At 50.5% G+C, this 56182-nt stretch carries 58 protein-coding genes and 1 tRNA gene (2 of these 59 only partly in view); 31 read left to right on the forward strand and 28 right to left on the reverse strand.

All coding sequences use genetic code 11. From position 1 onward, the window contains the following. The 3 genes from cobT to BLS62_RS20390 all read right to left on the reverse strand — a co-directional run. A protein-coding gene (cobT, locus tag BLS62_RS20380; RefSeq protein WP_093184910.1) for a cobaltochelatase subunit CobT crosses the window boundary here: on the reverse strand, nucleotides 1-1425 show its 5' portion. It extends 459 nt beyond the left edge of the window; only the first 1425 of its 1884 coding nucleotides appear in the window; the start codon lies at nucleotides 1423-1425; its stop codon lies off the left edge, out of view. Nucleotides 1426-1436: 11 nt separating this feature from the next. After that, nucleotides 1437-2423: a cobaltochelatase subunit CobS gene (gene cobS, locus BLS62_RS20385; protein ID WP_093184914.1), complete on the reverse strand. Its 987-nt coding sequence runs from the start codon at nucleotides 2421-2423 to the stop codon at nucleotides 1437-1439. A gap of 87 nt (nucleotides 2424-2510) precedes the next feature. After that, nucleotides 2511-3131, reverse strand: a complete 621-nt coding sequence (locus tag BLS62_RS20390; RefSeq protein WP_093184918.1) for a J domain-containing protein — start codon at nucleotides 3129-3131, stop codon at nucleotides 2511-2513. Between the two features lie 150 nt (nucleotides 3132-3281). On the opposite strand from BLS62_RS20390, the gene BLS62_RS20395 reads away from it, so the two are divergent. Further along, on the forward strand, nucleotides 3282-3524 hold the full coding sequence (locus BLS62_RS20395; protein WP_348271871.1) for a BolA family protein: 243 nt from the start codon (nucleotides 3282-3284) through the stop codon (nucleotides 3522-3524). A 149-nt stretch (nucleotides 3525-3673) separates the two neighbouring features. On the opposite strand, the gene BLS62_RS20400 is transcribed toward BLS62_RS20395, so the two are convergent. Genes BLS62_RS20400 through BLS62_RS20410 form a run of 3 tightly spaced genes read right to left on the reverse strand, consistent with a single transcriptional unit; the run spans nucleotide 3674 to nucleotide 6713 of the window. Further along, nucleotides 3674-4972 (reverse strand): HlyC/CorC family transporter, encoded by a 1299-nt coding sequence (locus BLS62_RS20400; RefSeq protein ID WP_093184927.1) that lies wholly within the window; start codon nucleotides 4970-4972, stop codon nucleotides 3674-3676. Continuing rightward, a complete protein-coding gene (aroB, locus tag BLS62_RS20405; protein ID WP_093184931.1) occupies nucleotides 4969-6093 on the reverse strand; it encodes a 3-dehydroquinate synthase in 1125 nt (374 codons plus the stop codon). Before aroB ends, BLS62_RS20400 begins: the two co-directional genes overlap by 4 nt. Beyond that, nucleotides 6090-6713, reverse strand: a complete 624-nt coding sequence (locus BLS62_RS20410) for a shikimate kinase (protein ID WP_244283603.1) — start codon at nucleotides 6711-6713, stop codon at nucleotides 6090-6092. Before BLS62_RS20410 ends, aroB begins: the two co-directional genes overlap by 4 nt. 369 nt (nucleotides 6714-7082) lie before the next feature. On the opposite strand from BLS62_RS20410, the gene BLS62_RS20415 reads away from it, so the two are divergent. Then, nucleotides 7083-8006, forward strand: a complete 924-nt coding sequence (locus BLS62_RS20415; protein ID WP_093184940.1) for a site-specific tyrosine recombinase XerD — start codon at nucleotides 7083-7085, stop codon at nucleotides 8004-8006. A 71-nt stretch (nucleotides 8007-8077) separates the two neighbouring features. On the opposite strand, the gene BLS62_RS20420 is transcribed toward BLS62_RS20415, so the two are convergent. Next, a tRNA-Leu gene (locus BLS62_RS20420) sits at nucleotides 8078-8163 on the reverse strand. A 262-nt stretch (nucleotides 8164-8425) separates the two neighbouring features. Here BLS62_RS20420 and BLS62_RS20425 point away from each other — a divergent pair. Beyond that, the gene (locus BLS62_RS20425) at nucleotides 8426-9004 is read left to right on the forward strand and encodes a YqaA family protein (RefSeq protein ID WP_093184945.1); all 579 of its coding nucleotides are present in this window, start codon (nucleotides 8426-8428) and stop codon (nucleotides 9002-9004) included. A 116-nt stretch (nucleotides 9005-9120) separates the two neighbouring features. Next, nucleotides 9121-9648, forward strand: coding sequence for a disulfide bond formation protein B (locus BLS62_RS20430; protein WP_093184957.1), 528 nt, complete (start codon nucleotides 9121-9123; stop codon nucleotides 9646-9648). A 107-nt stretch (nucleotides 9649-9755) separates the two neighbouring features. Here BLS62_RS20430 and ppa read toward each other — a convergent pair whose 3' ends face one another. Beyond that, nucleotides 9756-10292, reverse strand: a complete 537-nt coding sequence (ppa, locus tag BLS62_RS20435; protein WP_093184963.1) for an inorganic diphosphatase — start codon at nucleotides 10290-10292, stop codon at nucleotides 9756-9758. A 139-nt stretch (nucleotides 10293-10431) separates the two neighbouring features. Between ppa and BLS62_RS20440 the strand changes: the two genes are divergently transcribed. The 3 genes from BLS62_RS20440 (at nucleotide 10432) to BLS62_RS20445 (ending at nucleotide 11901) form a co-directional block, all read left to right on the forward strand. Further along, a complete protein-coding gene (locus BLS62_RS20440) occupies nucleotides 10432-11025 on the forward strand; it encodes a hypothetical protein (RefSeq protein ID WP_208990990.1) in 594 nt (197 codons plus the stop codon). A 307-nt stretch (nucleotides 11026-11332) separates the two neighbouring features. Beyond that, nucleotides 11333-11476, forward strand: a complete 144-nt coding sequence (locus tag BLS62_RS31090) for a hypothetical protein (RefSeq protein WP_159436557.1) — start codon at nucleotides 11333-11335, stop codon at nucleotides 11474-11476. A 20-nt stretch (nucleotides 11477-11496) separates the two neighbouring features. Further along, nucleotides 11497-11901, forward strand: a complete 405-nt coding sequence (locus BLS62_RS20445; protein ID WP_208990991.1) for a DUF2794 domain-containing protein — start codon at nucleotides 11497-11499, stop codon at nucleotides 11899-11901. Between the two features lie 27 nt (nucleotides 11902-11928). Here the strand turns inward: BLS62_RS20445 and BLS62_RS20450 are convergent, their stop codons facing one another. Together BLS62_RS20450 and BLS62_RS20455 are read right to left on the reverse strand one after the other, a co-directional pair. Next, nucleotides 11929-12792: a CPBP family intramembrane glutamic endopeptidase gene (locus BLS62_RS20450; RefSeq protein ID WP_208990992.1), complete on the reverse strand. Its 864-nt coding sequence runs from the start codon at nucleotides 12790-12792 to the stop codon at nucleotides 11929-11931. Between the two features lie 286 nt (nucleotides 12793-13078). Then, nucleotides 13079-13993: a permease gene (locus BLS62_RS20455; RefSeq protein ID WP_093184970.1), complete on the reverse strand. Its 915-nt coding sequence runs from the start codon at nucleotides 13991-13993 to the stop codon at nucleotides 13079-13081. A 109-nt stretch (nucleotides 13994-14102) separates the two neighbouring features. Here BLS62_RS20455 and BLS62_RS20460 point away from each other — a divergent pair, with 109 nt between their 5' ends. The 4 genes from BLS62_RS20460 (at nucleotide 14103) to BLS62_RS20475 (ending at nucleotide 16896) form a co-directional block, all read left to right on the forward strand. After that, complete coding sequence (locus tag BLS62_RS20460; RefSeq protein ID WP_093184974.1) at nucleotides 14103-14402, forward strand: ArsR/SmtB family transcription factor; 300 nt, start codon at nucleotides 14103-14105, stop codon at nucleotides 14400-14402. 213 nt (nucleotides 14403-14615) lie between these two features. Then, the gene (locus BLS62_RS20465) at nucleotides 14616-15110 is read left to right on the forward strand and encodes a GAF domain-containing protein (RefSeq protein WP_208990993.1); all 495 of its coding nucleotides are present in this window, start codon (nucleotides 14616-14618) and stop codon (nucleotides 15108-15110) included. 191 nt (nucleotides 15111-15301) lie between these two features. After that, nucleotides 15302-15667, forward strand: a complete 366-nt coding sequence (locus tag BLS62_RS20470; RefSeq protein WP_093184980.1) for a hypothetical protein — start codon at nucleotides 15302-15304, stop codon at nucleotides 15665-15667. Beyond that, nucleotides 15664-16896, forward strand: a complete 1233-nt coding sequence (locus BLS62_RS20475) for an HlyD family secretion protein (protein WP_093184985.1) — start codon at nucleotides 15664-15666, stop codon at nucleotides 16894-16896. Before BLS62_RS20470 ends, BLS62_RS20475 begins: the two co-directional genes overlap by 4 nt. A gap of 15 nt (nucleotides 16897-16911) precedes the next feature. Here BLS62_RS20475 and BLS62_RS20480 read toward each other — a convergent pair whose 3' ends face one another. The 5 genes from BLS62_RS20480 to BLS62_RS20500 form a co-directional block, all read right to left on the reverse strand. Further along, nucleotides 16912-17343 (reverse strand): hypothetical protein, encoded by a 432-nt coding sequence (locus BLS62_RS20480; protein WP_093184988.1) that lies wholly within the window; start codon nucleotides 17341-17343, stop codon nucleotides 16912-16914. After that, the gene (locus BLS62_RS20485; RefSeq protein WP_208990994.1) at nucleotides 17333-17860 is read right to left on the reverse strand and encodes a Panacea domain-containing protein; all 528 of its coding nucleotides are present in this window, start codon (nucleotides 17858-17860) and stop codon (nucleotides 17333-17335) included. The genes BLS62_RS20480 and BLS62_RS20485 overlap by 11 nt, the downstream gene beginning before the upstream one ends. A 351-nt stretch (nucleotides 17861-18211) precedes the next feature. After that, entirely contained in the window at nucleotides 18212-18997 is a 786-nt protein-coding gene (locus tag BLS62_RS20490; RefSeq protein WP_093184992.1) for a Bax inhibitor-1/YccA family protein, read from the reverse strand. Between the two features lie 337 nt (nucleotides 18998-19334). Next, on the reverse strand, nucleotides 19335-21908 hold the full coding sequence (locus tag BLS62_RS20495) for an ABC transporter permease (protein ID WP_093184997.1): 2574 nt from the start codon (nucleotides 21906-21908) through the stop codon (nucleotides 19335-19337). Then, the gene (locus BLS62_RS20500) at nucleotides 21905-22612 is read right to left on the reverse strand and encodes an ABC transporter ATP-binding protein (RefSeq protein ID WP_093185001.1); all 708 of its coding nucleotides are present in this window, start codon (nucleotides 22610-22612) and stop codon (nucleotides 21905-21907) included. The genes BLS62_RS20495 and BLS62_RS20500 overlap by 4 nt, the downstream gene beginning before the upstream one ends. A gap of 302 nt (nucleotides 22613-22914) precedes the next feature. Here BLS62_RS20500 and BLS62_RS20505 point away from each other — a divergent pair, with 302 nt between their 5' ends. The 3 genes from BLS62_RS20505 to thpR all read left to right on the forward strand — a co-directional run bounded on the left by BLS62_RS20505 (nucleotide 22915) and on the right by thpR (nucleotide 25517). Further along, on the forward strand, nucleotides 22915-23535 hold the full coding sequence (locus BLS62_RS20505) for an arylesterase (protein ID WP_244283656.1): 621 nt from the start codon (nucleotides 22915-22917) through the stop codon (nucleotides 23533-23535). Nucleotides 23536-23715: 180 nt separating this feature from the next. Continuing rightward, nucleotides 23716-24768, forward strand: a complete 1053-nt coding sequence (locus BLS62_RS20510; protein ID WP_093189316.1) for an aldo/keto reductase — start codon at nucleotides 23716-23718, stop codon at nucleotides 24766-24768. A 191-nt stretch (nucleotides 24769-24959) separates the two neighbouring features. Continuing rightward, nucleotides 24960-25517, forward strand: coding sequence for an RNA 2',3'-cyclic phosphodiesterase (thpR, locus tag BLS62_RS20515; RefSeq protein WP_093185008.1), 558 nt, complete (start codon nucleotides 24960-24962; stop codon nucleotides 25515-25517). A gap of 109 nt (nucleotides 25518-25626) precedes the next feature. Here thpR and BLS62_RS20520 read toward each other — a convergent pair whose 3' ends face one another. After that, nucleotides 25627-26097: a hypothetical protein gene (locus tag BLS62_RS20520; RefSeq protein ID WP_159436558.1), complete on the reverse strand. Its 471-nt coding sequence runs from the start codon at nucleotides 26095-26097 to the stop codon at nucleotides 25627-25629. Between the two features lie 324 nt (nucleotides 26098-26421). On the opposite strand from BLS62_RS20520, the gene BLS62_RS20525 reads away from it, so the two are divergent. Next, entirely contained in the window at nucleotides 26422-26718 is a 297-nt protein-coding gene (locus BLS62_RS20525) for a DnaJ family domain-containing protein (protein WP_093185018.1), read from the forward strand. A gap of 36 nt (nucleotides 26719-26754) precedes the next feature. On the opposite strand, the gene BLS62_RS20530 is transcribed toward BLS62_RS20525, so the two are convergent. Beyond that, the gene (locus BLS62_RS20530; RefSeq protein ID WP_244283657.1) at nucleotides 26755-28380 is read right to left on the reverse strand and encodes an acyl-CoA dehydrogenase family protein; all 1626 of its coding nucleotides are present in this window, start codon (nucleotides 28378-28380) and stop codon (nucleotides 26755-26757) included. A 222-nt stretch (nucleotides 28381-28602) separates the two neighbouring features. On the opposite strand from BLS62_RS20530, the gene BLS62_RS20535 reads away from it, so the two are divergent. Then, complete coding sequence (locus BLS62_RS20535) at nucleotides 28603-29484, forward strand: YihY/virulence factor BrkB family protein (protein WP_093185029.1); 882 nt, start codon at nucleotides 28603-28605, stop codon at nucleotides 29482-29484. Nucleotides 29485-29490: 6 nt separating this feature from the next. On the opposite strand, the gene BLS62_RS20540 is transcribed toward BLS62_RS20535, so the two are convergent. Then, entirely contained in the window at nucleotides 29491-30363 is an 873-nt protein-coding gene (locus BLS62_RS20540; protein WP_208990995.1) for a DMT family transporter, read from the reverse strand. Nucleotides 30364-30527: 164 nt separating this feature from the next. Here BLS62_RS20540 and BLS62_RS32275 point away from each other — a divergent pair, with 164 nt between their 5' ends. Beyond that, nucleotides 30528-32558 (forward strand): methyl-accepting chemotaxis protein, encoded by a 2031-nt coding sequence (locus tag BLS62_RS32275; protein ID WP_093185032.1) that lies wholly within the window; start codon nucleotides 30528-30530, stop codon nucleotides 32556-32558. 154 nt (nucleotides 32559-32712) lie between these two features. Further along, the gene (locus BLS62_RS20550; protein ID WP_093185035.1) at nucleotides 32713-33912 is read left to right on the forward strand and encodes an NAD(P)/FAD-dependent oxidoreductase; all 1200 of its coding nucleotides are present in this window, start codon (nucleotides 32713-32715) and stop codon (nucleotides 33910-33912) included. Nucleotides 33913-33974: 62 nt separating this feature from the next. Here the strand turns inward: BLS62_RS20550 and BLS62_RS20555 are convergent, their stop codons facing one another. Further along, complete coding sequence (locus BLS62_RS20555; protein WP_093185039.1) at nucleotides 33975-34757, reverse strand: alpha/beta fold hydrolase; 783 nt, start codon at nucleotides 34755-34757, stop codon at nucleotides 33975-33977. Nucleotides 34758-35096: 339 nt separating this feature from the next. Here BLS62_RS20555 and BLS62_RS20560 point away from each other — a divergent pair, with 339 nt between their 5' ends. Next, nucleotides 35097-35708: a L,D-transpeptidase gene (locus BLS62_RS20560; protein ID WP_093185044.1), complete on the forward strand. Its 612-nt coding sequence runs from the start codon at nucleotides 35097-35099 to the stop codon at nucleotides 35706-35708. A 92-nt stretch (nucleotides 35709-35800) separates the two neighbouring features. Here BLS62_RS20560 and BLS62_RS20565 read toward each other — a convergent pair whose 3' ends face one another. From BLS62_RS20565 to secA, 5 genes are all read right to left on the reverse strand, one after another. Continuing rightward, nucleotides 35801-36484 carry an SH3 domain-containing protein gene (locus BLS62_RS20565; protein WP_093185049.1) on the reverse strand — a complete coding sequence of 228 codons (684 nt, stop codon included), beginning with the start codon at nucleotides 36482-36484 and terminating at the stop codon, nucleotides 35801-35803. Between the two features lie 188 nt (nucleotides 36485-36672). Next, complete coding sequence (locus tag BLS62_RS20570; RefSeq protein ID WP_093185054.1) at nucleotides 36673-37278, reverse strand: GyrI-like domain-containing protein; 606 nt, start codon at nucleotides 37276-37278, stop codon at nucleotides 36673-36675. Between the two features lie 10 nt (nucleotides 37279-37288). Beyond that, nucleotides 37289-37831 (reverse strand): PadR family transcriptional regulator, encoded by a 543-nt coding sequence (locus tag BLS62_RS20575; RefSeq protein ID WP_093185058.1) that lies wholly within the window; start codon nucleotides 37829-37831, stop codon nucleotides 37289-37291. A gap of 78 nt (nucleotides 37832-37909) precedes the next feature. Further along, nucleotides 37910-38677, reverse strand: coding sequence for a class I SAM-dependent methyltransferase (locus tag BLS62_RS20580; protein WP_208990996.1), 768 nt, complete (start codon nucleotides 38675-38677; stop codon nucleotides 37910-37912). Nucleotides 38678-38846: 169 nt separating this feature from the next. Then, nucleotides 38847-41639: a preprotein translocase subunit SecA gene (gene secA / locus BLS62_RS20585; RefSeq protein ID WP_093185064.1), complete on the reverse strand. Its 2793-nt coding sequence runs from the start codon at nucleotides 41637-41639 to the stop codon at nucleotides 38847-38849. 266 nt (nucleotides 41640-41905) lie between these two features. On the opposite strand from secA, the gene BLS62_RS20590 reads away from it, so the two are divergent. From BLS62_RS20590 to BLS62_RS20610, 5 genes are all read left to right on the forward strand, one after another. Next, on the forward strand, nucleotides 41906-42775 hold the full coding sequence (locus tag BLS62_RS20590; RefSeq protein WP_093185069.1) for a peptidylprolyl isomerase: 870 nt from the start codon (nucleotides 41906-41908) through the stop codon (nucleotides 42773-42775). Nucleotides 42776-42895: 120 nt separating this feature from the next. Beyond that, the gene (gene argJ / locus BLS62_RS20595) at nucleotides 42896-44128 is read left to right on the forward strand and encodes a bifunctional glutamate N-acetyltransferase/amino-acid acetyltransferase ArgJ (protein WP_093185074.1); all 1233 of its coding nucleotides are present in this window, start codon (nucleotides 42896-42898) and stop codon (nucleotides 44126-44128) included. Further along, entirely contained in the window at nucleotides 44109-44930 is an 822-nt protein-coding gene (locus BLS62_RS20600; RefSeq protein WP_093185079.1) for a GNAT family N-acetyltransferase, read from the forward strand. Before argJ ends, BLS62_RS20600 begins: the two co-directional genes overlap by 20 nt. A gap of 84 nt (nucleotides 44931-45014) precedes the next feature. After that, on the forward strand, nucleotides 45015-45419 hold the full coding sequence (gene mutT, locus BLS62_RS20605) for an 8-oxo-dGTP diphosphatase MutT (protein WP_093185084.1): 405 nt from the start codon (nucleotides 45015-45017) through the stop codon (nucleotides 45417-45419). 29 nt (nucleotides 45420-45448) lie between these two features. Then, nucleotides 45449-45664 (forward strand): Flp family type IVb pilin, encoded by a 216-nt coding sequence (locus tag BLS62_RS20610; protein ID WP_093185089.1) that lies wholly within the window; start codon nucleotides 45449-45451, stop codon nucleotides 45662-45664. On the opposite strand, the gene BLS62_RS20615 is transcribed toward BLS62_RS20610, so the two are convergent. Beyond that, complete coding sequence (locus tag BLS62_RS20615) at nucleotides 45665-46549, reverse strand: methyltransferase domain-containing protein (RefSeq protein WP_093185094.1); 885 nt, start codon at nucleotides 46547-46549, stop codon at nucleotides 45665-45667. A gap of 128 nt (nucleotides 46550-46677) precedes the next feature. On the opposite strand from BLS62_RS20615, the gene BLS62_RS20620 reads away from it, so the two are divergent. The 4 genes from BLS62_RS20620 (at nucleotide 46678) to BLS62_RS20635 (ending at nucleotide 49416) form a co-directional block, all read left to right on the forward strand. Then, nucleotides 46678-47535: a ComF family protein gene (locus BLS62_RS20620; RefSeq protein WP_093185099.1), complete on the forward strand. Its 858-nt coding sequence runs from the start codon at nucleotides 46678-46680 to the stop codon at nucleotides 47533-47535. A 148-nt stretch (nucleotides 47536-47683) separates the two neighbouring features. Next, nucleotides 47684-47947 carry a glutaredoxin 3 gene (gene grxC / locus BLS62_RS20625; RefSeq protein ID WP_093189320.1) on the forward strand — a complete coding sequence of 88 codons (264 nt, stop codon included), beginning with the start codon at nucleotides 47684-47686 and terminating at the stop codon, nucleotides 47945-47947. Nucleotides 47948-47995: 48 nt separating this feature from the next. Then, nucleotides 47996-48850: a carbon-nitrogen hydrolase family protein gene (locus BLS62_RS20630; protein ID WP_093185105.1), complete on the forward strand. Its 855-nt coding sequence runs from the start codon at nucleotides 47996-47998 to the stop codon at nucleotides 48848-48850. Further along, nucleotides 48847-49416 (forward strand): DUF1178 family protein, encoded by a 570-nt coding sequence (locus tag BLS62_RS20635; protein ID WP_093185109.1) that lies wholly within the window; start codon nucleotides 48847-48849, stop codon nucleotides 49414-49416. The genes BLS62_RS20630 and BLS62_RS20635 overlap by 4 nt, the downstream gene beginning before the upstream one ends. A gap of 75 nt (nucleotides 49417-49491) precedes the next feature. Here BLS62_RS20635 and BLS62_RS20640 read toward each other — a convergent pair whose 3' ends face one another. From BLS62_RS20640 to ubiG, 3 genes are all read right to left on the reverse strand, one after another. Next, the gene (locus BLS62_RS20640) at nucleotides 49492-50061 is read right to left on the reverse strand and encodes a phasin family protein (RefSeq protein ID WP_093185113.1); all 570 of its coding nucleotides are present in this window, start codon (nucleotides 50059-50061) and stop codon (nucleotides 49492-49494) included. Nucleotides 50062-50284: 223 nt separating this feature from the next. Next, nucleotides 50285-50992 carry an alpha/beta fold hydrolase gene (locus BLS62_RS20645; RefSeq protein ID WP_208990997.1) on the reverse strand — a complete coding sequence of 236 codons (708 nt, stop codon included), beginning with the start codon at nucleotides 50990-50992 and terminating at the stop codon, nucleotides 50285-50287. 25 nt (nucleotides 50993-51017) lie between these two features. Continuing rightward, nucleotides 51018-51794, reverse strand: coding sequence for a bifunctional 2-polyprenyl-6-hydroxyphenol methylase/3-demethylubiquinol 3-O-methyltransferase UbiG (gene ubiG / locus BLS62_RS20650; protein WP_093185123.1), 777 nt, complete (start codon nucleotides 51792-51794; stop codon nucleotides 51018-51020). Nucleotides 51795-51950: 156 nt separating this feature from the next. On the opposite strand from ubiG, the gene BLS62_RS20655 reads away from it, so the two are divergent. The 3 genes from BLS62_RS20655 to prfA all read left to right on the forward strand — a co-directional run. Continuing rightward, complete coding sequence (locus BLS62_RS20655) at nucleotides 51951-53201, forward strand: aspartate kinase (protein ID WP_093185127.1); 1251 nt, start codon at nucleotides 51951-51953, stop codon at nucleotides 53199-53201. Between the two features lie 94 nt (nucleotides 53202-53295). Beyond that, on the forward strand, nucleotides 53296-55560 hold the full coding sequence (ptsP, locus tag BLS62_RS20660) for a phosphoenolpyruvate--protein phosphotransferase (protein ID WP_093185132.1): 2265 nt from the start codon (nucleotides 53296-53298) through the stop codon (nucleotides 55558-55560). A gap of 82 nt (nucleotides 55561-55642) precedes the next feature. Further along, nucleotides 55643-56182 carry the 5' portion of a peptide chain release factor 1 gene (gene prfA / locus BLS62_RS20665; protein ID WP_093185136.1) on the forward strand. Its footprint extends 534 nt past the window's final position, so only the first 540 of its 1074 coding nucleotides appear in the window; it begins with the start codon at nucleotides 55643-55645; its stop codon lies beyond the right edge, outside the window.

Genomic DNA, 56182 nt, shown 5'->3' on the forward strand with positions numbered 1-56182 from the left:
GCCGGGTTGTGGTGGCTTGCCGTCTTTGAGCCATGCCTCGCGAGATTGCCCGCCTTTCCACGCTTTGGTGGTGAAGCCGAGGATCTCTACCTTCACCCCGCATCGTTCCAGCGTACGTGCCAGAATATCAGCACATGTTGCAGCAACGGTGATCGGGCGACCCCGCATGGAACCGGAGTTATCCAGCACTAGAGTTACCACTGTATCGCGGAACTCTGTGTCATTTTCCCATTTAAACGCAAGTGGTTGTAATGGGTCGATAACCACGCGGTGGAGGCGGGCACTGTCGATGATGCCTTCTTCCAGATCAAAATCCCAAGACCGGTTTTGCTGCGCCATAAGTTTACGTTGCAGGCGGTTTGCCAGACGGGAGACTGCGCCGGATAGAGATGCAAGTTGCTTGTCGAGGAAACCACGGAGGCGGTCGAGCTCTTCCTGATCGCACAGATCTTCTGCTGCTATGACTTCGTCAAAAGCCTGTGTAAAGACGCGGTACTCATCAGGAGAAGGTTGGTTGGATAATGGGTGGTCCTGGCGTTCTTGTTCGCCCGGCTCTTCCGCCTGATCGGACATGTCGTCATCCGAGATGTCTTGCATCTCACCGTCCATGCCTTCAGTTTCGCCACTTTCCTGCTCTTCGCCGGAAAGTTCCATTTCTTGTGGTGCGCCGTCTTGATCGCCTTGATCTTCCTGCATGTCGCCAGAAGCATCAGACCGATCATCGTCATCCTGCTGGGTTTCCTGGTTGTCCTCGTCCTGTGGGTCGTCGCCGAGTTCGTCCGCCATGTCGAGGGAGGTCAGGAGATTGCGCATCTGCTTGGCAAATGCTTTTTGATCTTCAATGCGGGTGATGAGTTTGTTGAGGTCGTGGTCTGCTTTTTCCTCAACGAGCGGGCGCCACATATCCACCATGCGCTTTGCGCTGTGGGGGACCTCGCGACCTGTTAGACGTTCGCGCACCAGCAGAGCGATTGCATCCTGCATCGGGGCTTCGTCTATTGTGGAGACTTCGGCGTAATTGCCTTTGAAGTAACGATCTTCCAGCATGGCGTCGATGTTATCACCGGCACCAGGCATGCGAATCGCACCAAGAGCTTCCACGCGCGCTTGCTCAACAGCGTTGAAAATAGCGCGTGCGTTTTCGCCTTCAGGAACATGTTTTGTATGAACTGCGGGATCATGACAGGCGAGGCGCAATGCCATGGAGTCGCCTAGTCCACGTGTGATGGCGACTTCTTCGCTTGTCATCGTGCGGGAAGGTTCCGGCAGGCGTATGCGCCCGCTGGTCATTCCCGGTTTATCCGGCGTAAAAACAACCTCCAGCTCAGGCTCACCAGCAATGGCTCTAACGGTAGAGCCTATTGCGTGCTTGAATGGCTGGCTGGCAGGTTTGTTCTTAGCTGAGGAGTTGCTGGGTCCTGCCATGGAACTCCCCTTTAGCTCATGACGATGTTTGCCGCTGATTCAGGGAGGTCTTCCCCAAAACAACGCTGGTAGAATTCAGCGACCAGCGCTTGCTCGGTTTCATCACATTTGTTGAGGAATGTCAGACGGAATGAAAAGCCGATATCACCAAAGATTTCAGCGTTTTCCGACCATGTGATCACTGTACGTGGGCTCATCACAGTGGAGAGCTCGCCGTTCATGAACGCGCTACGGGTCATGTCAGCTACACGAACCATCTTAGAGACGATGGAGCGGCCTTCAGCACCTTTGTAGTGCGGAGACTTCGCCAGAACGATCTCTACCTCTTGGTCGTGAGGCAGGTAGTTCAGTGTGGTGACGATTGACCAGCGATCCATCTGACCTTGGTTGATCTGCTGTGTACCGTGGTAGAGACCGGACGTATCACCAAGACCAACGGTGTTCGCGGTTGCGAACAAACGGAAGGCTGGATGGGGGTTGATCACGCGGTTCTGGTCGAGGAGGGTCAAGCGACCGGAAACCTCAAGAACGCGCTGGATTACGAACATCACGTCTGGACGGCCTGCATCGTATTCATCGAACACAAGTGCAACGTTGTTTTGCAAAGCCCAAGGCAGGATACCGTCCTTGAACTCAGTGACGGTGTGACCGTCTCTAACAACGATGGCATCTTTACCAACGAGATCAATCCGAGAAATGTGGCTATCGAGGTTTACGCGCACACAAGGCCAGTTAAGGCGGGCTGCGACCTGCTCGATGTGAGTTGATTTACCGGTCCCATGGTAACCGGAAACCATAACACGGCGATTTTTAGCAAAGCCTGCGAGGATTGCTAATGTGGTTGGGCGATCAAAGAGATAGTCTGGATCAAGTTCTGGAACATGCTCGTTCGGCTCTGCGAACGCTTGCACTTCCAAGTCGCTATCAATTCCAAAAACTTCGCGTACAGAAATTGTTTCGGTCGGCAGGGATTGAGCGGTCTGTATCGTATCTATCATTTTTCCTCCGCGGCCCCACGTCGAAATCGGGGTAATGAAAATCTAGAAACTCAAGAGCAATTTGGAAACTAGGCATTAGGTTAAAACCTAGCAGTAACCGGATTTCTTGAGCACGTTATAAGCCTGAATAATTTCGCGCAGACGGTCTTCCGAGGAGCGGTCACCGCCGTTTGCGTCTGGATGATGAATCTTTACCAGTTCTTTATAACGGGATTTTACCTCGGCGCCACGGGCAGTTACCCTGAGGTTCAGTGTTTCAAATGACCTTTTCTCAAGTGCCAACACCTTACGCTGCGGTTCCTTAGATTCGCGACTGCCGCCAGCTCCGCCACCAAGAAAGTCATGTGGGTCGGAGATGCCATCCTGTCCGATATCGGTTCGGCTGCCATCTCGGGCATTTGCGGCATCGGCCTGGGAGTTTACACCCATTTTCCAGGTTGGACGATGGCCGGTCATGCTGTCGCGCTGATAGCTGCGAACCGAGTCGTCATCCATGCCGGAAAAGTAATTATATGATTTATTGTAGGCCTTTACGTGGTCTACGCAAAAATGAAAGTACTGGCCTTCATGGTCGCGACCTTTCGGTGCTTTATGAGTGCCGGGTTGGTCGCAGCCATCCCACTCGCAGGACGGGCCTTTTTGGCTTGCCTTGCGTTCTTTGCCGGGTTTAACGCGAATACTATCGAAAATGGAGGATGCTTGCTTCATTTTTGCGGTTTTCAGTTGCCTTGCGATTGGGTTAGGACCTGCGTTAAAGCAGGTAGCCGATATAAATAGAAAAAACTGACCCCGTTAGGCAAGGCCTTGACTGCGCTTTCCTTGGTGAGAGATAAATAATACATGAGCACAAGAGACATTATGAACACAAAACTGGAAGCAACGTTTAACCCGCAGCTTCTTGAAGTCACCGACGAATCCGAGAACCACCGCGGTCATGGAGGCTGGCGGGAAAGGGGACAAACCCACTTCCGAATAAAGATCATATCCACAGCCTTTGAGGGTATGACTCGGGTCGCTATGCACCGTGCAGTAAACGAATGCCTCGCAGACGAAATCGCTGGCGGCGTTCATGCACTCGCTATCTCGGCTAAATCTCACTAACACTATTTGGCTTAGTTGAGCTCAGAAATCAATGCAGCAAATGATTAAAGCGGTTTGCGTTGCTATGTGAGCGGATTTGAATGAATTGCGTTGTTTTTGCGTTGAGTTGTAAAAGTTGGATATGCAAATGGGCCCGCTGGGGCCCATTTTTATTTGGAAACTTTTGTCGCGTCCTGAGACGGATTGAGTGCCATCATGCGTAATCGCGTGATGCGGTTCTTTTCTCTGCTCAGAACGGTAAAACGGAATCCATGGAACGTGAAGATCTGGCGTTCTTCTGGAATCATTTTTGCTTCGTGAATGACGAGGCCGGCGATGGTCGTTGCCTCTTCGTCCGGCAGGTGCCATTCGGTCGCGCGATTGAAGTCGCGAATCGGAACCGAGCCTTCCACGATCACAGAGCCGTCTGTCTGTGGATTTAATCCCGGTAGTTCGATGTCGTGCTCATCTGCGATTTCACCGACGATCTCTTCCAGAATATCTTCCAGAGTAACAAGGCCCATCACTTCGCCGTATTCATCAACGACGAGTGCGAAGTGGGTTTTGCGCTTCAAAAAGGCGTTGAGCTGGTTTTGCAGGCTGGTGGTGTCCGGCACGAACCAAAGCGGGCTCATGACTTTTTCCAGTTCGAACTGCTCTGCATCGCCTTTTACAGTCGCTATGGCCCGTAGAACGTCCTTAGCGTGCAAAAGACCCACCATGTTGTCCGGATCATCACGCCAGAGCGGAATGCGCGTGTACGGGCTTGCCAGCACGTCCTTGATGAGTTCATCCGGTGGAAGATCTGCATTCAGCGCAAACAACTTGGTGCGGTGAACCATAACATCGGAGACTTCCAGCTCGGCGAGGTCCAGCAGTCCACCAATCCGGTCTCTATCGGCTTTGATCAGGGCACCTTCTTTGTGCTGAAAGTCTAGCGTGCCGCGCAGCTCTTCATGGGCTGAGAGAACCGCGGTGGTCTCATCAATCCGAATGCCGAAAATGCGCAGTACAAGGCGAACGATGACCTCGATTGCAGCAACAATTGGCCCGAAAATGATGACAAGCCAATGAACCACAGGAGCAACACTGAGCGCGAATTTTTCCGCGTTTGAGATGGCCCATGTTTTTGGAAGCACTTCGGAGAAGATCAAAACCATAAGGGTCATAACAATTGTCGCATAGGCGACGCCTGCATCTCCGAAATACTTCAACATCAAACTGGTTGCGAGTGCTGAGGCAAGAATGTTGACAAGGTTGTTGCCAAGCAGAAGGGCGCCAATCAGACGTTCGCGGTATTCGATTAGCCGAGCAACAAGGATCGCTCTTTTATTGCCGGATTTCTCCAGCGCATGCATGCGGGCTCGTGACGCGGCTGTCAGGGCCGTTTCTGACCCGGAAAAAAAGCCCGAAAGGACGAGCAAAAGCAGGATGGCGACAATGGAAACCCAAAGTGGGATGTCCGTCATTTGCCAAGTTTCTCCTCAAGAAACGCGCGAAGGGGTTCCGCGCTTACAGTTTTATCGACATAGGAAGTGCCGATGCCTTTTGTAAGGATAAAAGTGAGTTGACCACGACTTACTTTTTTATCCTGCGCAATTAAATCCATAAAAGTATCAATTGGAGGTAACTGGCCGGGGATCTGGTTGATGCGTGTTGGCAGGCCAACCAATTCAAGGTGGTCAATCACTCGCTTGGTATCTTCAGGCGGGCATAAACCCAGCTGCTCTGAAAATTCATGGGCAAGGACCATGCCGATGGAAACGCCTTCACCGTGAACCAGACGCTCTGTTTCATAAGCGACGGCACCTTCCAGTGCGTGTCCGAAGGTGTGGCCGAGATTGAGCAGAGCGCGGTTGCCTGATTCCAGTTCATCCGCTGCAACAACGGCTGCTTTTGCGCGGCACGCGTGGGCAACGGCTTCTTCGCGCTCAGGTCCACCAGAAAAAATGCCTTCCCAGTTTTCTTCCAGCCACAAGAAGAAGTCTGAATCATTGATCAGGCCGTATTTGGCAACTTCTGCATAGCCTGAGCGGAAGTCACGTGGGCTCAAAGTATCCAGAACAGATGTGTCCGCCAGAACCAGTGCAGGTTGGTGGAAAACGCCGAGTAGGTTTTTGCCATGACGGGAGTTGATGCCGGTTTTTCCGCCAACTGAACTATCGACCTGAGCAAGTAAAGTGGTTGGGATCTGGATGAACTTCATGCCACGGCGCACAACACCAGAGACGAAGCCAGAGAGATCGCCGACAACACCGCCGCCCAGTGCAACAACAGCATCACCGCGCTCCAGACGCAGGGCGAGAATATCATCGCAGAGGCGCTCAAGCATCTCAAAGCGTTTGGTTCTTTCACCAGCCGGGACGATGAGCACGCTGTAATCGACGCCAGCGTCCTTAAAACTTTTTTCCAGCGTTTTAAGGTGAAGCTTTTCAACTGTCTCATCTGTGATGATGACTGTTTTAGCGCCGGGAAGACGGGAGGCGATTTCTTCGCCTGCGCGTTCCATAAGATTACGACCAATGAGGATTGGGTAGCTACGGTCGCCCAAATTGACGTTGACCACCGTTGCATTTTTCAATTCAGTCACTTTTCAACCCCATTGTCTTCCGATGCCTCTTCGGAAAGAGGCGGTAGGCCGTTTTCAAGCACGATCAGGATTTCTTCCATGACAGCTTCATGGGTTACATCCAGCGACCAGATCGACATGTCCGCTTCTGCATAAATTGGATAGCGCTCGTCCATCAGCTTTTGCATGGTTGCTTCCGGGTCCGGCGTTTGCAGCAGTGGTCTTGTCGGGCGTTTGCGCACCCGTGTCATGATCACCGGCAATTCTGCCTTCATCCAGATAGACACGCCTTTTTCCTTGATGCTGGAGCGGGTGTCCTCATTCATGAATGCGCCGCCGCCAGTTGCGAGAATCTGCGGGCCTTCATCCAATAAACGTGCGATGACCCGTTTTTCTCCCTGACGGAAGTAGGATTCGCCGTGCTCTGCGAAGATTTCCGAGATGGAGCGGTCTGCCGCTTTTTCGATCTCGTTATCTGCATCCACAAAGGAGAGGGACAGGTATTGCGCCAAGCGGCGGCCTACCGTTGATTTGCCACATCCCATTATGCCTACGAGAACTATCGGTTTTGTGCCAAGGCGCTTCAAAATATTCTGCTGCCGTTGACGTCTTTTATCTGACTTTGTGTCGTTTGCAGTCACGCCACGTCCTCGCCGATTCATCTATTCTTACTACTAGCCTTTGACATTATCACACCGCTTCCTGTCAAGGCTCTAGGGCAATCTGTGTTATTCGCACCATGAACTACGTGTTTGGCTTGAACCTTTGCAGGTAAACGGTCTATTTTTGGTTGTGAAGCATAATGCTGCAGCTCACCACTTGCATGTGATCTAGGATATATACGGGAGACACAGGTTCTGCCATGCCAACTTTGACCCGATTGCTGTCTATCATAGGATTAATCGTTACCGGCGCTGTACTGAGTATGTACGCGGTGGTGAGTTATGTTGAACCGGAGCCACGACAGATTGTTGTAGAGATTAGCAAGGAAGGCTTCGAATAGGCATTGTATGCGTCAATTTTTTGAAACTGAACGCTTTTTTGAAATGCTGAGCGTTGAGCGTGTGAGCGCGTTCAACACATTGGAAAGTTACGGATCCGACCTTGAAGACTTCGACCGTTTTCTCGCTGCACAGAGTGTTGATCTCATTGCTGTGCAGGTCACTGACGTGCGTGCTTATCTTTCTGATCTGACGGGTCGCGGTTTTGCTGCATCCTCACAAGCACGCCGTCTCTCTGCGCTTCGCCAGTTCTATCAGTTCTGTTATGCGGAGGGTATTCGTGATGATGACCCGACCCGTACCGTCGCCTCTCCGAAAAAAGGCTCCAGTTTGCCTGGTGTTTTGAGTGAGGAAGAGGTGGACCGGCTTATCAGCAAGGCTGAGGAATTAGCTAAGAGAACATATGATAGCGATGCCAAGCAGATTAGAGCGGCGCGCATCTACACCTTGCTGGAAGTTTTGTATGCCACAGGTCTGCGGGTTTCCGAGCTTGTGTCGCTACCCGTCTCTGCCGCTATCCGGGATAGCCGGTTGATTACGGTAAAGGGGAAGGGCGGCAAGGAGCGGGCTGTGCCGCTCTCGGTTCGATCTCAAACCGCCATGATTGAGTATGTGCGATTGCGGGCTTCGGTTGGCGCTTATGCAGATAGCGTGTGGTTGTTTCCCTCCCACGGAGAGAGCGGATATTTTACGCGCCAAGCTTTTGGTCGTGATTTGAAAGTGCTGGCTGTGGAAGCGGGGATTGATCGGAACAAAGTTTCTCCGCATGTGATGCGCCATGCGTTTGCCTCTCACCTTTTGCAGAACGGTGCTGATTTGCGCGTTGTGCAGCAGTTGCTTGGGCATGCAGATATTTCAACAACGCAGATTTATACGCATGTGTTGGAAGAGCGCTTGCAGCAGCTCGTGCAAGACCATCACCCGCTTGCGTAACGTGGGTGAATTGGTTTTGCAGACGCACTGATAGGGTCGGTGCACAATCAATAAATTTTAAGGGAGAAGAGTGGTGCCCCCGGCCAGACTCGAACTGGCACGCCCAATGGACAGCAGATTTTGAATCTACCGCGTCTACCAGTTCCGCCACGGGGGCAACGGTTGGTAAAGGCGGAATATATCGAGATGGGCCCCACGTCAATAATTTGATTCAGCTAACCACAGCATTGTAGGCACCTAACCACATATATTTACGGGGATAAAAAGCGACCAGCTGCTTTTGTTGCCATATTTGCATGATTGCTGGTGTGGTTTGCGATAGCAATTCTCTGCAAGTTTAGTACGGAATACCACCGCAAATTGAACTAAGCTGAATTCTTCGTATTTTAGTTATTATTTGTTTGGAGCACGTCAGATTTATGCTGCGTCGTCTTTATGACTGGACCCTTTCTCTTTCTGCTGGCCCGCGCGCACCGTATGCGCTTGGGTTTGTTGCCTTCGTAGAAAGCTCCGTTTTTCCTTTGCCGCCGGATCTTCTTCTCATTCCTATGTGTGTGAGCAAGAGACAAAAAGCCTGGCTGTATGCCCTCATCTGTATGGTTGCTTCTGTGCTGGGTGGTCTCTTAGGGTACATGATCGGGGCTGTGCTGTTTGAAGAGGTGGCTAAGCCGATCCTGTCGTTTTACGGCTACATGGAAAAATTCGATCGGTTTGCAAAGATCTTTGAGGACTGGGGCTGGTGGTTTGTCTTTATCGCTGGTTTGACGCCGTTTCCCTACAAAGTAATTACTATTGCGAGTGGCGTTTTTGCACTGAATATACCAGTGTTCATCATGGCGAGCATCGTCTCCCGTGGAATTCGGTTTTTCGTGGTTGCTGGCCTTGTGTATCTGTTTGGCCCAACCATTCGCGATTTCATCGAAAAGCGCCTGGGGCTGGTCTTTACCGCCTTTATTGTGCTGCTGGTCGGTGGCTTTGCTCTGATTAAATTTCTTTAAGGCAGCTTGTAATTAGTCCGGATTGTACAAACTGCTTTAAATCTTTGTTTTTGCGCGTATTCTTATCCGAAAACCGGGCCCACTTTTCGGGAATACGCTTAAGAGGTTAACTGGAAATGGTAAGACGCTTTTTTGCGCTACTCCTAAAAGACCCATTGGTATTTGCTGCTGTTCTTGTGACATTGGGAAGCGCTTCGTCGTTGGCAATGGCGTGGGGTTTTGAGCTGATCGGTGGATATAAGCCGTGTCCGTTGTGTCTCATTCAACGTAACCCGTATTACGCTGGTGTGGTGCTTGGGCTGCTGGCTTTGCTGTTTACGAAGTCAGAAAAGTACCGCTGGGTTTCCGTGCTGGCACTTCTGGGTGCAGCTGGTGGCTTCCTCTATGGCGGCGGCGTTGGTTTCTACCAAGCGGGTGCTGAGTGGGAAATCTGGTTGGGACCGAACGACTGTTCCGCCGGTGGCAGCATGGAGCTGGGTTCTGCGGCCAACATGTTGCAAAATCTGACCACATCCAAAGTGGTGAGCTGTTCTGTTGCACAGTTCCGCATCTTCGGCCTTTCCTTCGCAGGCATGAACGTTTTCTACTCCACCGCAATTACGTTTATCGCGCTGTGTGGTGTGATTCTCAAACGGAAGAAATAAACTGCTAGATATCTGATAGCCGCCGGAAATTGACGACACAAAAAAAGCCCGAGGTTCTACGCAGGCCTCGGGCTTTTTGTATCTTGCTAAGACAAAGACTGGCTAAATTAGCCTTCTGCTTTGTTGTGGCGCTCGATGCTCTCAACGATGAGGCGCTGAGCTTCCTCGATGCCGTGAATGCCGGTGATCTTTACCCACTTGTTTGGCTCAAGGTCTTTGTAGTGCTCAAAGAAGTGCTCGATCTGCTTGATGGTGATTTCAGGCAGGTCTTCGACGGTTTTGACTGATTCATAGCGGCGGGTCAGCTTGTTGCTTGGCACTGCGATGATTTTTTCGTCCTGGCCGGCCTCATCTTCCATCATCAGGACGCCAATCGGACGGCAGCTCATGACAGCGCCTGGAACGACTGGACGTTGGTTTACGACAATGACGTCAATTGGGTCACCATCACCGCAAAGGGTGTGTGGTACAAAGCCGTAGTTACCTGGGTAACGCATTGGGGTGTAGAGGAAGCGATCGACGAACATTGCGCCGGATTCTTTTTCCATTTCGTATTTGATCGGCTCTCCGCCAACTGGGACTTCAATGATGACATTGATGTCCTCTGGTGGGTTCTTACCGACAGGAATACGATCGATACGCATTTATGTATACTCCAATTTCATTTGCTGCCTGTATTGCAGGGGCTTCAGCGCGTTGCAAGATATATTTCGCCTGAGCGCATTGCGCATTTAGTTCAAGCGTTTCCTTACGGATAACTCTGGGAAAAGTGGGTGCTTCATATTGAAGAATTTTCAAATTATCCTTGCTGTTGCGACCAGCCTTTTTGCCTGTAATTCAGCTTTTGCAGAAAGCGTCTATTCCTCACTAGATTTAGACGAGACATGTGAGCTTCAGGAAAAGCCTGAAAACACAGGTGATAATGCTACTTGGAGATGTCAGGGATATAACGATATTCCCATTTATGTGGGTGAAGGCGATCTCAGATTTTTCATCAGTTTTGGCGATCAAGCGCGGGATGAGCCTGCCGCTTCTCAAACCCTAGGTCCATGGAACCGATTGGGTTCTACCATTGAATGGGTGCTGGAAGAGGGCAAACCGGTTGCAACCATTTTGCGCTGGCACACGGATGTTCCCGCTGATGTGGCGGGAAATAAAGACGCGGATGCGGATGGCTTCTACCGTGGTCAGGTGCTGGTGATTACTCAGTTGGGGCAAGGCAAGACCTGCCATATTGGGTACGTGGATGCGCGGGCCAGCAAAAAAGCAAACCAACTGGCGCGGGATGCTGCTGGACTATTGGCGGGCATTTGGGATTGTACCAGCCAGCCAAAACTACTTGGAGGCGGTGGTTTGTCTCTTGGTTTCTCTGATTAAAGCTGGGTGGTAAGTCGCAGCGTTGGGTTGCAAGGGGTGGTTCGGTTCCATGTCTGCACTCTGATGGAGCGTTCAATCGGGGTAAGGGGTGAGAGTACTCCGCCGATGCTTCACAGAACCGAACCTGCTTGGGCAACAACGGTAATTTGTCTTGGCTTCATGGCTGACCCATGACGCAAATGGGGCTAAAACAAGAAACTACTGTGACAATTTTAGCGTGTACCCTCAAATCTCAAGGAGTGTGTTGTTGGTTCGGAGAAAGGCCTCAGTCTTGTGTTCATTCTGGCTTTGCCGCAGGATAGCCGGATTGTGTGGTAAGCTGGAGCGTGTCGTGTTCCTTCGTATTTACAAGACAAGCTCCAGCGTTCTGGTTTGGGCGAAGTCTTGCCGTGTGATTGAAGGTAATCAAACCGAACGCGCTCTAGGATTTATCAAAGACCTGAAACTCTGATCTGAACGCAGGAGGCCTTCATGAGTGAAGGAGATGATATTGCAATAGAGTCAGGGAGCGTTCGCTCTCTTGATGGCCGTTCCAGCAGTGCTGCCGTTAATCGAAAACCGAACCTCCCTAAACCGATAATTGCTTTTCATCGAACGGAACTTAATCAGATTCTCAGGCTCTATGGGCGCATGGTTGCCAGCGGTGAGTGGCGTGATTACGCCATTGGACATGGGTCTGAAAAAGCCATCTTTGCTATCTTCCGCCGCTCCAGCGAAATGCCTCTTTACCGTGTTGAGAAAGATCCGAAACTGGCCCGTAAACAAGGCGCGTATAGCGTTGTGGGTGCTGGTGGGATGATCCTGAAACGTGGCCATGATCTTGGCAACGTCCTCAAAGTGCTCGAAAAGAAAAAGCACCTGCGTGTGGTTGAGTGAGTTTATGGCGCTCGCTGCGAGGTCCGTCTAGCTGGATGCTAGGACCGGGTATGTGAAAAACAGGATATGAGTGAGGTTGGTGAGGAAGTGTACGCCAATTGCGACTTCCACCCGTCCTGATTTCCAAAAGGCCACCCCATAAAACAAACCGGCAATAAAAGAAAAGCCCGCGTAAGAGAGACCGCCACTCAAGTGGTAGTAAGCAAAAAACAAGGATGAAAGCACGAGGGCCGCTACTCCTGCTAAAACCCCTCGGCCAAATTTATCCAAAAGCTGCCCAAATACGAATTGGCGGAAAAATACTTCTTCTGCGATGCATGTGAACAGCAGGTTTGCAAAGATCCATACTGGCATAAATGCTGGGAGCTTGGGCGCGAATGCCACCAATCCGGCAACATAGGTTATCCCGATTAAAACGACAGCCGTCGGTATGAAAAAGAAAAGCGTCATGCGCAGGGAGCGCAGCCATTCTTTTGCTGAGGTTATATGCGGAACTGCGAAAAGAAGCAGAAAGAACCCTAAGGCAGCTTTGTCAAAGTTGAGATAGAGAGAATAGGGCGCAGCATCGGGGCTTGTTTGAACACCCGACAAAATCTTCAGATTGTTAAAGCCTGGTGCAGCGTGCGTGAGCACCAAATGCCCAGCAAGCAGCAGCAATCCGACCAGAGGCAGATACACCCATATTGAGCGTTGCCGTTGATACAGCATAAAGCTCGCGAGCCCGACTGTGATGATGAACGCAAGTGCTGGCCAGCTTAAGACGTCAGTGCTGAAACCTGCGACACACGCAAGGACGAACAAAGCGAGCGGGAGCCATGGCTTTTTGAGAAAAGGGACACTTGCAATGGCAAGCCCGAGAACGCTGTAGGCAATCATTGAAATTGGCATCATGAAACTTGCTCTGGAAAATTGAGAAAGCGCTTATCGGAAAGCCTAGAGGATATGGACGGCGAAATACAGCTGGCTCCAACTCAAATACTACCAGTTGTTTTTGCAGGGACATTGTCAGCTCAATCCGCAAAGGTGAATTTTGGGGCTGCGTTCCAGACTACTTGAATAGGAAAGTGGTCGTGAGTGCTTGAGTGAAGCCAATTGTGGACCCTACTAACAAAAAAGTTAGTAGGGTGCGATTTGCGTGAGTTGGCGATATTGGCAGTTTCTATCTAACTCTCAATGATCAGAATATCAGCGTGTAGAGGAAGCCGGCGCTGACGGCCATTCCTAGGATGACAAAGAGGAAGGCGAGGATCATCTGGTTTTTGAACATGGATTTCAATAGGATGACCTCTGTCAGGCTGGCGCCTGCGCTTCCGATGATGAGTGCCATGATTGTGCCAAGGCCCATGCCTTTGCTGGCAAGAACGGCAGCCAGAGGGATGACGGCTTCTGCCCGGATGTAGAGCGGAATGCCGATGATGGCTGCTATTGGAATGGAGAGGTAGTTGTCTTCACTTGCGACAGACGAGATCAGCTCTGTTGGCATGAAGCCGTAGATCATTGAGCCGACTGCGATGCCGATAACAAGAAATGGCAAGACCTTCACGAAATCAGCCCATGTGGTCTTCCAAATTCTCAGCCATTTGTTGTCTTGTTTGGCTGCTGTTCCACATGAGGAGCTAGCGCGGCGGCTTTGCGGGGTTTGGTAGGCCTCTGATTTCACGAACCGTTCAAAGCCCAACCGTTCCAGACTGTAACCAGCGATGATGGACACGCCTAACGCGATACCAAAATAGAAGAGTGTTACCTGCATGCCGAAGGTGACAAGGAACAAGCCGATGATAATCGGGTTGAGGAGCGGGCTAGCAAACAGAAATACCATCATGGTGCCAAAACCAGCTCTGGCGCGCAGCAACCCTTTGAGAAACGGGATTGTTGAGCAGGAGCAGAACGGAGTGATGGAGCCAAGGAACGCGGCTGTGATGTAACCCCTGCCATGCTTGCTGCTGAGGATGCTTTGAATTTTGCTTGGCGGAATGTACTCCTGCAAGATGCCAACGAAGTAGCTGATTGCGAGGAACAGCACGGTTAGTTCTGCTGCCAGAAACAGGAACATGTTGAGTGTGTCCTGCAACATTTGGGCTGTTATTGTCATTGGACTGGCCTTGTTCTATATTTCCAGAATTGTCGAAATAATAGAACTATGGCTTTCATTGTCAAGATATTTCTAGTATTGTCGAAATATCAGAAAAAAGGCCGAACCGATGAACATTGATGAGATCGCTAAAGCTTTGAAAGAGCTTGGGCATTCAACTAGACTGAGGATCTACAAGCGATTGGTGCAGGCTGGCCTTCAAGGGATGGCTGTTGGTCAGTTGCAGGAGGATCTGGAAATTCCGGGCTCCACCTTGTCTCACCACATCGCTGGGCTGGTCTCTGCCGGATTGGTGAAGCAACGCCGTGAAGGACGTACGCTCTATTGTGTTGCGCAGTTTGAGAAGTTGGATTTAGTCCTGAGTTTCTTAAAGGATGAATGCTGCATTGATGAGCGTTCCCGTGCTTAGGGTTGGGCGCATCTCTTTGTATTCCGCAGGGTAATATATTGAATCATAACATTAAATTCTTAAGTCGGGCTTGAGCTTGTTGATGCGCGCACTAAGATCATTGCTTTGGGAATAAAGCAGTTGGTTCAGGCTACGGCATAGTCGGATTGCTTCATTCTATTTTTATGCGGGCTCCTCTCCAAAACCGGACTCGTTTTAATCTAGGATTTTATTGTGGCTGACATTTTGTCTTTTGTTGATGCGATTTCTAATTCTCAAAGCGTGCAAGACGCGGCGAAGAAAGCAGACCAGCTGTTTGCTGAGGCTCCCGGGCATAAGCTTTTTACGCTGACGGTCACTCATCCTGATGGAAGCCATGTGGTGCGGCTTTATTCAAGCGTGGAAGGCTCTTACGGGACATCCGGCACGAAACCAATTGAGAAAGAAGGTGGTTGGTACGAGCGAGTGCTGGTGCAGAAAAAGCCGTTCCTCGGTTACACCATTGAGGATGTGAAAGAGTATTTTCCTGATCATGAAAAGATCTCGGCTATGGGGCTGGGCGCAACGCTTAATCTGCCTGTCGTTGTCTTGGGTGAGGTGGTTGGCACCGTAAACCTGCTGGATGCAGACCACGCATATACTGAGGAAGATGCTGCCCGAACCAATGAGCTGGCACAAACCCTCGCACCGCTGTTCCTCATGGCCCGCAGCGAGTTGGTTGAAGCTTGACTGGGTTTGGAGTGTGCCCTTAGGTTCCGGTTTCGTTTTAAACATGCTTTGTCTTCTTCTCGCTCCGCTTGCGTTTACTCTGGTTTTTGAAACTGGATGCAAGTTGATGAAATTTCGGCCTGCTTTTCTCTCCCGGTAACCGGGTATGGCGCATTGTTTGCACCAACTGAGTGAGATTTGCGGAGCATGTAATGGCTACTGGTATTGAGGGTGCACATCCAGAGGTCATCGGGCACATTCCCTTTTATATAACGGGGCCCGGTGAAACCGATGTTTTGATGGTGGTGGCGATTGTCTCTGCAATCCTGATAGTTCTGCTCGCCGGCGTGTTTTATTTTTCGCTGCATGCACTGCCGGAACGGATGGCGCACAAATACGGGCGTCAACATATGCAAATTGTTGCTTTGCTGGCGATCATCGCGTTGTTCACCCACAACAACTATTACTGGATTGCTGCATTGTTGTTGGCAGCGATAAACCTGCCAGACTTTGAAACGCCGCTCAACTCCATTGCCGAAACGCTTCGGAAAAAGTGGAAGGGGGGCAAGAGTAAATGATTGAGTTTTTGGTCTGTTCTCTGGTCACCATTCTTCCTGATTATCTTTTCCGGCGCTATAGGCAAGGAAAGCGCTTTGGCCACGAGATCACGTTTTTTACCGTATGGTATGAGCTGCGTTGGGGGATTACCGGGGCGTTAATGCTGACTATTGCGTTGATCACACTGGTGTTTTTCTATCATCCGACAACGTCCAATGTTTCCTCCCTGTTCCGGACGGTTTCCATTCTTCCTGAAGGGTCAGGGCGGGTGGAAAAGGTGCATGTGATCAACAATCAACACGTGGCTGCGGGCCAGATTTTAATGAGTTTGGATGCTGCGGTTGAAACGGCACAGGTCGAGAGTGCACAGAGTGAAGTTAATGAGATTGACGCCGAAATTGCGATGGCTGAAGTTGAACTTATCAGCTCGCAAGCCATGATTGATCAAGCGCAGGGCAACTACAATCAGGCTGTGAGTGAGTCGGAGCGAACGAAAGAGCTGTTCCGCCGAAACTCTGATGTAGTGACGCAAAAAGAGATCGATACACGGGAAAATCAGGTGATTGTTCGTAAAGGTCAGTTGGATGCGGCTACGGCGAACAAGAACCTTGTGCTCACCAAAATTACCACTAGCTTGCCCGCGCGCCGCAGCAGTGCCATTGCGCGGCTGCATCAGGCAGAAGCGGCTTATGACAAGAAGTTTGTTTATGCTGGTGTTGATGGGATCGTTACGCAGTTCGTTCTGCAAGCCGGTGATGTTGTGAGCCCTATTTTGAGGCCGGCGGGTATTTTGGTGCCTGATTATATTGGCCGCAAACGGTTTCAGGCCGGGTTTGGGCAGATTACAGCCTCGGTTATCAAGGTCGGGATGACGGCGGAGATTACCTGCGCAGCGCGCCCATTTGAGATTATTCCCATGGTCGTCGTCGATACGCAGGATTTCATCTCGTCAGGCCAGTTTCGTCCGACAGACCAGCTTATTGATGCGCAGGATATCGCGCGTCCTGGAACGTTCCTTGTGATGTTGGAGCCGCTTTTTGAGATGGAAGCAAAAGACATTCCACCGGGTAGTAAGTGCGTTGCCAATGCCTACAGCAATTATGGTGCCCAGATTGCTGCGGGTGAATTCGGCTTTTGGGCTGGGTTGTATTACCACATGGTGGATACGGTTGGGCTGATGCATGCCCTTATCTTGCGCTTTCAAGCGCTGGCGTTCCCAGTCCAGACTCTCGTGCTATCAGAACATTAACGAGTTGTCGGCGGGCTATTTTCTAGCACCAACGAAGATGCCGGTGAGGACCATGCCGACAAGTCCAATGACTGTCGTGGCTGTGCTGCCGACAAGGAATTCTAAGACGCTATCTGCCAGTATGAAGCTGCTGCCGTAGACATCCTTGAAGCCTGCAAACACGAGGATGAGTGCGACAGTTCCGCAGTAGGCGCACATGAACCAGTAGGCTTTGCCGGCATAGGGTTTGATAAGTGCATCCAGCTCTTGCTTGGTGGAAAGCTTGCTTTTCAGCTCCATCAGCTCGTTCTGGAGCTGGGTGTTGTCATCAGACAGCGCCTGGCGATCTTGTAGTAGCTGCTCGAACCCAATTTTGGCAGGAGGGTCAACCTCTATGGGCAGCTTGGAGACTGCTGCGTCGATGTCATCAACGGTGAGAGGTCTGTCTAATGTGTCATCAGGCAGCATTGACCCGACCCGCTTCTAACAAGGAGCGTTGTGTTTCTGCGTTAGAACGACCGGCTAATGCGAGCTTGATGTAGTATTGCCGGGTGCGCTCTGTATCAATTTCAGCATTTTTGCCTTTTTCGAAATATGCATAGGCCCAAGGGGAGTTGGCCTGATGGGTGAGGTCTGACAATTGCTGAGGAGTGTAATTGCGGTACTTCTTCCAGACGTGATCGATGATTTCCTGTTCACTGCCGCTTGTTCTGGCAGTTACGAGTTGGCCTGTGACAGGATCAGCTATTTCGCTGTTGGGGCCTTTGTAGCCGCCTTCCTTCACAAAATCCCATATCTGACGAAAAACTGGGCCGTTAACCCATGCTTGCGGGGCTGCGCTCACCAGTGGTTCGCCATTGATCGCAAGGTTCCAGCCATTCGCAATCGCAACAAGCTTTTGAATGTACATCTGTGATGGGTATTCAGAGCTGCCACGGCGCTTCAGGAATTCATTAGCGATGGCACAGGGCGAATGTCTTGGCATTTTTGCTCCCACACAAATGCTGTTGGAACGAGCAGAGGATTGCTGAGAAAAATATAAGGTACGCTACGTTAAGAAAATAGAACATACACCGTGATCTTGGCTAGTAAAATTTGGTTGTGTTTCTGTGAAAGTAGCGGAATCGTTGTAAATCTGCCGAAGGGATCACTGAAAAATCAGTGAGTTTAGGGTTGTTTTAAACGCGATCTGTGGACAGACATTGAAATTAGATTGGTAAAACTGAACCCCGAGAAATCTGTAGTGTCCTAGGATTGAAGGTTGGGTAAGCCAACAAAAAAGCCCGAAGCAGGTGCTTCGGGCTTTCGTGATTTGTGTATCTGCTGGCTATTGCGATTAGTTGCGGTTGCCGAACAGGGACAGAAGCATGATGAACAGGTTGATAAAGTCCAAGTACAGACGCAGCGCGCCCATAATGGCTTTTTTGCCTGCTACTTCGCTGTCATCTACAGCTGCATACATTTCCTTGATCTTCTGTGTGTCGTAGGCGGTGAGGCCTGCGAATACCAGAACACCAACCACGGAGATTGCGAACTGAAGCGCAGAAGATGCGATGAAGAGGTTGACGACTGACGCGATGATGACGCCGATCAGGCCCATGAACAGGAAGGAACCCCATGCGGAGAGGCTCTTCTTGGTGGTGTAGCCGTACAGGCTCAACGCCCCAAAGGTTGCGGAAGAGATGAAGAATACACGGGTAATGGAGCCGCCTGTGTACACAAGGAAGATTGAGGAGAGCGATACGCCCATCAATGCAGCAAAGGCCCAGAAGGTGAGCTGTGCTGAGGATGTACTCATCTTACTGATGCGTGCGCTCAGGAAGAACACGAAGCCAAGAGGAGCCAGCATAACAACCCAGCGCAGAGGGCTGGCGTAAAGCATTACACCAAGGTTGGTGAGGTACTCACCATTGCCGAGCTGTGCTGCAGCCATGGATGGGTCTGTTGTTGTCGCTGCCATAGATGTGAGCAAAGCAAGCACACCGGTGATTGCAACACCAATAGCCATGTAGTTGTATACGCGAAGCATGTAGGCGCGCAGACCAGCATCAAATGCGGCTGCATTGGCTTGTGAGCCTGCCATTCCATACCGCGTGGTCTTGTTGCCGTCGAAAGTCGCCATGAGGATCCTCTCTTCTTTCCAATAAATTCAGCTGTGGGGTCAACCCAAACAGCCTGAGCGTTCTACTCAAGTTACATTACCAAGGAATATGGTAGGAAAAAGGGCACAAAACAAGGGTGCGGTCCTTCGATTTTTTGTAGGAACCGCCCAAAAGTGAAGGTCAAATGGGAGAAAACTGGTAATTTTCTGCGTTATTATTAACAGGAGGTAATGCTGGTGGACACCGAAGACCTTGGCAGAAGACACGAAGCCTTGAGGAAGAGAATGGAAAAGCTGAAGAACTTGGGCAGCAAACAAATATGAGGAATGTGTTTTACTTGCTGCTGCCCAATCTGTTTTAGAGGTTCCGTAGAACCGGGGCCGGTTTTTCTCCAAGAACACGCCATGTGCCCAAGAGCCCTAACCCAACCGTGAAGACCAATGCGCCAACAATGGAGACAAGCGCGGTGATTGGCATCAAAGTGAAGCTTCCATCCATCACGCCGGTGATGATGAAGTAAGCTGCCAATGACCCCGCAAACAGGGCAAAGATTGCTGTCGTGCCGCCGAGGATGAGGTATTCCAGAATGTACGCCTTGATGAGACGACCACGGGTTGCACCCAGTGTTTTCAGGATTACAGCATCGTAGATGCGGCCTTGATGGCCTGCAGCCAACGCTCCTGCCAGAACCAGTATACTGGCGAGCAGGGTGATGGATGACGCGCCACGGATGGCCCATGCCAGCTGGCCAACCAGATCATTCACCTGAGCGATTGCATCTTTGACGCGGATCGAGGTGATGGTTGGGAAGGCCTGTGTGACAACTTTCAAGAGGCCCAGTTCTTGCTGAAGAGTTGCTTCTCCTGGCCATGCCACCGTTGCCAGATTAGTATGCGGTGCACCTGCAAAGGTGTTGGGAGAGAAGACCATCACGAAGTTGATGGACATACTTTCCCAGTCCACAGTGCGGAAGTTGGCAATTTTTGCTGAGATCTGGCGACCGAGCACGTTGACGGTGACTTTGTCTCCCACGCTCAAGCCAAGTTCTCTGCCGTTGTCATCCGCAAAAGAAACCAATGGTTCACCCGTGTAATCTTTCGGCCACCATTCGCCTTGTGTCACTTCAGAATTGTCCGGCAGGCTGTCAGAATAGGTGATGCCTCTGTCTCCGCGCAGAATCCATTCGGCTTCTGGTGGGGCAGGGTAATCAGCTGCGGAGATGCCTTTGAGAGAGATGATGTTGCCGCGTAGCATTGGAACGGCGTTGAACTCGCTTCCCGTGGCATTTTTAGCGATGAAAGATTGGAAGGCGTCTTTCTCGTTGTTTTGAATATCCACAAAGAAGAAGCTTGGGGCTTGCTCTTCCGCGACCTGATTGAGCTCACGGCGCAAGTTTCCGTCAATCAATGCCAGAGCCACAAGCAGGGAGAGGCCGAGACCGAGGGACAGAACCACGGAGGAGGTGAGCGCGCCGGGGCGGTAGATATTGGTGATTGCCAAACGCAGCTCGGTTGAGCGAACGGATGGTATTCTGCGCGCTGCGGCCATGATGAGACGGGCGACAACCAGCAGGAGGAGGTATGTTGCTGCACAAGCCCCAATGAAGATAACCGCGATGGTTTTGTCATAGGCCATGATCAATGCAAGGCCCGCGAGCAACACAAGTGTTAGAGCTGCGGCCGCCATGTACAGTGGTTTAGGGTAACGGTTGCGCGTGCTGACTTCATCCCTGAACAGCACTGTGGGGGCAATGTCGTGAGCTCTGCCAAGTGGCCAAAGGGCAAATGCCAAGGCTGTCAGGTAGCCATACGCCATGCCAAGTAGGAGTTGAAGCGGGTAGACAGCTTGTACGGCTGTGATGGGCAATATGGATTGGAGCGCTGCCATTGCCACCAGAGGGATGAGTGCGCCCAGTGCCATACCAATAACAATGCCGATTGTAGCAAGCACCATCATCTGAATGAGATAGACCTTGAAGACAAACCCACCGGATGCGCCAAGGCATTTAAAGCTGGCGATGACTTCTCGCCGTGTATCCATATAGGCGCGGACGGCGTTTGCAACACCGACACCGCCAACCACCAGAGAGGTGATGCCAATGAGGGTGAGGAACTGCGCAAAGCGTTGAATGTTGCGTTGCAGGCTTGGTGCGGCTTCCGTTTTGGAGCGGATACGCCACCCCGCATCGGGGAAGAGCTCGTTGGTGCGATCTATCGCTTGTTGAAGCTGGGCTTCTGGAACATTGTCGCCAATACGAACACGGTATTTGTAGTTTATCAATGATCCGGGTTGAACAAGCCCAGTGTCTGCCAAAGCTCCTTCTGAAATCAGAAGTCGCGGACCGAATGTCATACCGGATGCGAGTTTGTCTGGTTCCAGCTCAATGGTATCTGCGATTTTGAAGATGGTTTTACCGACCGAGATATTATCTCCAACTTCAAGGCCTAACCGTGCCAGTAAAGCTATTTCTGCTACCGCATTGCGTAGGCCATTTGTTCTGCTGGTGATGGTTTTTTGCAGATCTTTACCAGCAGCAAGATCAAAGCTGCCGACAAGCGGGTAGGGATCATCAACGGCCTTCAGCTCTATAAGGGTCTGGTTGCCAGCTTTCTCCGTCCGGGCCATAGCCCGCAGGCTGGAGATTCTTGAGATGTCACCCATGCTTTGCAGGTGGGCCAATTGGTCCTTGTTGGCTTCGCGTTGAACCAGAGCAAAGGAGAGATCTCCGCCGAGGATGGCTTGTCCTTCTGCTGTGATGCCTTCTGTAAGGGCACGGGAGAAGGAGGCAACGCCTGCAATTGCCGCAACACCAAGGGCGATACAGGCAATGAAGACGTAAAAGCCTCTCAAGCCTCCCCGCATTTCACGCAGGGCAAACCGGGCGGCGAGACGAAAGCCGGGTTGGTACCCGTTTGTTTCAGGTGTCGTCATTGTGCACGTGCCTCGCGCACAAGATTTGTGTCTTCTTCAATGGTGCCAGAATGTACGCGGATTTTGCGCTGACAGCGACTTGCCAATGATGGATCATGGGTAACGAGGATCAGAGTTGTGTTCTTGCGCTTTTGAGCCGCAAACATCAATTCGATGATTTGTTCGCCGGTTTCCTCATCCAGATTGCCCGTTGGCTCATCAGCAATGAGGATCTTAGGATCCGCCACCAGAGCACGAGCAACGGCTACGCGCTGCTGCTCGCCACCTGATAGTTGTGTTGGGTAATGGTTGAGGCGATGACCAAGGCCAACGGCCTCCAATTCTTCTTTAGCCCGTTCAAATGCTTTTGGATCGCCGGACAGTTCTAATGGAACAGCGACGTTTTCCAGAGCAGTCATGTTGGGTACGAGGTGGAAGGATTGGAAGATGATGCCGACATTTTGACCACGGAAGCGGGCGAGTTCATCCTCGCTCATGCTGCCCAGCTCTTGTCCAGCAGCTTTCACAGTGCCCTCGTCAGAGCGTTCTAAGCCTGCCATAACCATGAGCAATGTGGATTTTCCTGATCCGGATGGGCCTACAAGACCAACGCTTTCGCCAGTTCCAATACTAAGGGAAACGCCCTTGAGAATATGTGTTCGGCCTGCGCCATGACCCAAGCTGAGGTGAACGCCGTTTAAATCTAGTGCCGAATTACTTGTCATTCTTTCACCTTTTAGCAGTTTGCATTCAAACTGCTTTAATCGTTTGTATTCGCGCGCATTCTAATCTGAAAAGCGCTGGGCACTTTTCGGTAAGGCACTTTAATGTGTCGGGCGATGCAAATATCTAAATCACACCCTATAATAATCTGATTGGCAGCTCTTGTTCCTGCCTGGTTACGAAAGCATATGGGTAGTATAGATTGCATCCACCAGCTTGCTTTGAAAAAATCTAAGGGTATTGCATGCTTGCTTCACGAAAAGTTGTAACGAAACCTAGTGTGCTTCGTGTTTTGAGCGGAACTATGGTTGCCTTGGGCTTAGCTATTTTCAGCTCTGCCACCAGTTTCGCGCAGGATGGGACCGAGACAGTGAAGCTTGTTGCGTTTGGAGATAGCCTGACCGCCGGGTACCAGTTGCCGCCGGAGGATGCGTTTCCTGTAAAGCTCGAAAAAGCGCTTCAGGAAAAAGGTTACGACATCACCGTCGTGAATGCTGGCGTCTCCGGAGATACTTCATCGGGTGGTTTATCTCGTCTGGACTGGTCTGTTGGTGATGATGTTGACGGCGTTATTCTGGAACTGGGTGCAAATGATGCGCTGCGCGGGTTGGATCCTAAGATCACACGCAAAAATCTGGATACAATGTTAGAGCGCCTAGGGTCTCGCAATATTCCAGTGCTTGTTGCTGGTATGCTTGCGCCTCCTAATATGGGAGAGCAGTACGGTGAGGCTTTCAACTCCATATATGGAGACCTTTCAGAAAAGCATGGTGTTCTGTTTTACCCATTTTTTCTGGATGGAGTAGCGGCCACGCCCGACCTTAACCTTGGGGACGGTATGCACCCGACTGGTGAAGGTGTTTCAATTATTGTCGAAAAGATCCTGCCATCCGTTGTAATGCTGATCGAACAGACTAAATCTTGAAGAGCATAACAATTTTGCTTTGAGGCGCTCCTCCTGCCTAGCTCCATCGCTGAGGCAGATTAAGCCCAAAAAAATTTAGCGGATCAATCATGTCTTGGTTTCAAGGTGTGATTGTCCGTTTTTGTGCTTGAATATCGAAGACAGAAATTAGAGCAGCCATATGCTGCTGACGAGGAATATATGGAATTTCGTAGATTGGGGCGTACAGACCTCAACGTTTCCAGCATCTGCCTAGGCACGATGACATGGGGCGAACAAAATACCGAAGCTGAAGGCCATGCGCAAATGGATGCGGCGCTGGAGCAAGGTATCAATTTCTTTGATACTGCCGAGCTTTACGCTGTTCCACCTAAACCACAGACCAAAGGCCGGACCGAAGAGATTATCGGCACATGGTTCAAAAAGAACAGTAACCGCGACAAGGTTATTCTTGCGACGAAGGTTGTTGGTCGTTCTGGCATGAACTGGTTCCGTGAAGATGGTTCAGACAGTCAGCTGACCCGTGCCCAGATTATGGAAGCGGTTGACGGTAGCCTGAAGCGTTTGCAGACGGATTACATCGACCTTTACCAGATCCACTGGCCTGACCGTAACGTTTCCGGCTTTGGTTCTGTCAGCACCATCTGGCAGAGTGTAGACTGTGCTGCAGACGAAAACGCCATTCATGAAACCCTTGAGGTTATGCAGGAATTGGTGAAATCCGGTAAGGTTCGCCATATTGGTCTTTCCAACGAAAGCCCTTGGGGCTCTATGAAGTTTGTACAGGAAGCTGAAGCACGTGGTTTGCCGCGGATTCAGTCTATCCAGAATGCATACTCCTTAGTGAACCGCTTGTTTGAAGTTGGTGGTGCGGAAGTTGCGCATCGTGAAGATGTTGGCCTGCTGGCTTACTCCTCACTGGCGCAGGGCTATCTGACTGGTAAGTACCGCAATGGTGCATTGCCAGTTGGTGCGCGTAAAACTTTGTTCCAACGTCTTGCTCGTTATGAGACGGAAGGCGGCCAGAAGGCTGTTGATGCGTATTGTGACTTGGCAGCGGAACTGGGTATCGACCCATCCGTTATGGCACTAGCGTTTGCACACAGTCGTTCTTTCGTGACCTCCGTCATTATTGGAGCGACCAATTTAGACCAGCTGGCGATTGATATCAGCGCGGCAGATTTTGAAATGACTGAGGAAATTGAAAAACGGATCAACGAGATCCACCTTCAATACACCAACCCTTGTCCATGATTTAGCGCGAGCGTCTTTTGTCGGCACTGATCGAAAAATTTTATACCGGAGCCTTTCAGAGGCTTCGGTATTTTTGTTTATTCAAGTGAGATTGGGCAGTGCCCTGATGTTCGTAGGCCTGTCATTTTCTGCTTGTACTCTACCGATAAACGTGAGTTAATTTGTCATCTGCATGAGCGGAGGGTCCTGATATGCCTCGTCTTTTTGTTGGTCTCGAACTTCCATCGAGCACCAGGATGATGTTGAGCCTGCTGCGCGGGGGATTGCGCAATGCCCGTTGGATTGACTCGGAAAACTACCACATTACTCTGCGATTTATTGGCGATATCGATGATCGTGTTGCCGATGATATCGCTTTTGAGCTGTCCCGCATTCAGCGTGCTCCTTTAACCGTTAAACTCACCGGACTTGGCTCGTTTGGAAGCGGGAAACCGCATGTTGTTTGGGCACGGGTGGAGCCAACGCAGGAGCTGACGGAGCTTCAAGCTGAGCAAGAACGGATCTTGCAACGGCTGGGCTTGCCGGCGGATGGGCGCAAATACAAACCGCATGTGACGTTGGCGCGGTTGAGGGGAACCTCTATTGTAGAACTGGCACATTGGCTTGGGATGCGGGGTGAGTTTTCAGCACCAATGTTTACTGCCGGGCGATTTGTGTTGTTTTCCGCAAAAGCTGGTGTAGGTGGTGGGCCGTATCTGGTGGAAGAAAGCTATCCATTGGTTACCCAAGCAGTCTCAAGGTGGGCTTAGAGCCGATTAGAGCATGCGGTGCGTATTTGCCTAACTCAACACGTCCTAACCGTCGCTCTTGGGTGCAGTTTCTTGTCGCCTGATTATGATTAGGCAGAGGGAAAGCGCTCTAGACTCCAAGCTCGTTGTTCAGTCTTTCAAGTTCTATCTGCACTTTTAAGAGGTGCGGATAGAATGTTCTGAGCAAGAGGTCGCCTCTCCGTTTCAATTTCCATGAGAACTGATGTGAAAAAGCTGCTTGTGTTTTGTATGGAATGAACTGGTAAATGTCTTTGCCAAGGATATCCAACAGTTGTGCAAGTTCCTTCTGCGGGAAATAGCTCAATGCGCCGTCGGTAAATGCATAAAAGACGGGTGCGGACTTCAGCGGTGGCGTCACATTCGCGGATTTAACCCGATATCTTATCAGTTTAGATTTAGGCTTAAGGCGGACAAGCTTTGACTTGGCCTTGAGTGGCATCAGGCTGGACTTGGCTGTTAACCGGGTGAGCTTTCCGTTTGTTGTGACAGGTATCAAGGTACTCTTTGAAGGTGCATGAATTTGGGTCAGGCCCCTGCTTGGTGCGTTGACCTGAGACATGGATAGAGCTGCGCCAGAAAAAGACACACTCATTCCTAGGAGAGTACTTGCAATAATCGAAGATCGCAGCATCACGTGCCCAATATATATTAATTTAATAAAATCTTAATTAAAATGTACTGATTTGATTGCATAATGCAACCGGAGCGAGTGAATTTATTACCGTGAGGTTAAAATCGATAATTTTTCTGATTTGGCACTTAAATTTATTCAGCAAAGAAATTGAGAAAAGTTGCGGTCAGATCATCTTGCCGCCATAGTGTTGAAGGAAATTGAACTAAGTAAAACAATAGGAAAAGGTCTGTTTTTATGGGAATAGATCGAATGATCGAACAACAAATTCGACGGTCACAGATGAGCGGATCTTTGGATAAGCTTGACGGGGCAGGAAAACCAATCCCCAGGAGATCTGGCACAAACTTCGCTCAGGCTGCTCGTATGAGTGTGATGGACGGAGCAGGTGGGGGTGTTCAGCAAGAACTTTCGTTGCGCCGCGAGATCTCGGATCTGGAAGAAAAGCTCAAAACAATTACGGATAGCGACAAACGGGTTGCTATGAGAAAAGACCTGATGGACAAGCGGCTCAGGCTTTCCGTCCATGAAGAAGCGCGGAGAAAATAGCCGCGCTCCTTGGGGTTTGGGACTTTGACTTGCTTCTTAAAGCTCTGTTTCATCCAACAGGCGGCGGGCAATAACCTGCGCCTGTATTTCTGCTGCACCTTCAAAGATTGAAAGAATGCGCGCGTCGCAGAGTACCCGGGAGATTGGGTATTCCAGTGCAAAGCCGTTGCCGCCATGGATTTGGAGAGCGTTGTCAGCGGCTGCCCAAGCCACACGTGCGCCCAACAGTTTCGCCATACCTGCTTCCAGATCACAACGGCGGCCACTGTCTTTTTCCCAAGCGGAGAAGTAGGTGAGCTGACGGGCAACCATGGTTTCACAGGCGATCATCGCAAGTTTGTCTGCAACGCGTGGGAAGCTGATGAGGGCCTTGCCGAACTGGATGCGCTCCTGCGCATAGCGAAGGCCAAGATCCAACGCGCATTGAGCGACACCGATTGCGCGAGCTGCTGTTTGGATACGTGCAGATTCGAAGGTTTGCATGAGCTGTTTAAAGCCCTGACCTTCGACCTGACCCAGAAGGTTCTCGTCTTTGACCTCAAACCCGTCAAAGGCGATTTCGTATTCCTTCATGCCGCGATACCCGAGTACCTCGATTTCGCCGCCATTCATGCCTTCAGCCGGGAATGGCTCTTCATCCGTTCCGCGTGGCTTTTCCGCGATGAACATGGAGAGGCCTTTGTAGCCCGGTTCCTCAGGTTTGGTGCGGGTGAGGAGGGTCATGATATCGGCGCGAACTGGATGGGTGATCCATGTTTTGTTGCCGTAGACCTTCCAATTATCATCTTCTTTAACCGCGCGAGTTTTGAGAGATGCTAGGTCAGACCCGATATTAGGTTCGGTAAAGACAGCTGTTGGCAGCACTTCGCCAGATGCGATGAGGGGCAGCCATTTGGCTTTTTGTGCGTCTGTGCCACCGCCGAGGATTAGTTCTGCAGCGATTTCAGAACGAGTGCCCAGAGAGCCAACACCGATGTAAGCGCGAGACAATTCCTCTGAAACCACACACATGGATTCTTTGCCAAGACCCATGCCGCCGTATTCTTCTGGGATTGTCAGGCCGAACACACCCATCTCTGCCATCTCGTTGATGATCTCAAGCGGGATGTATTCGTTTTTCAGGTGCCAATCGTGCGCGAAAGGTATGACCTTGGCTTCAGCAAACTTGCGCATTTCTTCGCGGATTTGCTCGTAAGTTTCATCAAGCCCGGTGGCGCCAATGGTGGAATTGCCTTCTGCGTGCTGCATAAGCTCGGCAAGGCGGGCACGCAGGGCTGGTTGAGACCCATCTGCGATGACAGATGCAACGGCTTCTGAGTAATGGCTGTTTGCTTCTTCGCGGGGGATACCAAGATCAGAAAGGCGAAGTATTTCGCCCTGGCTCATTGGAAGGCCGCCGAAGATTTGTGAAGTGTATTCAGCAAAACTGATGCGAACAATCAGGTTTTCAACTTCACCGTATGCGCCACTTGTGTCGAGACGTTCTGCATAGGAGTTGAGCTGCTTGAGCGCTTCCACATAGGTTGCCAACCAAGCAAGCCCATGGGTTGCGCGTTGCTCTTGCTCCATTAATGCAGAGGCAATGCGTCCATCTTTTAGAACGCGCTGTTTTACGTTTTTGCGAGCAATGCTCAAAAGTGCCGAGAGGGACTGCAATGCCAAAACGCGGTTCTGGTGTGATGGTGTGCTTGAATTGTCTGGTGTATTCGCCGTTTCTGACACAGGTTGCCTCCCTCATTCCACTTGATCATGGTGCAGTGCAAACTTAAATCGGATGTGTATTTGTACAATGCCCTAAAGGGAGAGCTTTCTTCATGAATATTTCTTGAAGAACTGTCTATTCTCTTACTTGAAACTACGAGTGAGACGGACCAGATCAGTTTTATGAAGAAATATGGCCTTTTAAGAAAAGCGTATCAGGTGATTGCAGATGCTGTTGGGCATTTTAACTCTGATGATGGGTATGCAGTGGCAAGCCACGTCGCTCTGTCCTCCCTTATGGCGCTGTTTCCATTTATTATATTTGTAGCGGCTTTCTCTGGTTTTCTTGGTTTAACACAGGTTGCTCAGGGTGCGTCAGACTTGATTTTTGATGTTTGGCCAAAGCAAGTGGCGGGTCCAGTTTCTGGTGAGATTAATGCTGTTTTGACTCAGCCACGCGGAGACTTGTTGACCTTTGGTGTTGTGGTGACCCTGTGGTTTTCTTCCAATGGCGTAGAAGCGATGCGGGTTGGTCTCAACCGTGCGTATCGCCAGAAAGATACCCGGAGCTGGTACTTTTGCCGGGCTCAATCCATTCTTGCTGTTCTGGTTGGAACGGCTGTTCTGATGATTTCAACATTCCTGATCGTGTTTGGTCCGCTGGCATGGGAATGGGTGGTGCATCTTGCTCCGGTTATGGAACAGTTCAGCTACAAGGCGAATATCGTCCGCTACGGCGTGACCTCTTTGCTGTTGCTGTCGGCGTTGCTTGCGGCGCATCTCTATCTGCCAGCTGGTAACCGCCGGTTCTGGGAGGTTTTGCCGGGTATTATCCTGACTATGATCCTCTGGATCGTTGCAGGTGCCGCATTCGGCGCGTATCTAGCGCGTTACGCCAACTACGTTTCATTATATGCGGGACTGGCGGGAATTATGACGGCGATCATCTTTATGTATCTGACCGCAGTCATCTTTATCCTTGGTGGTGAATTCAACGCGGCGTTGATGCGTGTGCGCCGGGTTAGCCTCCGAACTGTATTGGGTTCCTCTGAGAACACTGAGTAGTTGCTGTCAGGTCTTTGGCTTTGGTCTGCACACCGCGATTGCGATAACAACGATCGCCATGCCAATGAGCTGGATGATGTCCAGTGTTTCCCCAAACAGGAAGTAGCTTTCAATCGCAGCGGCTACGGGTGTCAGATAGAACAGCGTTGCTGTTGCTGAGGCTGCACCGTGTTGAAGCAGGTACATAAGCAGCAATACAGCGCCGATAGACAGCACGATGACAAGCCACGCCAACGCGAAAATAAGATCACCTGACCATGTGATGACCCATGTCTCGGTTAACGAGAGGGGCAAGGTGATAAGAAGCGCCCCGAAATACTGAAAGAAGGTGCCCGAGACCAGATCCGTATTCAGCGGCTGGCGCTTTTGCCATGTGGTGCCCGTGGCGATGCCGAGTGTGGCGATGAAAGCTGCAAGGACCGTCCAGAGCGGGATTTGCGCCATTCCAGACCCGAGCTTTGGCAGGACAACCAGCACAATGCCGAAGAAACCTGCCGCAAGGCCGATCCATTGCCGCTTTGTTACGTCTTCCTTCAACAGGAAGTAGGCCAGAGTGCCTGTAATAAAGGGCTGTAGGCCTGTGATCAGGGCTGTGACGCCAGCGGGCATCCCGTTATCAATCGCCCAGAATACGCCGGAGAGATAGACCCCGTGCACGAGCATTCCTGTTGTAACGGCATGCAGGATTTGCTTGCGGCTTAAACGGAAGCTTCTGCCTGAAAACCAAACAATGGCACCCATAAGCGGGAGCACGATGAGAAAGCGCAAGCTGAGGAACGCAAAGGGTTCAGCATAGGGTGCGCCAAGGCGGGCACCGATGAAGCCTGTGGACCAGAGAAGTACGAAGATAACAGGCACAAGTGTGGTTAAACGGGGCAATGGCGTGTCTTATTTCTATGCGCATATTGCATACGGCGCAGGTGAGTTGAGCAACAATATCAATTGTAAATTGTATTATTTGCAATCTTTAAACGATTTGAACCTATACGTGTGAGTCATAAATAGAAATACTGATGGTAATTTTATCGGTAGAGAGGTCTCCGATGCGAATTGATTGGAAACGATTTATTAAAGCGGCACGGGGTGGCATATTTTCCGTCACACGTAATGCAAGTATCCGATTTCGAGCGATCCTACTGGGAATTCTGACACTTGCGGGATTTGGCGCAGTCGGTGTTGTTTACATTTGGGGGCAGCAACAAACCGAAATCGTGTTTCAGCAGTCTAAAGAATACACCGAGTTAGCTGAGTTGAGCCAGACGATTGCAATTGCAGCCGGTGCTTTGCAATCGACGCAAAAAGATTATGAGAATGTGCCCGGAGACAGCCTCAAAAGCGATTTTGATGAGCTGGTAACAGAGGCACAGAGCAAACTTCAGGAGTTGAGTGCTCTTCCTGTGGCGATGGATTACTTCCTCGAAATCTCAGATGCTCGCGACACAATTGAGGCAATTAGTGGCGCGTTCGGGATGCTGCATGGCTTCCAGTCTAAACTGGGTTATGATGCAGACCGAGGATTACAAAAAGAACTCTCCGCCACGCTGGTTCAGGCAGAGTCAGCCGTAAAACAAAAGCACAGACGCAGCAAAGACCCCAATACACTGAAACTGATGACAACGTTTAGTGATCTAGCGCGCGCACAGTTTGACTATACAATTACTGGAAGCGAAAATTCCCTGGGCGCGTTTGAAGTTGCATTCTCCCGGTATGAGCGAACACTGCCGCGTGCTGAAATCGATCCTGTTGTTGTTGATAAAGTGAAAGCCAATATGGAAGCCTACAAAAAGGCTTTTGATGCTTACACTAAGGCTTATGAAAAAAGAGCAACCAGCTCTGAATTACTGGCGAACTTGTTTGACCTTCTGCCTCCACGCTTGAATGAGTTGAAAAATGCTGCGTTGCAGGGTGCCAATGACGCTTCTCAGCGCTTGACCCAAAAAACGCAGCAGACCAACCTTTATCTAGGTGTTGCTGTCGGTAGCACTGCGCTAACGCTCTTCATTCTTGGGTTCTTCCTGATCTTTGGAATCTTACGCAGCCTAAATGCGTTGCGTAGCGCTATGGCATTGCTTGCTAAAAACGACCTCTCAGCTGTTATCCCGCTGAACCGTGGTGGTAGAGAGATGTCTGCCATGGCCCAAACGCTGCAGGTCTTCCGTGATAACATCGAAGAACGTCGCCTCCTTCGCGATGAGCAAGACCGCGAGAATGCAGACAAGCAAGCGCGGGCTGAGCAGGTTGACGGTTTGATTGTTGGCTTTGAGCAAACAGTGGCAGATGCACTGAGCAATTTGCACAATGCCGCTGATGGTCTTGGTGAAGCGTCCAATGATGTTGGAACAGCTGCTGACAATGTTTCTACTGAAGCCGTTTCTGCTGGTCGGGCTGTTGAGAATGCGGCTGAGAATGTTTCCAGTGCGTCTGCTGCAACTGAAGAACTGGCGATGTCCATCAACGAGATTGCAGGGCAGGCTGAGCAGTCTACCCGTGTGGCTGATCGTGCCGTTCAAGGTTCAAAAGCGACTGCAGACACCATGAACCTGCTGAGTACTGCTGCGAACCGCATTGGTGAAGCCGTTGGCCTTATTCGTGACATTGCAAACCAGACCAACCTTCTGGCACTCAATGCGACGATTGAAGCAGCCCGAGCTGGTGAGCATGGCAAAGGCTTTGCGGTTGTGGCGTCTGAAGTGAAGATGTTGGCGAGCCAGACATCTCAAGCAACTGAGGAGATTGCGTTGCAGGTTGGCTCCATTCAGGAAGCTTCTGCTGAGGCGGTGGATGCGATTGGTGATGTTGGAAACGTTATTCAGGAGATGAGCCAGATTGCTTCTGCTGTTGCTGCATCTGTTGAGCAACAAAATGCTGCTATTCAAGCGATCACCGAGAACGTTGCCAATGCGACGCAGAGTTCTCAAGAGGGTGCGAGTGCGATGCAGATGGTTGAAAATGCTTCAGCCAACGCTCGTTCAACAGGTGGGACTGTGTCTGATCTGGCGGATGCGCTGTCACGGCAAGCAGACCATATCAACTCTACTGTTGGTGCATTCTTAGAAAAAGTGCGCGCTGCCTAAATATCTTCACAAAATAACATTTTATATGTGGCGCTTACCTCTGGTTTTTGGATGAGGTAAGCGCCACATTGCTTTTGCGGTACGGATTTGCTGAGCAAAACAAGCAACTCAGAGCAGGTGGGTTGTTTTTCTGCGGCTATTACGGGTTTTGAAAATGATAAAAAAGATTGTTGTAGTGGGTGCTGGACAGGCAGGTGTGCAGACTGCGCAAACGCTTCGGCAAAAGGGTTATGAAGGCGAGTTGGTGATGCTGGGGAATGAACCTCAACCACCTTACCAGCGCCCTCCGCTCTCAAAAAAGTTTCTGAGTGGCGACTTGGCGCCTGATGCTTTGTTTATTCGCCCGGAAGCGTTTTTCGAGGTTAATGCTATTGATTTGCGCGTGAATGCGCATGTGGATCATCTCAATTTAGATAGCAAGTCCGTTGTGCTTTCCAACGGCAAAGAGATTTTTTGGGACAAACTGGTTCTGGCGACTGGCACGCGTGCGCGCGACTTGCCTCTGCCGGGGGCTGATCTTGAAGGTGTTGTGACGCTGCGTTCCATCAGTGATGTTGAGCGCATGAAAAGCCTGTTTGTTCCGGGTAAGAAGCTGGTTGTGATTGGCGGGGGTTATATCGGGCTGGAAGTGACAGCGGTTGCCCGCGTCATGGGATTGGACGTGACTGTTCTAGAAGCGCAGGAGCGTTTGCTGAAGCGTGTTGTTTCGCCAGAAATCTCCACATTTTTCCACGCGTTGCATACAGACCGTGGTGCAGAGATGCATTGTGGAACTGGTGTGACCAGCATTGAGGGCAAAGACGGAAAAGTTGCTTCCGTTAAGCTGGCTGATGGAAGAGAACTTGCGTGTGATCTGGTGCTTTCCGCTGTTGGAGCTGTCGCAAATTCAGAACTTGCGATCGCTGCTGGTTTGGATGTTGACGATGGTATTTTGGTTGATGGGGCTGGGCAAACCTCTCACGAGGATATTTATGCCTGTGGTGACTGCGTGCGTTTCTTCTCAGAGCGGTATGGCCGGAGTATTCGTCTGGAAAGCGTACAGAACGCGATTGATCAGGCGAAAGCAGTTGCAGTTGCTTTAACCGATGCAGATCATGACCACAGCCACGATTATGATCCGCTGCCATGGTTCTGGTCAGACCAGCATCATATCAAGCTACAGATTGCCGGTCTTTCTAACGGATATGATGATGCGGTTTTGGTGGGGGATACGTCTTCAGACAGCTTCTATGTGGCTTATCTGGCGAAGGGTAAGTTGATTGCAGTCGATAGTATCAACCATCCACGTTCGCACATGATGGCGCGGCGCGTGATTGGGCGGGACTGGAAAGACGATTTGCTGCCACCTGCTTAGACCTGTTGAATTTGAGAGCGTGTCACAGCTGAGCGACACGCTCTTTGTTTTTTGCGTGTGCTTTAGCGGGTGTTTTCCAGAATGAGCCGGATAACTTCCTGCGGAATTTCCATGTGAACCATGTGGCCAACACCATCGAACACGTGACAGGCAACCGGACCCGGTAACTTGTGGCATTGGCGGGTTGGTAACATTTTATCCTGTGTGCCCCAGACCACTTTGATCGGCATCGGCAATTCGGCGAGTTTTGCCGTTGGCAAGACGCCTTGACGCTCCCCATCCAGAATGAGTTCGGAAACTGCTTTCAGAGCGTCTGCCGCGCCCGGTATGGAGCGTTGTGCTGCAACATACTTAGCCAGATCCTGTGGCAGTTCAAACTCCAGCCCAACAAACTGTTCCAAAAGGGCTTGCTGTTCAGCTTCTGTTTGCGAAACAGCATAACGGCGGAGCAGTTTGGCATTGATCTCTGATCCGAAGCCGCCGGGTGCGAGCAATGTCAGGCTGGCAATACGTTCTGGACAGCGCATGGCAACAAGGCTGGCGATGGCGCCGCCCATGCTGTGGCCAACCAGATGCACCTTGTCGAGTTTCAAAGCGTCCAGTGATTTCACAATGGCTTTTGCGGAACCGACGGCGTTGCTTGGTTCGAAATCTGCAAGGGCACGTCCATGCGCTGGCAAATCGAACGCAATTGTTCGACGTTCATTTTCCAGCTGGACTTGAATATTGCGCCACGTGCTGGCGTCGCCACCAAACCCATGGATGAAAATAATTGGCTCTGAGTTCTCAGGACCGAAAACGGTGAATGGCAAACAGGTTACATCTTGCATACTATCGATATTCATATAAGGCCTCCCCTTAGGCGTATTATATGCCCCTTTCATTCAGAGGTTTACCCGTGACTTAGGCTAAGGCAGAATTTTTTATCGGCCAAGAAACAAGCAAATTTGGCAGAGAATTTTGCAAGATGTCGCGAAATTGTAAAAACATGCAACAAACGACCTAGAATTGAGTGGTTTTACTTGGATATCGATTATCAGATGTTGATAATCAGTTTCAGTTTGAAACATATGAGCATTAAGATTCGCCGGGTAAATTTGTTGAGTTTCTGGGTGTTGATTTAATTTTAAAATTCGACCGGTCCTGCTTTGAGCAGAGACTATCGCCAATTTCAGGGGGTGACGATGCGAGGATATCTTCGTAAGGGAATATTTGCGATCATTTGTACACTGGTTAGCTTCGTTTTTGTTGCGCCAGCAAGTGCAGGCAAATTGTGGAATCCAGACACGCGTCAGTGGGATATCTTTCCAGATACGCCTGCAATGGCAAGCCGTTCTGCACGCAGTAAGTTTAAGCGTAAAGTGATTTCTTATCGGACTGCGGAGAAGCCAGGCACTATTATTATCGATACTGACGAGCGCTACCTTTATCATGTTCAAGAGAACGGTAAAGCAGTGCGTTACGGCATCGGTGTTGGTCGGGATGGCTTTGAGTGGAATGGAACAGAACGTGTAACACGTAAGGCGAAATGGCCGGGCTGGACACCACCAGAAGAGATGCGTCGTCGTGAAGCAAAGAAGGGTCGTACTCTTCCGCGTTACATGAAGGGTGGGCCAGAAAATCCACTTGGAGCACGTGCGTTGTACCTAGGCTCAACTATCTATCGTATTCACGGAACAACAGAAGACTGGAGCATTGGACGCGCTGTTTCTTCCGGCTGTATCCGTATGTTCAACGACGATGTTTCCTACCTGTATGAACAGGTCAATTTGGGCACAAAAGTTGTCGTAAATTAATATTGCTTTGAGAGCTGTATGCATGTGAGCCTGGGGAAACCCGGGCTTTTTTGTATCTATAATTCGTGGTGGAGCGCTTTCAGATGTGGAAGTTAACGATATCCATCAGAAACCGGGCGGCAACAGCCCTGCAAGACCACGTCTTTCTTGCCAACCTGTTTTATGGTGGCCTGCGCCTCTCCCCATACGAATGTATCTATGGATGTAAAAGTACACTGCTTTTCAGTCACGGTTAAGTGCAGGGTAATTTCATTATTACCGGCACTCACGCGAGTGGCACTTTTGTTTTCTTCAGTAATCACGCTCTCAAATGGAACGCGGTTTAAGAGACCCATGATGTTGGAGTAAGTTACGGTGTTGCTGTTCCATTCGATGGTCCAGGAGGGTTCTGTTCCTCCGCAGATACCAAGAATGGGTAGAGTGGTGTTTGAAAAGGAAATCGGCTCGACGATTTTTAGCGCGGAGGATCTGACCCAACCCTGGATCTCTCCAATGCTGACTTTCTGCCAAAGTGTGTTGTTGGTTTTTCGCTGAACGCCGCTGGAATTGAAGATGGTATCACCCGGTAGTTGAACCACCACGGAGGCGGTCTCCGACGGCGTATCGTATATGGACAATAGTGCGCCTAGTTTCTGATCAATTTGTTTGTAATAGCCGGGAGATGTTGAAGGCCCATCCGGTTTTGTTTTTTGTGCCAGTGCTGTCGTAGTGATCATGCATACGGATACTGAGAGAGCAAATTTGGTCAGGAATTGGACTTTATAAGTCGGGAGCATTAACGCCTCCTGTGGTGCGTGCTTGCTCAGTTTGAAGCGTTTCACACCCGGTTGTTTTTGTTTTAACCGAGAGTTTAGCCAAGTTTCGCCTAGGAAACCTTAAAGGGTCGTGAGGTGTTGGGGCATCCAGCGATCTGAAGGATGTGACATGGCGCATGAATGTCATTAGACTGCTGGATTGTTCACATTTATTGAACTGGTTGGCGTAGGATTGTCTTCAGTTTTTCCGGAGCAACGCGGTTTGAGTCATTCAGATAGATCTCGTGATGATGTCCCCTTGCGACTAGATCGTGCGTTGGCAGGAATTCCTGATGAAGCTTGGCAACTATCTGGCGCAAATCTGCGTTGGGGCCTTTGTGCATAATTTGCACGCAGTGGCCCTCTGTTATGCTCTCACGCCGTAAACTTGCAGGGGCGTCTCCGAGTTTTTGCGTAGCCAACTGAATGGCATCTCTGAATATATCCTCATCCAACCAATGTGGTAGAACAATCATTGCACGCCACTTCAGTTGGTCTTTTTTGCCGGTGATTAAGTCGTTCATATCATCGGCCCACCACAGTGCTTCCAATGGCGGTTCAACAAAGTGTTTGCCCATTCGCTCCTTTGCGATGCGTTTTATTGGAAAGATCACCGTAAACAGCCACTTTACTGCCCGTAAAAAAGCAGGACCTTCCGGGTTGCTTTTTCCGTCGATCATGACGAATTGCATTTCTGGTACATCGACCAAAGAGAAGTCCTTGGTTGTTGGTTGGTAGAGTTCTTTCAATCTGTCTTGAATATCAATTGCGACCATAGCTGCTTCCTCACCTGTTCCAGGGTTTGCAGGTCATGTAATCGAGTGTCTGATGAAGCCAGTCGGCTTCGGCCTTCAGTTGCCCGATTGAAAAGTTGAAAAGTGCTTCGACGTGATCTGGCAAAGGTTGTTGATCTATTAGTATATTTTCGATGCGGGAGAGTTCTGTTTGAAGAGCTTCACCGCGCTGGCGCAGAGCACTCAGGGCTTGCTGGCGGGTTAGGGTAGGCCAATGTGCCATTCCTAGCAGTATGGAAGAGTAGGTAGGTCTAACGGTTTTGATAGCTGTGAGAGTTTGTGTGACGAGGGCATCTCGTCCTGTACTCGTCATTATGTAACTTTTCTTTGCCTTTGCACCGGATGGTTTTTCCGCTGTGACAAAGTCTTTCTTCTCCAGCTTTCCTAGGACAAAATAGATGGATGAAAACCCAATTTGCGTCCATTCACGCATGCCACGCTGCTCGATAACCTGTTCAAGCTCATAGCCATGGCGAGGCATTTCTGAAACCAGACCAAGAACCAGCAATTCGCTATCAGTGAGATTATCAGACATACTATTCTAGCCTTAGAATAAAATTATATTCTAGTGCTAGAATACAGAGATAGGTTTGTCAATTGGCCTAGCGTGTATCTATTGCTTCTTGGTGACCATCACCAGCATGTTGTCTCGCAGGCTAACGTGTTGGCGATAAAGCAGGAGGCAGCGGCAGTTGTATTTGCTTTCTCGTTGCTGGAAATATTCCGCATACCGGTGGATGTCGTGTCGGTTCACATCTTCGATGATATAGACACCGTTGCTGGTGAGCAGATCACTGATGTTCTCAAAGAAACAGATACCCGCCTCATAATGACGCAGGCCGTCATCAATGATAAGATCGTAGGGGTGTGGAGCTACCTGAGCTTTGAAATTGACAATGCTGTCGGTGCTGGTCTGATCAACTTGGAAAGTCTGAATGCGAATATCTGAAAACAGGCAGTTGGGGTCAATATCTATTCCGGTGATTTCCGCATTCGGGAAATAATCGCGCCAAACGCGCAGTGACGCACCAGGCTTTCCGTCTTTGCCCATGTTGGAGAGACAATTGGTGTCGTTGGTGCCAATTCCGCATTCAAGGACGTTTGTGATTTTATCACGGCAATGATCGAAGATCAGGCTGTAGAAGTCTGTATAGGTATGCGGTTCCCATTGAAACTTGGATGTTTCCGGGCAATTTGTCCCTTTATCACTGCCATAAACATCGCAAAGCTGGGCCAAGTAACTGTTTGTTGCTGGCGCATAAAACGCCTCAATACGTTGCCCCAACTGCTCCTCTACTGAAGCACGTGTTCTATCCAGCTTGGTTTTGGGTATCAGTTGGCGAAGCAACTTGTTGAAGGTGAGCGTGTGAGAGCTGGTCATGTTTCGGTCGCTACTTCCAGATTAATGCCAAGGAATGCGTAGATTAGCACTCTGGCTGAAATGGAATACTCCCATCTTTTTGCTGTGTAATTCCCATGGAGCTAGTCGTGCGCAGACAACAAAAAAGGGCCGCCGAAGCAGCCCTTTTGAAACGTGAAACGGTTTGCGGCTAGACCAGCGCACCGTGACAATGCTTGTACTTTTTGCCAGATCCACACGGGCATGGCTCGTTGCGGCCAACTCGGCCCCATGTATCAGGGTCTTCAGCTTCGCGGCCCTCTGGGGCAGCTGCTGCGTGAGCCTGAGCAAGCTGCCTGTCTGCTTCAGCCATTTCATCTTCACCAGTCAAAGGGTTGGTGTGATGTGCTTGCATATGCGCGGGCATCTGAGGCGCTTCTGGTGCTTGCTGTTGAACCATCTCAACGTGCATCAATTGCGTTGTTGTTGTTTGGCGCAGACTGCTCAACATGGTCTCGAAGAGTGTGAAGGATTCTGTTTTGTATTCCTGCAAAGGATCACGCTGAGCGTACCCACGCAGGCCAACTGCTGAGCGCAGGTGGTCAAGGTCTGCAAGGTGCTCACGCCACAGGTTATCGATGGTCTGAAGCAGAACAGCGCGTTCGATCTGGCGCATAATGTCAGGGCCGTAGTTCGCGGCCTTGCTCGCCATCTTTTCGTTGGCTTCTTTCTTCAGACGCGCAGTCACTTCCTCGTCTGCGATGCCTTCTTCGTTTGCCCATTCAACGATTGGCAGGTCAAGGTTCAGTTTTGTCAGAACCTCTTCCTTCAGGCCTTTCGTGTCCCACTGTTCAGGATAAGCACGTTCTGGAATGTGTGCTGCAACGAGGTCTTCCACGAACTCTTCGCGCATCCCGATAACAGCTTCCTGAGTTACTTCAGGATCCATCATTTCGAGGCGCTGATCGAAAACAACCTTACGCTGGTCGTTCATCACATCATCGAACTTCAGCAGGTTTTTACGAATGTCGAAGTTACGGGCTTCAACCTTCTGCTGTGCTTTTTCAAGTGCCTTGTTGATCCATGGATGAACGATTGCTTCGCCGTCTTTCAGACCAAGCTTTTGAAGCATGGAATCCATGCGCTCGGAACCGAAGATGCGCATCAGATCATCTTGCAAAGACAAGAAGAATTTGGAATGTCCAGGATCACCCTGACGGCCAGAACGACCACGGAGCTGGTTATCAATGCGGCGGCTTTCATGGCGCTCAGTCGCAACAACGTAAAGGCCACCGGCCTTCAGCGCTCTTTGCTTCAGCTGCTCAATTTCAGCTTTAATTTCCACTTCCTTCGCGGTGCGTTCAGGACCTTTTTCCATATCGCCCAGCTCTTTGGCGACACGCATTTCAACGTTACCACCGAGCTGAATATCAGTACCACGACCAGCCATGTTGGTGGCGATGGTCACAGCGCCGGGCACACCTGCCTGTGCGATAATGATTGCTTCCTGCTCATGGTAGCGGGCGTTGAGTACAGCAAAGACTTTCTTTTTGCCTGCATCCTTACCGGAGTACATGCTTGCAAAGCCGAGTGGGTCTGACACGTCTATCTGAGTGTAGCCGTTCTTGGTGAACAAGTCGGCGAGCATCTCGGATTTTTCGATGGATGTGGTGCCAACAAGAACAGGCTGACCGCGGTCGTGACAATCATCTACGAGCACCTGAATAGCGTCGTATTTTTCTGCAACGGTGCGGTAAACTTCATCATCGTCATCTACACGCTGCACAGAAACGTTGGTTGGAATGTCAACCACGTCGAGGCTGTAGATGTCCATGAACTCTTCAGCTTCTGTCATCGCTGTACCGGTCATGCCAGCAAGCTTGTCATACATGCGGAAGTAGTTCTGGAATGTGATGGATGCGAGGGTCTGGTTTTCCGGCTGAATCGCAACTTTTTCTTTTGCTTCCAGAGCCTGATGGAGGCCCTCAGAGAAACGTCGACCTGGCATCATACGACCAGTGAATTCATCAATAATAACAACTTCGTCGTCGCGGACGATGTAGTCTTTATCACGCTGGAAGAGTTTGTGTGCTTTCAAGCCCTGCTGTAGATGGTGAACTGCAGTGACATTTTCCACATCATAAAGTGATTCCCCTTTCAGGAGATCAGCTTCTGTGAGCAATCGCTCAAGCTTCTCGTTGCCTTCTTCGGTGAAGGTGGCGGAGCGAGCTTTCTCGTCGAGTTCAAAATCTTCCGCAGCTAGTCGAGGGATAAATGTATCAATGAGGTTGTAAAAATCGGTACGGTCTTCCAAGGGACCGGAAATGATCAGCGGTGTCCGAGCTTCATCGACAAGGATGGAGTCGACCTCATCCACGATCGCATAGTTATGCGGGCGCTGACACATGGACTCACGATCATACTTCATGTTGTCACGAAGGTAATCGAAGCCGAATTCGTTGTTGGTGCCGTATGTCACGTCTGCGGCATACGCTTCTTTGCGTTCTTCATCAGAGATGCCATGGACGATCAAACCGGTTGTCAGGCCGAGGAAGCGGTAAACCTGCCCCATCCATTCAATGTCACGCGTTGCCAGATAGTCGTTCACTGTTACTACGTGAACACCCTTACCTGTCAATGCGTTAAGGTATACGGGAGCTGTCGCGACAAGGGTCTTACCTTCACCGGTGCGCATTTCGGTGATTTCTCCAGAGTGGAGAACCATAGCACCGATGAGCTGCACGTCGTAGTGACGAAGACCAAGGACACGGCGAGATGCTTCTCGCACGACTGCGAATGCCGGAACGAGGAGATCGTCCAGCTTTACGCCTTTCGCCAGTTGCTCGCGGAACTCGTCAGTTTTGGCTCCCAGCTGTTCATCTGTCAGAGCTTCCATTTCCGGCTCCAAAGCAGCAATAGCGTCTACTGTGGGCTTGAGTGTCTTGATCCGACGGTCATTAGCTGAACCAAATATCTTACGAGCGAGTGCGCCGAGCCCCACCATGTGGCGGTCCTTCCTACTTTGGGCACGCCGGTTTTTTCTCACCGCGGTCGAGCCCTAAAAATCTTCACATTTGTGATATATCCAGTCAAATCTCCGTGAGTCTGATCTGGGTCACTGCATATTAAACACCTGCGATTAAAAAAGCAGGCGACAGAGAGATAAGAGTGGGTTGAAAGGTTGTCAACGGCAGTTGCCATCGCAATATAAGGCTTTGTTGCCTGCAACTCTTTTTAAATTCTCCATAAACAGATAAAGAAAGCGATCTTATGCTTCGTAAAATTACAGGGATCTTAGGTAGTTCAGTTGCCGTTGCTGCATTGGTTATTGGGCTTGGTGCTGCTCAAGCGCAAGAGTCTGACGCGGCCCTCAATCTGGACAAACCCGTTGCGAAAGTAGGGCAGAGAGTCATTACCGAAGCAGATCTGGCTTATGCAGCTCAGGATTATACGCAGCAGTTGCAGCGCGTTCCTCCTACTGAGTGGCGTACTGTTTTGACTGATGTTCTGGTCGAAATGAACCTGCTTGCAGAAGCTGGCGTTGCTGAAAAACTCGAAGAAACTGATGATTTCAAGCGTCTAATGGCATTTGAGCGTACGCGGGCACTGCGTAATGCATATTTCCAGAAATTTATTCAAAGCACTGTGACAGACAGCGAAGTTAAAGCGGCTTACGAAGAGAAGTTTGCAGATTTTCAGGGTACTCCTGAAATCAATGCAGCTCACATCCTCGTTGAGAAAGAAGAAGAAGCGCGCGACATCATCAAACAGCTTGAAGGTGGTGCGAATTTCGCTGAGCTGGCAAAAGAAAAATCCACCGGTCCTTCTGGCCCGAATGGTGGTGATCTTGGTTTCTTCGGTAAAGGACAGATGGTCCCAGAATTTGAGACAGCAGCATTTGGTCTGAAACAAGGTGAATTTACAAAAGAACCTGTAAAAACGCAGTTCGGTTACCATGTGATCATGAACAAAGAAGTGCGTTCTAAGGATGCACCTGCATTTGAAGCTGCTGAAGCTCAGATCCGTCAGGATCTTGTTCTGGTGAAATTCCGTGCAGTACTGGAAGAGCTGAAAGCCAAGAACACTGTGGAAATCATTGCTGCTGACACTGATAAGACAAAAGCAGAAGAGAGCAAGTAAGAGCCATCTGCTTCTGAGCTTGTCTGATTATTGAAATAAAACATCTTGTTTTTGTAACCCCGGATGGCTTAGGCCTTCCGGGGTTACTTTTTATGTCGCGCATATATTCGGGAGGTTCTCTTGTCAGACACCATTTCTCCACTCGCACCCAAGTCATATCCCGATCTTCCTGCGGTGAAGGGTGTTCGAATGGCCACTGCTGCGGCGGGATTGAAATATGAAGGACGTACTGACGTTCTTCTCGCTGTGTTTGATGAGCCTGCACAGATTGCTGGTGTGTTCACTCAATCCAAGTGTACGAGCGCTCCTGTTGATTGGTGTAAGCAGAACCTTTCCAAAGGTATCGCGCGCGCGATTATGGTCAACTCCGGCAATGCTAATGCCTTCACCGGTAAAAAAGGGCTGGCCTCCGTTGAGCTGTCTGCGGATATTCTCTCCAAAGCGAGTGGGTTTGCTGTCGATGAGATCTATCTTGCGTCTACTGGAGTGATTGGTGAACCTCTTCCTGCTGAGAAGTTTGCAGCTGTTGCAAATGATCTGGTTGCAGATGCTGTAGCGGACAAGTGGATGGATGCTGCCAACGCGATCATGACCACAGATACCTATCCAAAGCTCAGTACACGAACCGTTCAGCTTGGGGATGCCAGCGTAACGTTGAATGGTATTGCCAAAGGTGCGGGCATGATTGCACCGGATATGGCGACGATGTTGAGCTTCCTGTTTACGGATGCGCCAATCAAAGCTCCTGTGTTGCAAACGTTGCTTTCTGAGTGTGTTGCTGGCTCCTTCAATTCCATCACAGTTGATAGTGATACCTCTACATCGGACACAGTGCTTCTCAGTGCGACTGGTTGCGCTGGAGGGGATTGGATTGAAGATGCCTCTGACCTGCGCCTTGCTGAATTCCGCAGTGCTCTTTCCAGCATGATGCTTGAGCTGGCTCAAATGATTGTGCGGGACGGAGAGGGGGCGACCAAGTTCGTTGAAGTGCAAGTTGAAGGTGCTGAAAGCGATCTTTCTGCAAAACGTATTGCGCTTGCCATTGCGAACTCTCCCCTGATGAAAACAGCCTTTGCGGGCGAAGATGCGAACTGGGGCCGTGTTGTGATGGCTGTTGGCAAAGCGGGTGAGCCTGCGGACCGTGATAAGCTTGCAATCTGGTTCGGCGATATTCGCGTTGCTGTTGAAGGGGAGCGTGATCCTGCTTATAGCGAGGATGAAGCTTCTGCCGTGATGAAAGAGGACGAGATTGTCCTCAAAGTTGATCTGGGCATTGGCGAAGGCTCCGCTCAGGTTTGGACCTGTGATTTGACCAAAGAGTATGTGGCTATCAATGGTGACTACAGAAGTTAAGTCGGTTCAGCCGCGTCAGGCGAACTGTGATCTTGAGACTGTTTTGAGGCTGGAGCAGGCAAACCTGAACTGCTTTCCCAGCTTCATGGTGCATTATGATGGAAGCTGGGTTTCTCGTCTCTCTCCGGGGATTGGGACGCGACGCAATAATTCGCTGAATTTTTATGATGCTGAGGATGGTGATGAAGTTGAGAGCCGGCTAGATGCTGCGCGGACACGCTTCAAACGGCAAGATATCAAATTTCATGTGCGATGGACGCCGTTGGTTCCTAACGATGTTGATCAGGTTCTGAACCAGAGGAATTTCCAGCGGTTGGATGAAACTCTTGTTATGACGCGCTCTATCTGGGTTCTTGGTGAGACCGAGGTGCCTGCTGGCTTCAAGATCTCTAAGGTTCCGCTTGCGGAGTGGATCTATAAATACGCGCAGGCCTATGGTGCGGAACCGGGTGCTCCTCTTAGCGACACGCAACAGGCGCTTTATGATGTGCTTTCAAGAATAACTGTTGAATTGATCGCGTTGGTGTTGGAAACGGAAGATGGCGTTCCGGTTGCTGTTTTGCTGGGTGTTGTTGATGGCGATTTGCTCGGCATCTTTGATGTGGCGACTGGTGAAAGCTATCGCCGTCAAGGACTGGCTTTCGCGTTGATGTGCGAAGTGCATCGTCTTGGTGCAGAGCGTGGAGCGGAGACGGCCTGGCTTCAGGTGGTTGCAGAAAACACTGCTGCGAGCGCGCTTTACGATTCTCTTGGCTACAAAGAATCCTACGCGTATCACTACTGCCACGCGCCACGAGCTTAATGAAATCAGTAAAATTTCACGATGAACCTTCGGTATGGTTTCCAAAAGGTTTTCAGAGTGACCCTTTATGAAACGGTTAGATAAATGAAAATTGTAATGGTTGCGGCTTGCGCACTCATTGATGCAGACAACCGGATTTTACTTGCACAGCGCCCTGAGGGCAAGTCAATGGCAGGATTCTGGGAGTTTCCTGGCGGAAAGCTGGAAGTGAATGAAACTCCAGAGGATTGCATGATCCGTGAATTGTCTGAGGAACTGGGAATTACGGTTAAAAAAGAGTGCCTTGCGCCTTTGAGTTTTGCTAGCCACGCTTACGAAGATTTTCATTTGCTAATGCCACTTTACATCTGCAGACGATGGACGGGCACTCCTCATGGGGCGGAGGGGCAAAACCTAAAATGGGTACGGGCAGTTCGTTTGCGTGATTATGACATGCCACCAGCAGATGAACCGTTGATCCCGCACCTAATAGACTTGCTGTCTTATTAGTGGGAGATCACGGAGAATAAGAGGCAGTAATGGCGTTGAGCAACCAAGTGTTCAAAACTCAAAAAAGCGGTTTTACAATCGCGCATATGACTGAGGATGAACGCGGGGCAGCGGCCGTAGAGTACGCCATTCTTGTCGCTCTTATTGTTCTTGCTATTGTTGCCAGCCTAACGGCGATTAGCACTTCGATTTCCGATAATTTCCAGTTTATCTCTGGCATCTTGTCAGCTGCAACATCCAAATAATCACGACTTTATCTCTTTCGTTCCAAGGGCTTCTGCTAAGCTTTGTTTGGCTGAGCCCGGCTTTAGAGGTTTTTGCTGTGATTCATGCGGAGCCCAACCTGACAGGGATGCAAAGGTGAATGTTGCGCGAATGCGGCCATCAGGATCGCTGTAATCCTGCACATAAATTTCAGCCGCCCGCATGAAGATTTTTTTGCTGGTTGGTTTTTTCAAGCGATCATGAAGAGGATTGGCTGCTCCCATTGATCGCAGATCCCTCATCAAATCAAACATAGTGTCGTATCTGACTGTAAGGCGGTCTAGGTCTGATACTGGAAGCGCAAATCCTGCACGTTGCAGTAATCCTCCGAGGTCTTTCGTTTCGGCAAATGGGATCACACGAGGGGAAACACCTTCGCTCACTTCCATCTCCGCACGCATCAAGCAGTCACGCAGCTCTGCAAGCGTATCGCTACCAAGAAGCAGGCCAAGGAAAAGGCCGTCGGGTTTTAAGGCTCGCTTGATTTGAATGAGTGTGCCGGGAAGATCATCCAGCAATTGCAGATGAAGAGCGGAAACGATGAGATCAATGCTCTCAGGTGCAAAGGGTAGAACAGCATCGTCGACGATGAGGTCCGGCGCAGGTAGGTTCGGGTCCGCACCGAAGACATCGGCTCTGATGAGATGCTTTACTTTGCCTGAAGATTTCAGAGTTTCAAATATATGACCTGTATGGCCCCCAAGGTCGACAGCGCAGGTGAATTCACGGCTGATGAAGCTCAAGCGTTCTTCCAGATCGGCTGCCGCGGCTTTCATCAGAAAATCAACACCACCCTCTGCTCGCTTTAAAGCTGCCATGCGGCGCTTTGCGATCAGTTTGCGGTCGAAGAGGGTGTGTTCACTCATTGGTTTGCCTTTGGCTGTCGGTCACAGTGTACTGCCTATTGGTATTTCTCCCCCAATTGATTGGGGAGTGCTGCCCGACAGTCGCTTTGTTAGCTTTGTTTATCGGCAGATATATACGGTGAGCTCCTGTGGGCGACAAGTTATCTTCCTTAGAGTGGTTGCCAGACGCGGTGGATAGTTCTGCTGGCGCGAGCGCCAATGGTCATCATGGCTTCTCGAAATCCGCCTTAATCTCCGCTCTAAGGTATCTCCGGAATACGGCGCTAAATGCCGTTTTTCCGCATACATGTCCTGTATGTGATGTGTGTTTACAAGGGGATGCGGGGTTGTGTTTGCCATGCTGGCAGCAGATGGACCTTATTTCACCGCCATTTTGTGAGCGGCTCGGAACGCCGCTGTACTGCGATTTAGGGCCTAATGCGTGGAGTGCAGCAGCGCTTGTTAATCCGCCTGATTACGCCCGTGCCCGAGCCGCCGCTCTGTATAATGGTCCGGCACGTACGCTTGTGAGGCAGTTCAAGTTTAACGGGCAGCCCAAACTGGCGCGGTTCCTAGCCCACTGTATGTTGAGAGCCAGCCGGGAACTGGTTGAGGCAGGCACCATCCTTATTCCAGTTCCGCTTCACCGTGCCCGATTGAGGCAACGGACCTATAATCAAGCAGCCTTGCTGGCCTATGAGATAGGCAAAGCTTTCGGCTGTAAGGTTATCGCGGATGGCTTGAGCCGCACAAGAAAGACGATCCAGCAGGTTGGGTTGAAGCGTGCAGCACGGGCGCAAAACGTCAAAGGTGCCTTTGCGATTTCAGATCAGTTCATGCCGTATGTCTCTGGCGCGCATATCGTGCTGGTTGATGATGTCCTGACGACTGGAGCCACGGTCGAGGAATGCACGCGCATACTAAAATCAGCAGGGGCACGTCAGGTTGATGTGCTTGTTTTTGCTTTGGTTGATCCAGAGCATGGGAAGAGTGATTCGCTTGGATAGAATGACCCAGTGCACGCTGTTTGAAATCACCTCGTGATCAACTTGAGTTGAGGTGGCTTGCGGTTTGTAGGGGGCTAAGCCATATAGGAAGTAGTTTGAGATGGCTGAATTTTGTTGGCCTTCGCTGCGTATTCAAAGGACAGAAAATATGGCTAAAGTTACCATTTATACCCGCAATATGTGTGGCTTCTGCGCTCGTGCAAAGAAACTTTTTGATGGAAAGAACGTCGCGTATAAGGAATTCAATTTCAGCGAAGACCCGTCCATCCGTAAGGAAATGATCTCCAAAGCAAACGGTGCAAACACCTTCCCGCAGATCTTCATTGGGTCGGAGCACATTGGTGGTTGTGACGATCTTTTTGCACTGGAGCGTCGTGGACACTTGGATGGTCTGCTAAGTGCTGATATTTAAAGAAGCTTAGGAAGCGTGTAGAATACTACGCTTTGAAAGTGAGATTTAATGACAAGTTTTGTGGCTGCCTGTATTCAGATGAGAACGGGTTGCAACCCGCTCGATAATTTGGAGATCTGTGAGGGGTTTGTGAGAGATGCTGCAGCTCAAGGCGCAGCCTATGTACAAACGCCCGAGATGACCAATGTGCTGGAGCGCAGCCGCAAAGCACAAACTGCCGCCTCAAGCTTTGAGGGTGATGACCCATTCCTGACGCGGCTGAGTGCTGTTGCGCGTGAGTTCAATATTTGGATTCATATCGGCTCTCTGGCTATTCGCCTGAAAGATGACAAACTTGCGAATAGGGGTTTTATGCTTTCACCGCAGGGTGAGGTCGTTGCGCACTATGACAAGATCCATATGTTTGATGTGGATCTGCCAAATGGTGAAAGCTGGCGTGAATCTGAAAGTTACACAGCGGGCGCGGTATCTCCTGTCGTTGATCTGGGCATCGCTAAGGTTGGTATGGCTATTTGCTATGATATTCGTCAGCCAGCGTTATTTCGTGCGCAGTCAAATGCTGGCGCACAGGTTTTGACTGGACCAGCCGCCTTCACCAAGCAAACCGGTGAAGCTCACTGGCATGTTTTGCAACGCGCGCGCGCAATAGAGAACGGTGCTTTTGTGATTACGGCTGCACAGGGCGGTACGCATGAAGATGGTCGCAAAACCTATGGGCACAGTTTGATGGTTGACCCGTGGGGCCGTGTGATAGCTGAGTTGGATTATGATGAACCCGGCGTACTGTTAGGTGAGATTGACCTTTCAAAAGTAGATGAAGCTCGCCAACGTATTCCAGCTATTGCAAATGCGCGCGAGTTTTCAATTACATCTATCTCTCCCAATGGGGAGATCGTCGGGTGATTAGTTATTCTCTTGCCTGCGACAACGGACACGATTTTGATGGCTGGTTTCGTAATTCTGGCGACTTTGATAAACAGAAAGAACGTGGACTTGTTGCTTGTCCGCACTGCAATAGCTCTTCCGTTAGTAAGCGATTGATGGCGCCGAACGTATCGACGTCTCGCAGCAAGAAAAAAGCGCAGGTTGAGCATCAGGTCGCGCAGGTAACTGCTGCCGCCGCTTCGCAGGCAGAAAAAGCGGCTCCACCAACACAACCATCCTCTCAGTCAGGACATGTTGAGAAGACCGAACCTGTTTCAGCGGCTTCTGCACCTGCTGTTGATTTGCAGAAGGTTCCTGCGAAAGCTAAGGAGTTGGTTGAGGCCCTCCGCGAGTTTCGCAAGCAGGTGGTCTCCTCCTCAGAATATGTTGGCGACAAGTTTGCTGAGGAAGCGCGCAAGATCCATTATGGTGAAAGTGAAGAGCGCGGCATTTACGGTGAAACAACGACTGATGATGCCAAGGAACTTATAGAAGAGGGGATTGATCTGCTGGCATTGCCCGCTTTGCCGGAAGACAGAAACTGAACTCCAACCGATCCCTAAAATGTATGTAAGGCGCAAACCGCTTGGGATGCGCCTTTTTCTTTGTGTGGAATATTCTCAGGCTGAAACGCCCTTTTTGTCCGCGGGTCGGGCCGAGGAAGGTTTATCGGCGCTCTTCTCACGACTTCGCGTACTGGTTGCTTTCCGCGGTGCGCGTCTGCGTGGCTTGGCTGGAGCTTTGGTTGGCGCAGCCTGTGCCATCGCCTTTAAGTCATCGATGCTGGTTAGAGCTTCGGATGTAGCTTTTTGGGTTTTAGAGACAGTACCTTTCATGGACGAGGTCATCTCGTTCATGTTGCGAGTGCCTTCTTGACGGCAATCCTCAAAAGCTTGCTGTACGTAGTCGCTCGCAAGACGTGAAAACTCAACGCCGGTTGGGCAGTCCCGAAGTTCCTGAAGAAAATCTGTGTTGGCTTTGGTGCGCCGGTTCATAAATGCCATGTTTGCATTCATCATCGCCTGGCAGCTTTCAAGCATGGTTTTATTGTTGAAGACTGCATGCTCCAGAGCGGTATTAGAAAGTTGATCTCCGCCCTGCGCCCAGAACCAACCTTGCCACGGCAAGTCGTCTGCCTTTGCAGTCAAGCGATCCATGGCTTCTTTCATCTCTTTGTCGATGTTAAACATCGTGCCTCCTCTGGCTCCGATCACAAATCTCGGGAGCGGCGAAAAGGGTGTTGAGACAAAAGGTTTCGAGCGAGCCTGTTGGTTAGGAAGATGCTCATTTGCCGAGAGTTCACGCCGCGTTCGCTTTAGGTTATAGGCGCAAATATTGGCAAAAAGATATCCTTGTTTCTAAGGGAACTCGGCTACTTTTCGGCAAGAATACTAGTTAAATCTATCGGAAAATTTAAGCCCCAAGCCAATCTTGCAATACTTCACTGGTATGAGCGGGATGCTCAAGAGTGGAGAGGTGGCCGCAATCGGGAATGACATGGAGTTTGCTCTGGCTGATTGCCTTATGCATTTCTAGGCTTCTGTCATGGGGGATCAGATTGTCCTGCTCACCTGCTACAATAATGCAAGGGCATTTGATTGCTGAAAGGTTTGGTCTCTGATCCTGACGATTGATAATGGCGTTTTGTTGCCTCAAATAATTCTCTGGGCCGATATCAGTAGCCATGTCAAAAACAATATTTTTTAGAGCAGTATCGGCATGGCGGGCAGGGTGGACAATCTGTGAGTACTGCATTGCTGCAATTTTGTGGTAACCACCTTTTCTAGTGATTTCCATGAGTGCGTGGCGCAGCTGTGTTTGGGGTGGTGCGTCATCCCTAGCGTTTGTGTTCATCAATGCCAAACGGCTGACGCGCTCCGGTGCTTGCCGAATCACTTCAAGGGCGACGTAGCCTCCCATTGATAGGCCAACAAGAGCAAAACGCTCAGGCGCGTGAGCAAGCAGCCGTGTGGCCATTGCTTCAATCGTGTCCTGATCACATGTCTCAGCAATGATGATTGGACGCTCTTTAAAGGTGCTGATCTGAAGGCCAAACAAGGCGCCTGTACACGCTAGTCCCGGAATAAAAACAACAGCCTCAGCAGTTACACTTTCTGGCATTTTCATTCTCCCTCTTCGCTAAGCGTTATTCTGGCTTCCTGGCTATTACCATGTAGTTTACATCGAGATCAGTTGTTCTGGACCAATGATCTGTCAGAGGGTTAAAGCTTACCCCACAGCGTTCATAGATACTCATTCCGGCTTCATTGAGTGGGGTTTCAAGCTCTTCCGGGCGTACAAGCTTTTCGTAGTTGTGAGTGCCCTTTGGCAGCCAGCGTAGAACACGCTCAGCGGCAACAATGGCAAGCGCGTAGGCTTTGAGTGTTCTGTTTATTGTGGCAACAAACATCATACCGCCGGGGCGAACCAGATCCGCGCAGGACGTCATGAAAAGAGGGACGTCGGCTACATGTTCAACAACTTCCATGTTCAGGACGATATCAAACTGTTCACCGGCCTCTACAAGAGACTCTGCTGTTTGGGCGCGGTAGTCGATGTTTAACTTGGATTGTTCAGCGTGAAGACTGGCGACTTTAATGTTGGTTTCAGAAGCGTCTGCGCCAACAACTGTTGCGCCCATGCGGGCCATTGGTTCTGCTAAAAGGCCTCCGCCACAGCCGATATCAAGAATACGCAAGCCCTCAAGAGCTTTGGGCGAAGTCTCGTCGCGGCCAAAGTGGTCACACGCATATTCTTTGATGTAAGCAATGCGAACTGGGTTAAACTTGTGGAGAGGACGGAATTTTCCAGTGGGATCCCACCATTCCGATGCAATTGATGAGAAATGCGCAACTTCCGCCGGGTCGATGGTTCCTTGTGTCGGATTTTTGGCGGGGTTACTTGGTTTTTGCGCGGTGCTCATATCTCAACTCTCCACTTTTAACGTGGTACTGGTGGGTCTAATCGCGGTTTTTGTCAAGCTGCTGGTTGCGATAGATGGGCGCTAGTTGTATGGATTGGCGCCGTTTGTAGTGATGATCAGTTTATCACAAAGGCCCTCGGAGGAACTTGGGAAGCGATGGCCCGTTTGGTTATGAAGTTTGGTGGCACCTCCGTTGCCGACCTAGAGCGCATTAGAAATGTTGCACGGCACGTAAAGCGTGAGGTGGAAGCAGGCAACCAGGTTGCTGTTGTTGTTTCCGCCATGGCTGGTGTTACGAATACTCTGGTCGGTTATACAAGAGATGCTGCAGCGCTGCATGATGCGCGCGAATATGATGCCGTGGTTGCCTCTGGTGAGCAGGTAACCTCTGGCTTGTTGGCGATTGTGCTGCAAGATATGGGTGTGGAGGCGCGGTCCTGGCAAGGATGGCAAATCCCAATCCGTACGAATGAAGCCCATGGTGCGGCGCGTATTGAGAGTATTGAAGGTCAAACTCTCATTGAGCGTCTGGAGCGTGGACAGGTCGCTGTATGCGCCGGGTTCCAGGGTGTTGCGCCAGACAACAGGCTGGCAACGCTCGGACGTGGTGGCTCTGACACGAGTGCAGTGGCAATTGCCGCCGCAATTCAGGCAGATCGCTGCGATATCTACACAGATGTGGATGGTGTTTACACAACAGACCCGCGCGTGGTTGCTAAAGCGACCCGCCTTGACCGTGTTGCTTTTGAAGAGATGCTTGAAATGGCGTCTCTCGGTGCAAAGGTTTTGCAGGTTCGTTCTGTCGAGATGGCGATGGTTCATGGCGTTCGCACGTTTGTGCGGTCCAGCTTTGATGATCCGGAAGCCCCGCAGATCGGTGCTGACGGATCACCTGTAGGTACACTCATTTGCGACGAGGATGAGATTTTGGAACAACAAGTCGTCACTGGCATCGCCTATTCAAAAGACGAAGCGCAGATTTCTATTCGTAACGTTGCTGACAAACCTGGCATTGCGTCCAGAGTGTTTGGTCCACTGGCCGCAGGCAACATCAACGTAGACATGATTGTCCAGAACATCTCTCCAGATGGGAAGACAACCGACATTACCTTTACTGTGCCAGAAAGCGATTATGATCGTGCACGAAAGGTAATTGAGGAGAACGTTGGGGAAATCGGCTTCGACAATATCGAAGGCGCTACCGATGTTGTAAAAGTTTCCGTTATAGGCATGGGTATGCGTTCGCATGCCGGTGTTGCAGCACAGTGCTTTGCAGGACTGGCTGAGAAGGGGATTAATATTCGCGCAATAACGACTTCCGAGATTAAAATCTCGGTGTTGATCGATTCCGCTTATACGGAACTTGCAGTGCGTACTCTTCATTCGCTATACGGACTTGACGGCTAGGTTTCCTACTGTCGACAATACTGTTGTGTCTTGGCACAGTCCAAGGCACAACGTGGCCTAAGGTGGCCAGCAGAAATATAAGTTAGGGCGGAGCATGCGCAGCAGCTTGGCCGGACCACGCGTACTCCTCCGTAAGCTTCGTGAAGTGATGGCGGAACCGATTAACGCGCAGGAACGGCTCGACAAGATTGTACGTCTGATCGCGGCAAATGTGGTGGCAGAAGTGTGTTCCGTGTACATTTTGCGCGCGGATGGAGTTCTTGAGCTGTATGCAACAGAAGGGCTCAATAAGGACGCTGTGCATCACACCTCATTGCGGGTTGGTGAGGGTCTCGTTGGTCTGATTTCTTCTGATGCACGGCCACTAAACTTGCCTAATGCGCAAGCGCACCCCGCGTTTGCCTACCGCCCGGAAACGGGCGAAGAGAATTATAACTCCTTCCTTGGTGTCCCCATTCTGCGTGCGGGCCGGACCCTTGGTGTGTTGGTTGTACAGAACAAAGACCACCGAACTTACTTCGAAGATGAAGTTGAGGCGCTGCAAACCACGGCAATGGTTATTGCAGAAATGGTGGCTGCTGGTGAGCTTGAAGCAATTGCTCAGCAAGGAACTACGATTGATGTGATCCGGCCAATGCATCTCAAGGGCGTTGCCCTTGCTGATGGTATTGGTCTTGGCCACGTTGTTCTTCATGAACCACGTGTGGTTATCACCAATCTGATTGCTGAGGATGCTGAGGCAGAAAGCAAGCGTCTTGAAGATTCAGTTGCTCGTTTGCGACAATCCCTCGATCATATGCTGGCAAGTGGTGAGTTTTCTCAGCACGGCGAGCACCGTGAGGTTCTCGAAGCCTACCGGATGTTTGCTTATGATCGTGGCTGGGTCCGGAAGATTGAAGAAGCGATCCGCAACGGTTTGACGGCTGAAGCTGCTGTTGAGAAGGTTCAGAGCGACACGCGCGCTCAGATGCTTCGGCAGACTGATCCTTACCTGCGTGAGCGCTTGCATGATCTAGATGATCTTGCTCACCGTCTTATTCGTGAGCTGATGGGTAAGAACCACAGCGGCGAGGAAGATCTTCCAAAAGATGCGATTATTATCGCCCGCAATATGGGCGCCGCTGAGCTGCTGGATTATGATCGTGAGCGCATTCGTGGTCTCGTTCTGGAAGAAAGCGGACCCACGAGCCACGTAACAATTGTAGCCCGTGCTTTGGGTATTCCAACTGTTGGACAGGTGGAAGACATCGTTTCGCTGGTTGAAGCATCCGATGCGATTATTGTTGATGGTGAAATCGGTCAGATCTACCTGCGCCCGGCAAGTGATGTTGAACAAGCCTTTGCTGATAAGGTTCGCTTGCGGTCCAAGCGTCAGGAAGTTTATCGTCAGCTGCGCGATGTGCCGTCCATTACCAAGGACGGGACAGAGGTAAACCTGTTGCTTAATGCTGGCTTGCTTGTAGATCTCCCAAGTTTGGTAGATGCGGGCGCGGATGGCGTCGGGTTATTCCGGACAGAACTCCAGTTTATGGTCGCCTCTGCTTTCCCACGGATGCAAGAACAGCACTCGCTGTATTCTCATGTGTTGGATGCGGCTGGCGAAAAGCCGGTGACGTTCCGCTCGTTGGATATCGGTGGTGATAAGGTGCTGCCTTATCTGCGTCTGGCTCAGGAAGAGAACCCTGCGTTGGGTTGGCGTGCAATTCGCTTTGGGTTGGACAGGCCGGGATTGTTGCGGACCCAGATCAGAGCGATGCTTCATGCTGGAGCTGACCGGTCTTTGCGGATCATGTTCCCGATGGTTGCGGATGTTTCCGAGTTCCGGCAGGCTAAAGATTATGTGGAGCGTGAACTGAAACACCTCCGTCAGCATGGTCATGGTACGCCGAAAGAACTGAAGCTTGGTGTGATGCTGGAAGTGCCGGCATTGCTGTACCAACTGGAAGAAATCTACAATGAAGTGGATTTTGTATCTGTTGGTTCCAACGACCTGTTCCAGTTTTTCTATGCGGTTGATCGCGGCAATACACTGGTTGCTGAGCGTTTTGATGCGCTTTCTGCGAGCTTCCTGCGGGCGCTGCGGAATATTGTTGTTGTGGGCGAGAAAATGGATACACCTGTTACGCTGTGTGGTGAACTGGGTGGGCAACCGCTTGGGGCCATGGCTTTGCTGGCAATCGGGTACAGAAATCTCTCCATGTCTCCCGCTTCTATCGGCCCTGTTAAGGCGATGTTACGGTCTTTGGATCTATCTGCTTTATCAAAGCAGTTGCTGGTTCAGCTGGAAGCAGGTAATGGATCGGGCGATATCCGAGAGTTCCTGACGAACTTTGCAACCAAAAACAATATTCCAGTATAAGCAACGTAAATTTGATTGCGGCAGACAAAGGTGTTGGCCGCTCATTTGCTTCATTGCCTAACGCTTAAGGAGTTGCCGCGAAATGCTGGCGCCAGAAAAACTAAATTCAATGCTAGCACGCTTTGAAGGCATCGAGGCTGAGATGGCCTCCGCTCCGGCGCCTGATGTTTATGTTAAGCTTTCGCGTGATTATGCTGAACTTGATCCAATTGTGCAGATTATTCGTTCTTTGCGTAAAGCTGAGAGCGATTTGGAAGGTGCGGAAGCCCTTTTAAACGACCCTGAAAGCGATGCGGAAATGAAGGAGCTTGCGCAGCTTGAGCGCGATGAGCTTGTTGTAACCGTTGAAGAGCTGACACAGCAAGTTCGCGTTGGCCTGCTGCCAAAAGATAAAGCTGATACTCACGACGTTATTCTTGAAGTGCGCGCAGGAACGGGCGGTGATGAAGCTGCTCTGTTCGCGGGTGATCTGTTCCGCATGTACCAGCGTTTTGCCGATGCAAACGGTTGGAAGGTTGAGGTCATGTCTTCTTCAGATGGAGATATGGGTGGCTTCAAAGAGATTATTGCAGCGATTACCGGGCAAGAAGTGTTTGGTCGGCTGAAGTTTGAGTCTGGTGTT

It is taken from the genome of Pseudovibrio sp. Tun.PSC04-5.I4, from assembly GCF_900104145.1.
In the GTDB taxonomy this organism is placed as follows: Bacteria; Pseudomonadota; Alphaproteobacteria; order Rhizobiales; family Stappiaceae; genus Pseudovibrio.

Coding starts and splice junctions, on each gene's coding strand:
- cobS (WP_093184914.1), bottom strand. CDS start 2,423: ATGATAGATACGATACAGACCGCTCAATCCCTGCCGACCGAAACAATT.
- BLS62_RS20390 (WP_093184918.1), bottom strand. CDS start 3,131: ATGAAGCAAGCATCCTCCATTTTCGATAGTATTCGCGTTAAACCCGGC.
- BLS62_RS20395 (WP_348271871.1), top strand. CDS start 3,282: ATGAACACAAAACTGGAAGCAACGTTTAACCCGCAGCTTCTTGAAGTC.
- BLS62_RS20400 (WP_093184927.1), bottom strand. CDS start 4,972: ATGACGGACATCCCACTTTGGGTTTCCATTGTCGCCATCCTGCTTTTG.
- BLS62_RS20415 (WP_093184940.1), top strand. CDS start 7,083: ATGCGTCAATTTTTTGAAACTGAACGCTTTTTTGAAATGCTGAGCGTT.
- BLS62_RS20425 (WP_093184945.1), top strand. CDS start 8,426: ATGCTGCGTCGTCTTTATGACTGGACCCTTTCTCTTTCTGCTGGCCCG.
- BLS62_RS20430 (WP_093184957.1), top strand. CDS start 9,121: ATGGTAAGACGCTTTTTTGCGCTACTCCTAAAAGACCCATTGGTATTT.
- ppa (WP_093184963.1), bottom strand. CDS start 10,292: ATGCGTATCGATCGTATTCCTGTCGGTAAGAACCCACCAGAGGACATC.
- BLS62_RS20445 (WP_208990991.1), top strand. CDS start 11,497: ATGAGTGAAGGAGATGATATTGCAATAGAGTCAGGGAGCGTTCGCTCT.
- BLS62_RS20450 (WP_208990992.1), bottom strand. CDS start 12,792: ATGATGCCAATTTCAATGATTGCCTACAGCGTTCTCGGGCTTGCCATT.
- BLS62_RS20455 (WP_093184970.1), bottom strand. CDS start 13,993: ATGACAATAACAGCCCAAATGTTGCAGGACACACTCAACATGTTCCTG.
- BLS62_RS20460 (WP_093184974.1), top strand. CDS start 14,103: ATGAACATTGATGAGATCGCTAAAGCTTTGAAAGAGCTTGGGCATTCA.
- BLS62_RS20470 (WP_093184980.1), top strand. CDS start 15,302: ATGGCTACTGGTATTGAGGGTGCACATCCAGAGGTCATCGGGCACATT.
- BLS62_RS20475 (WP_093184985.1), top strand. CDS start 15,664: ATGATTGAGTTTTTGGTCTGTTCTCTGGTCACCATTCTTCCTGATTAT.
- BLS62_RS20480 (WP_093184988.1), bottom strand. CDS start 17,343: ATGCTGCCTGATGACACATTAGACAGACCTCTCACCGTTGATGACATC.
- BLS62_RS20485 (WP_208990994.1), bottom strand. CDS start 17,860: ATGCCAAGACATTCGCCCTGTGCCATCGCTAATGAATTCCTGAAGCGC.
- BLS62_RS20490 (WP_093184992.1), bottom strand. CDS start 18,997: ATGGCGACTTTCGACGGCAACAAGACCACGCGGTATGGAATGGCAGGC.
- BLS62_RS20495 (WP_093184997.1), bottom strand. CDS start 21,908: ATGACGACACCTGAAACAAACGGGTACCAACCCGGCTTTCGTCTCGCC.
- BLS62_RS20500 (WP_093185001.1), bottom strand. CDS start 22,612: ATGACAAGTAATTCGGCACTAGATTTAAACGGCGTTCACCTCAGCTTG.
- BLS62_RS20505 (WP_244283656.1), top strand. CDS start 22,915: ATGGTTGCCTTGGGCTTAGCTATTTTCAGCTCTGCCACCAGTTTCGCG.
- BLS62_RS20510 (WP_093189316.1), top strand. CDS start 23,716: ATGGAATTTCGTAGATTGGGGCGTACAGACCTCAACGTTTCCAGCATC.
- thpR (WP_093185008.1), top strand. CDS start 24,960: ATGCCTCGTCTTTTTGTTGGTCTCGAACTTCCATCGAGCACCAGGATG.
- BLS62_RS20520 (WP_159436558.1), bottom strand. CDS start 26,097: ATGTCTCAGGTCAACGCACCAAGCAGGGGCCTGACCCAAATTCATGCA.
- BLS62_RS20525 (WP_093185018.1), top strand. CDS start 26,422: ATGATCGAACAACAAATTCGACGGTCACAGATGAGCGGATCTTTGGAT.
- BLS62_RS20535 (WP_093185029.1), top strand. CDS start 28,603: ATGAAGAAATATGGCCTTTTAAGAAAAGCGTATCAGGTGATTGCAGAT.
- BLS62_RS32275 (WP_093185032.1), top strand. CDS start 30,528: ATGCGAATTGATTGGAAACGATTTATTAAAGCGGCACGGGGTGGCATA.
- BLS62_RS20550 (WP_093185035.1), top strand. CDS start 32,713: ATGATAAAAAAGATTGTTGTAGTGGGTGCTGGACAGGCAGGTGTGCAG.
- BLS62_RS20555 (WP_093185039.1), bottom strand. CDS start 34,757: ATGAATATCGATAGTATGCAAGATGTAACCTGTTTGCCATTCACCGTT.
- BLS62_RS20560 (WP_093185044.1), top strand. CDS start 35,097: ATGCGAGGATATCTTCGTAAGGGAATATTTGCGATCATTTGTACACTG.
- BLS62_RS20565 (WP_093185049.1), bottom strand. CDS start 36,484: ATGCTCCCGACTTATAAAGTCCAATTCCTGACCAAATTTGCTCTCTCA.
- BLS62_RS20570 (WP_093185054.1), bottom strand. CDS start 37,278: ATGGTCGCAATTGATATTCAAGACAGATTGAAAGAACTCTACCAACCA.
- BLS62_RS20575 (WP_093185058.1), bottom strand. CDS start 37,831: ATGTCTGATAATCTCACTGATAGCGAATTGCTGGTTCTTGGTCTGGTT.
- BLS62_RS20580 (WP_208990996.1), bottom strand. CDS start 38,677: ATGACCAGCTCTCACACGCTCACCTTCAACAAGTTGCTTCGCCAACTG.
- secA (WP_093185064.1), bottom strand. CDS start 41,639: ATGGTGGGGCTCGGCGCACTCGCTCGTAAGATATTTGGTTCAGCTAAT.
- BLS62_RS20590 (WP_093185069.1), top strand. CDS start 41,906: ATGCTTCGTAAAATTACAGGGATCTTAGGTAGTTCAGTTGCCGTTGCT.
- BLS62_RS20600 (WP_093185079.1), top strand. CDS start 44,109: ATGGTGACTACAGAAGTTAAGTCGGTTCAGCCGCGTCAGGCGAACTGT.
- mutT (WP_093185084.1), top strand. CDS start 45,015: ATGAAAATTGTAATGGTTGCGGCTTGCGCACTCATTGATGCAGACAAC.
- BLS62_RS20610 (WP_093185089.1), top strand. CDS start 45,449: ATGGCGTTGAGCAACCAAGTGTTCAAAACTCAAAAAAGCGGTTTTACA.
- BLS62_RS20615 (WP_093185094.1), bottom strand. CDS start 46,549: ATGAGTGAACACACCCTCTTCGACCGCAAACTGATCGCAAAGCGCCGC.
- grxC (WP_093189320.1), top strand. CDS start 47,684: ATGGCTAAAGTTACCATTTATACCCGCAATATGTGTGGCTTCTGCGCT.
- BLS62_RS20630 (WP_093185105.1), top strand. CDS start 47,996: ATGACAAGTTTTGTGGCTGCCTGTATTCAGATGAGAACGGGTTGCAAC.
- BLS62_RS20640 (WP_093185113.1), bottom strand. CDS start 50,061: ATGTTTAACATCGACAAAGAGATGAAAGAAGCCATGGATCGCTTGACT.
- BLS62_RS20645 (WP_208990997.1), bottom strand. CDS start 50,992: ATGCCAGAAAGTGTAACTGCTGAGGCTGTTGTTTTTATTCCGGGACTA.
- ubiG (WP_093185123.1), bottom strand. CDS start 51,794: ATGAGCACCGCGCAAAAACCAAGTAACCCCGCCAAAAATCCGACACAA.
- BLS62_RS20655 (WP_093185127.1), top strand. CDS start 51,951: ATGGCCCGTTTGGTTATGAAGTTTGGTGGCACCTCCGTTGCCGACCTA.
- ptsP (WP_093185132.1), top strand. CDS start 53,296: ATGCGCAGCAGCTTGGCCGGACCACGCGTACTCCTCCGTAAGCTTCGT.